The 56,613-nt window shown below is 61.5% G+C and carries 54 protein-coding genes and 3 pseudogenes (1 of these 57 cut by a window edge); 26 read left to right on the forward strand and 31 right to left on the reverse strand.

All coding sequences use genetic code 11. From position 1 onward, the window contains the following. The first annotated feature begins 298 nt into the window (after positions 1-298). Genes fmdA through HX818_RS11565 form a run of 6 tightly spaced genes read left to right on the forward strand, consistent with a single transcriptional unit; the run spans position 299 to position 5,889 of the window. Positions 299-1,528 carry a formamidase gene (gene fmdA, locus HX818_RS11540; RefSeq protein ID WP_003218608.1) on the forward strand — a complete coding sequence of 410 codons (1,230 nt, stop codon included), beginning with the start codon at positions 299-301 and terminating at the stop codon, positions 1,526-1,528. 2 nt (positions 1,529-1,530) lie between these two features. Further along, positions 1,531-1,878, forward strand: a complete 348-nt coding sequence (locus HX818_RS11545) for a zinc ribbon domain-containing protein (protein ID WP_177020136.1) — start codon at positions 1,531-1,533, stop codon at positions 1,876-1,878. A 15-nt stretch (positions 1,879-1,893) separates the two neighbouring features. Next, complete coding sequence (locus tag HX818_RS11550) at positions 1,894-2,937, forward strand: aliphatic amidase (RefSeq protein ID WP_003218599.1); 1,044 nt, start codon at positions 1,894-1,896, stop codon at positions 2,935-2,937. Between the two features lie 3 nt (positions 2,938-2,940). Further along, a complete protein-coding gene (locus HX818_RS11555; protein ID WP_177020137.1) occupies positions 2,941-3,897 on the forward strand; it encodes an AAA family ATPase in 957 nt (318 codons plus the stop codon). A 50-nt stretch (positions 3,898-3,947) separates the two neighbouring features. After that, positions 3,948-4,511 (forward strand): DUF2239 family protein, encoded by a 564-nt coding sequence (locus HX818_RS11560; protein ID WP_177020138.1) that lies wholly within the window; start codon positions 3,948-3,950, stop codon positions 4,509-4,511. A 22-nt stretch (positions 4,512-4,533) separates the two neighbouring features. After that, positions 4,534-5,889, forward strand: a complete 1,356-nt coding sequence (locus tag HX818_RS11565; protein ID WP_003218590.1) for an MATE family efflux transporter — start codon at positions 4,534-4,536, stop codon at positions 5,887-5,889. 124 nt (positions 5,890-6,013) lie between these two features. Here the strand turns inward: HX818_RS11565 and HX818_RS11570 are convergent, their stop codons facing one another. The 3 genes from HX818_RS11570 to HX818_RS11580 form a co-directional block, all read right to left on the reverse strand. Continuing rightward, positions 6,014-6,475 (reverse strand): DUF4440 domain-containing protein, encoded by a 462-nt coding sequence (locus HX818_RS11570; RefSeq protein WP_008432732.1) that lies wholly within the window; start codon positions 6,473-6,475, stop codon positions 6,014-6,016. Positions 6,476-6,547: 72 nt separating this feature from the next. After that, positions 6,548-7,519: a GlxA family transcriptional regulator gene (locus HX818_RS11575; RefSeq protein WP_008432734.1), complete on the reverse strand. Its 972-nt coding sequence runs from the start codon at positions 7,517-7,519 to the stop codon at positions 6,548-6,550. 165 nt (positions 7,520-7,684) lie between these two features. After that, positions 7,685-8,464 carry a helix-turn-helix transcriptional regulator gene (locus tag HX818_RS11580; RefSeq protein WP_177020139.1) on the reverse strand — a complete coding sequence of 260 codons (780 nt, stop codon included), beginning with the start codon at positions 8,462-8,464 and terminating at the stop codon, positions 7,685-7,687. Between the two features lie 115 nt (positions 8,465-8,579). On the opposite strand from HX818_RS11580, the gene HX818_RS11585 reads away from it, so the two are divergent. Further along, entirely contained in the window at positions 8,580-9,464 is an 885-nt protein-coding gene (locus HX818_RS11585) for an EamA family transporter (protein ID WP_177020140.1), read from the forward strand. Here HX818_RS11585 and HX818_RS11590 read toward each other — a convergent pair. Continuing rightward, on the reverse strand, positions 9,442-9,999 hold the full coding sequence (locus HX818_RS11590) for a GNAT family N-acetyltransferase (RefSeq protein ID WP_008432737.1): 558 nt from the start codon (positions 9,997-9,999) through the stop codon (positions 9,442-9,444). The two genes, HX818_RS11585 and HX818_RS11590, sit on opposite strands and share 23 nt — an antisense overlap. 147 nt (positions 10,000-10,146) lie before the next feature. Here HX818_RS11590 and HX818_RS11595 point away from each other — a divergent pair, with 147 nt between their 5' ends. From HX818_RS11595 to HX818_RS11615, 5 genes are all read left to right on the forward strand, one after another. Beyond that, a complete protein-coding gene (locus tag HX818_RS11595; RefSeq protein ID WP_087693078.1) occupies positions 10,147-10,647 on the forward strand; it encodes a sigma-70 family RNA polymerase sigma factor in 501 nt (166 codons plus the stop codon). 32 nt (positions 10,648-10,679) lie between these two features. Continuing rightward, positions 10,680-11,654 (forward strand): FecR family protein, encoded by a 975-nt coding sequence (locus HX818_RS11600; RefSeq protein WP_008432738.1) that lies wholly within the window; start codon positions 10,680-10,682, stop codon positions 11,652-11,654. A 96-nt stretch (positions 11,655-11,750) separates the two neighbouring features. Further along, on the forward strand, positions 11,751-14,156 hold the full coding sequence (locus HX818_RS11605; protein ID WP_177020141.1) for a TonB-dependent receptor: 2,406 nt from the start codon (positions 11,751-11,753) through the stop codon (positions 14,154-14,156). A gap of 222 nt (positions 14,157-14,378) precedes the next feature. Then, positions 14,379-15,350, forward strand: coding sequence for a type III secretion protein (locus HX818_RS11610; protein ID WP_177020142.1), 972 nt, complete (start codon positions 14,379-14,381; stop codon positions 15,348-15,350). 926 nt (positions 15,351-16,276) lie between these two features. Continuing rightward, positions 16,277-16,891 (forward strand): type III secretion effector protein, encoded by a 615-nt coding sequence (locus tag HX818_RS11615; RefSeq protein WP_177020143.1) that lies wholly within the window; start codon positions 16,277-16,279, stop codon positions 16,889-16,891. Between the two features lie 46 nt (positions 16,892-16,937). Here the strand turns inward: HX818_RS11615 and HX818_RS11620 are convergent, their stop codons facing one another. Together HX818_RS11620 and HX818_RS11625 are read right to left on the reverse strand one after the other, a co-directional pair. Further along, the gene (locus tag HX818_RS11620; protein ID WP_087693074.1) at positions 16,938-18,089 is read right to left on the reverse strand and encodes an MFS transporter; all 1,152 of its coding nucleotides are present in this window, start codon (positions 18,087-18,089) and stop codon (positions 16,938-16,940) included. A 278-nt stretch (positions 18,090-18,367) separates the two neighbouring features. Continuing rightward, complete coding sequence (locus HX818_RS11625) at positions 18,368-18,613, reverse strand: hypothetical protein (RefSeq protein WP_102369456.1); 246 nt, start codon at positions 18,611-18,613, stop codon at positions 18,368-18,370. Positions 18,614-18,705: 92 nt separating this feature from the next. On the opposite strand from HX818_RS11625, the gene HX818_RS11630 reads away from it, so the two are divergent. After that, entirely contained in the window at positions 18,706-19,527 is an 822-nt protein-coding gene (locus HX818_RS11630) for a helix-turn-helix domain-containing protein (protein WP_177020144.1), read from the forward strand. On the opposite strand, the gene HX818_RS11635 is transcribed toward HX818_RS11630, so the two are convergent. From HX818_RS11635 to HX818_RS11665, 7 genes are read right to left on the reverse strand one after another with little or no spacing between them, the layout of a single operon-like run. Next, positions 19,469-20,689 (reverse strand): sugar MFS transporter, encoded by a 1,221-nt coding sequence (locus tag HX818_RS11635; RefSeq protein WP_008432753.1) that lies wholly within the window; start codon positions 20,687-20,689, stop codon positions 19,469-19,471. The two genes, HX818_RS11630 and HX818_RS11635, sit on opposite strands and share 59 nt — an antisense overlap. A 51-nt stretch (positions 20,690-20,740) precedes the next feature. Further along, the gene (locus HX818_RS11640) at positions 20,741-21,088 is read right to left on the reverse strand and encodes an L-rhamnose mutarotase (RefSeq protein ID WP_003219515.1); all 348 of its coding nucleotides are present in this window, start codon (positions 21,086-21,088) and stop codon (positions 20,741-20,743) included. Further along, positions 21,085-21,858: an SDR family oxidoreductase gene (locus tag HX818_RS11645; RefSeq protein WP_003219518.1), complete on the reverse strand. Its 774-nt coding sequence runs from the start codon at positions 21,856-21,858 to the stop codon at positions 21,085-21,087. Before HX818_RS11645 ends, HX818_RS11640 begins: the two co-directional genes overlap by 4 nt. Then, complete coding sequence (locus tag HX818_RS11650; RefSeq protein ID WP_177020145.1) at positions 21,855-22,715, reverse strand: amidohydrolase; 861 nt, start codon at positions 22,713-22,715, stop codon at positions 21,855-21,857. Before HX818_RS11650 ends, HX818_RS11645 begins: the two co-directional genes overlap by 4 nt. Positions 22,716-22,752: 37 nt before the next feature. Beyond that, on the reverse strand, positions 22,753-24,030 hold the full coding sequence (locus HX818_RS11655; RefSeq protein WP_177020146.1) for an L-fuconate dehydratase: 1,278 nt from the start codon (positions 24,028-24,030) through the stop codon (positions 22,753-22,755). 20 nt (positions 24,031-24,050) lie between these two features. Beyond that, positions 24,051-24,896 (reverse strand): ureidoglycolate lyase, encoded by an 846-nt coding sequence (locus HX818_RS11660; RefSeq protein WP_102604551.1) that lies wholly within the window; start codon positions 24,894-24,896, stop codon positions 24,051-24,053. Positions 24,897-24,924: 28 nt separating this feature from the next. Beyond that, complete coding sequence (locus HX818_RS11665; RefSeq protein WP_177020147.1) at positions 24,925-25,665, reverse strand: SDR family oxidoreductase; 741 nt, start codon at positions 25,663-25,665, stop codon at positions 24,925-24,927. 234 nt (positions 25,666-25,899) lie between these two features. Between HX818_RS11665 and HX818_RS11670 the strand changes: the two genes are divergently transcribed. From HX818_RS11670 to HX818_RS11695, 6 genes are all read left to right on the forward strand, one after another. Continuing rightward, a complete protein-coding gene (locus tag HX818_RS11670; protein WP_087693068.1) occupies positions 25,900-26,661 on the forward strand; it encodes a FadR/GntR family transcriptional regulator in 762 nt (253 codons plus the stop codon). Beyond that, the gene (locus HX818_RS11675; protein WP_003219528.1) at positions 26,658-27,647 is read left to right on the forward strand and encodes a diaminopimelate epimerase; all 990 of its coding nucleotides are present in this window, start codon (positions 26,658-26,660) and stop codon (positions 27,645-27,647) included. The genes HX818_RS11670 and HX818_RS11675 overlap by 4 nt, the downstream gene beginning before the upstream one ends. Before the next feature lie 311 nt (positions 27,648-27,958). Further along, positions 27,959-30,001: a type VI secretion system tip protein VgrG gene (locus tag HX818_RS11680; protein ID WP_177020148.1), complete on the forward strand. Its 2,043-nt coding sequence runs from the start codon at positions 27,959-27,961 to the stop codon at positions 29,999-30,001. Beyond that, positions 30,001-30,843, forward strand: coding sequence for a DUF4123 domain-containing protein (locus HX818_RS11685; RefSeq protein ID WP_177020149.1), 843 nt, complete (start codon positions 30,001-30,003; stop codon positions 30,841-30,843). The genes HX818_RS11680 and HX818_RS11685 overlap by 1 nt, the downstream gene beginning before the upstream one ends. A gap of 67 nt (positions 30,844-30,910) precedes the next feature. Continuing rightward, positions 30,911-31,453, forward strand: coding sequence for a hypothetical protein (locus HX818_RS11690; protein WP_158660302.1), 543 nt, complete (start codon positions 30,911-30,913; stop codon positions 31,451-31,453). A gap of 48 nt (positions 31,454-31,501) precedes the next feature. Further along, positions 31,502-33,652: a lipase family protein gene (locus HX818_RS11695; protein WP_177020150.1), complete on the forward strand. Its 2,151-nt coding sequence runs from the start codon at positions 31,502-31,504 to the stop codon at positions 33,650-33,652. A 2-nt stretch (positions 33,653-33,654) separates the two neighbouring features. Here HX818_RS11695 and codA read toward each other — a convergent pair whose 3' ends face one another. The 7 genes and pseudogenes from codA to HX818_RS11730 form a co-directional block, all read right to left on the reverse strand. After that, positions 33,655-34,890, reverse strand: a complete 1,236-nt coding sequence (codA, locus tag HX818_RS11700; protein ID WP_177020151.1) for a cytosine deaminase — start codon at positions 34,888-34,890, stop codon at positions 33,655-33,657. A 27-nt stretch (positions 34,891-34,917) separates the two neighbouring features. Next, a pseudogene (locus HX818_RS11705) lies at positions 34,918-36,135 on the reverse strand (PucR family transcriptional regulator). Next, positions 36,132-37,400 (reverse strand): cytosine permease, encoded by a 1,269-nt coding sequence (gene codB / locus HX818_RS11710; RefSeq protein WP_177020152.1) that lies wholly within the window; start codon positions 37,398-37,400, stop codon positions 36,132-36,134. Before codB ends, HX818_RS11705 begins: the two are co-directional and overlap by 4 nt. Positions 37,401-37,601: 201 nt before the next feature. Continuing rightward, a complete protein-coding gene (locus tag HX818_RS11715) occupies positions 37,602-38,225 on the reverse strand; it encodes an NUDIX hydrolase (protein ID WP_008432778.1) in 624 nt (207 codons plus the stop codon). Between the two features lie 10 nt (positions 38,226-38,235). Further along, positions 38,236-38,688 (reverse strand): GNAT family N-acetyltransferase, encoded by a 453-nt coding sequence (locus HX818_RS11720; protein ID WP_177020153.1) that lies wholly within the window; start codon positions 38,686-38,688, stop codon positions 38,236-38,238. 89 nt (positions 38,689-38,777) lie between these two features. Beyond that, positions 38,778-39,134: a 6-carboxytetrahydropterin synthase QueD gene (queD, locus tag HX818_RS11725; RefSeq protein ID WP_003190259.1), complete on the reverse strand. Its 357-nt coding sequence runs from the start codon at positions 39,132-39,134 to the stop codon at positions 38,778-38,780. Positions 39,135-39,314: 180 nt separating this feature from the next. Further along, positions 39,315-40,394: a patatin-like phospholipase family protein gene (locus HX818_RS11730; protein ID WP_177020154.1), complete on the reverse strand. Its 1,080-nt coding sequence runs from the start codon at positions 40,392-40,394 to the stop codon at positions 39,315-39,317. A 159-nt stretch (positions 40,395-40,553) separates the two neighbouring features. Between HX818_RS11730 and HX818_RS11735 the strand changes: the two genes are divergently transcribed. Genes HX818_RS11735 through HX818_RS11750 form a run of 4 tightly spaced genes read left to right on the forward strand, consistent with a single transcriptional unit; the run spans position 40,554 to position 43,166 of the window. Continuing rightward, on the forward strand, positions 40,554-40,862 hold the full coding sequence (locus tag HX818_RS11735; protein WP_177020155.1) for a PepSY domain-containing protein: 309 nt from the start codon (positions 40,554-40,556) through the stop codon (positions 40,860-40,862). Beyond that, positions 40,862-41,185 (forward strand): PepSY domain-containing protein, encoded by a 324-nt coding sequence (locus tag HX818_RS11740; RefSeq protein WP_008432790.1) that lies wholly within the window; start codon positions 40,862-40,864, stop codon positions 41,183-41,185. The genes HX818_RS11735 and HX818_RS11740 overlap by 1 nt, the downstream gene beginning before the upstream one ends. Then, a complete protein-coding gene (locus HX818_RS11745) occupies positions 41,185-41,853 on the forward strand; it encodes a response regulator transcription factor (RefSeq protein WP_177020156.1) in 669 nt (222 codons plus the stop codon). The genes HX818_RS11740 and HX818_RS11745 overlap by 1 nt, the downstream gene beginning before the upstream one ends. Next, a complete protein-coding gene (locus tag HX818_RS11750; RefSeq protein WP_008432791.1) occupies positions 41,850-43,166 on the forward strand; it encodes a sensor histidine kinase in 1,317 nt (438 codons plus the stop codon). Before HX818_RS11745 ends, HX818_RS11750 begins: the two co-directional genes overlap by 4 nt. Before the next feature lie 89 nt (positions 43,167-43,255). Here the strand turns inward: HX818_RS11750 and HX818_RS31455 are convergent, their stop codons facing one another. Next, the gene (locus HX818_RS31455; protein WP_371315713.1) at positions 43,256-44,011 is read right to left on the reverse strand and encodes a methyl-accepting chemotaxis protein; all 756 of its coding nucleotides are present in this window, start codon (positions 44,009-44,011) and stop codon (positions 43,256-43,258) included. Between the two features lie 102 nt (positions 44,012-44,113). Continuing rightward, positions 44,114-45,403 (reverse strand): annotated as a pseudogene (locus HX818_RS31460) (HAMP domain-containing protein); the annotation flags it as partial. A gap of 393 nt (positions 45,404-45,796) precedes the next feature. Between HX818_RS31460 and HX818_RS11760 the strand changes: the two are divergent. From HX818_RS11760 to HX818_RS31470, 3 genes and pseudogenes are all read left to right on the forward strand, one after another. Then, positions 45,797-47,116 (forward strand): Na+/H+ antiporter family protein, encoded by a 1,320-nt coding sequence (locus HX818_RS11760; protein WP_161635727.1) that lies wholly within the window; start codon positions 45,797-45,799, stop codon positions 47,114-47,116. A 70-nt stretch (positions 47,117-47,186) separates the two neighbouring features. Next, positions 47,187-48,008 (forward strand): annotated as a pseudogene (locus HX818_RS31465) (cache domain-containing protein); the annotation flags it as partial. A 102-nt stretch (positions 48,009-48,110) separates the two neighbouring features. Beyond that, positions 48,111-48,866, forward strand: coding sequence for a methyl-accepting chemotaxis protein (locus HX818_RS31470; RefSeq protein ID WP_371132964.1), 756 nt, complete (start codon positions 48,111-48,113; stop codon positions 48,864-48,866). A gap of 59 nt (positions 48,867-48,925) precedes the next feature. On the opposite strand, the gene HX818_RS11770 is transcribed toward HX818_RS31470, so the two are convergent. The 9 genes from HX818_RS11770 to nuoH form a co-directional block, all read right to left on the reverse strand. Further along, entirely contained in the window at positions 48,926-49,240 is a 315-nt protein-coding gene (locus HX818_RS11770; RefSeq protein WP_003219555.1) for a DNA-binding transcriptional regulator, read from the reverse strand. After that, positions 49,230-49,580, reverse strand: coding sequence for a toxin (locus HX818_RS11775; protein ID WP_032899042.1), 351 nt, complete (start codon positions 49,578-49,580; stop codon positions 49,230-49,232). The genes HX818_RS11770 and HX818_RS11775 overlap by 11 nt, the downstream gene beginning before the upstream one ends. A 238-nt stretch (positions 49,581-49,818) precedes the next feature. Beyond that, complete coding sequence (nuoN, locus tag HX818_RS11780) at positions 49,819-51,282, reverse strand: NADH-quinone oxidoreductase subunit NuoN (RefSeq protein WP_003219557.1); 1,464 nt, start codon at positions 51,280-51,282, stop codon at positions 49,819-49,821. A gap of 7 nt (positions 51,283-51,289) precedes the next feature. Next, complete coding sequence (gene nuoM, locus HX818_RS11785; protein ID WP_003219558.1) at positions 51,290-52,822, reverse strand: NADH-quinone oxidoreductase subunit M; 1,533 nt, start codon at positions 52,820-52,822, stop codon at positions 51,290-51,292. 49 nt (positions 52,823-52,871) lie between these two features. Next, on the reverse strand, positions 52,872-54,725 hold the full coding sequence (gene nuoL, locus HX818_RS11790) for an NADH-quinone oxidoreductase subunit L (protein ID WP_003219559.1): 1,854 nt from the start codon (positions 54,723-54,725) through the stop codon (positions 52,872-52,874). Further along, positions 54,722-55,030, reverse strand: coding sequence for an NADH-quinone oxidoreductase subunit NuoK (gene nuoK, locus HX818_RS11795; protein WP_003219560.1), 309 nt, complete (start codon positions 55,028-55,030; stop codon positions 54,722-54,724). The genes nuoL and nuoK overlap by 4 nt, the downstream gene beginning before the upstream one ends. Before the next feature lie 2 nt (positions 55,031-55,032). Then, a complete protein-coding gene (nuoJ, locus tag HX818_RS11800; RefSeq protein ID WP_003219561.1) occupies positions 55,033-55,536 on the reverse strand; it encodes an NADH-quinone oxidoreductase subunit J in 504 nt (167 codons plus the stop codon). Positions 55,537-55,545: 9 nt separating this feature from the next. After that, positions 55,546-56,094: an NADH-quinone oxidoreductase subunit NuoI gene (gene nuoI / locus HX818_RS11805; RefSeq protein ID WP_003174725.1), complete on the reverse strand. Its 549-nt coding sequence runs from the start codon at positions 56,092-56,094 to the stop codon at positions 55,546-55,548. Between the two features lie 11 nt (positions 56,095-56,105). Continuing rightward, positions 56,106-56,613 carry the 3' portion of an NADH-quinone oxidoreductase subunit NuoH gene (gene nuoH, locus HX818_RS11810; protein ID WP_003219563.1) on the reverse strand. 500 nt of this gene lie beyond the right edge of the window, so only the last 508 of its 1,008 coding nucleotides appear in the window; the start codon falls outside the window, past its right edge; its stop codon occupies positions 56,106-56,108.

Consider the following 56,613-nt stretch of genomic DNA (forward strand, 5'->3'; position numbering starts at 1 on the left):
AGCGTGGGTAACCCGGCAGGACGGCGGCCCACGGTCCAAAGCCGGAGTGAGGGAACACCGAGCCTGGGCGAGGTGCCGAGTGGTGGGGCAAGAGCGTTTTGCTTACTTTTGACTGGGCCGGCATTCCGGCTTTTCAAAAGTGAGCCGCTGTAAGAGCGGAACCAATATCAGCCATCACCCAAAAAACGGATATGCCCCCCAACCCCAAAGACGCATACGTCATCCAACGTATTCCCCGCCCAACCCCATCCCCGTGAGACTGCTCCCGACAGCCAACCCACCCTCCGGGAGCACCTCGATGACCGACACCCTGATCAAAGTCGACCTCAACCAACCCGTCACCGAAAACGAACAGATCCACAACCGTTGGCACCCGGACATCCCGATGGCTTGCTGGGTCAAACCCGGCGATGACTTCATCCTCGAAACCTACGACTGGACCGCCGGCGCCATCAAGAACAACGACGACGCCAGCGACGTGCGCGACGTCGACCTCTCCACCGTACATTACCTCTCCGGCCCGGTGGGCGTACACGGCGCCGAACCCGGCGACTTGCTGGTGGTCGACCTGCTCGACATCGGCGCCAAGGCCGACTCCCAGTGGGGCTTCAACGGGTTCTTCTCGCGCCAGAACGGCGGCGGCTTTCTCACCGATCACTTCCCCAGCGCGCAAAAAGCCATCTGGGATTTCAAGGGTATGTTCACCAGCTCCCGGCACATCCCGGGCGTCAATTTTGCGGGCCTGATCCACCCCGGCCTGATCGGCTGCCTGCCCGACCCGGTGATGCTCGCCGACTGGAATCGTCGCGAGCAGGAGCTGATCGACACCAACCCGACCCGCGTCCCACCCCTGGCCAACGCCCCGCTGGCCGCCACCGCGCACATGGGCAAACTCAAGGGCTCGGCCCGTGATGATGCCGCCGCCACCGGTGCCCGCACCGTGCCGCCCCGTGAGCATGGCGGCAACTGCGATATCAAGGATTTGTCCCGCGGCTCGAAGATCTATTTCCCGGTGTACGTCAACGGCGCCGGCCTGTCGGTGGGCGACTTGCACTTCAGCCAGGGCGACGGCGAAATCACCTTTTGCGGCGCCATCGAAATGGCCGGCTGGGTGCACATGAAGGTCGAGCTGATCAAGGGCGGCATGGCCAAATACGGGATCAAGAACCCGGTGTTCAAGCCAAGCCCGATCACCCCGAACTACAAGAACTACCTGATCTTCGAAGGCATCTCCGTCGACGAACAGGGCCAGCAGCACTACCTGGACGTCAATGTCGCTTACCGCCAGGCCTGCCTGAATGCGATCAACTACCTGACCAAGTTCGGCTACTCGCCGGCCCAGGGGTATGCGTTGCTCGGCTCGGCGCCGGTGCAGGGGCATATCAGCGGCGTGGTGGACATCCCCAACGCCTGCGCGACGTTGTGGCTGCCGACTGAAATCTTCGAGTTCGACATCAACCCCAATGCCAGCGGCCCGACCCAATTCCTCGACGGCAGCATCGACCTGCCCATCGCACCGGATCTGTAGCCATGCCGACCTATGAATATGCCTGTGAGTCCTGCGGCACCTTCACGATGCTGCGGCCCATGGCCCAGCGTCACGACCCCAGCCAATGCCCGTATTGCGACGGCCCGGGCGGGCAGTTGCTGCTGTCGGCGCCGGCGCTGACCACGCTGTCGGCCAATCAGCGCAAGGCCATAGCCGGTAACGAGCGCAGCGCCCATGCGCCGCAAACCGTCGGCGAATATCAGGCAGCGCGCAAGCACCCGGCGGGCTGCAGTTGCTGTGGCACCAGCAAGCCGGTGGTGCCGAGCAAGGCCAACCCGCTGGGGCTCAAGACCAGGACCGGGCCACGGCCCTGGATGATCAGTCATTGACCGAGGAGATTTGCAATGCGCCATGGCGACATTTCCAGCAGCCCGGACACGGTCGGCGTTGCTGTCGTGAACTACAAGATGCCGCGCCTGCACAGCAAGGCCGAGGTCATCGATAACGCGAAGAAGATTGCCGAGATTATTGTCGGCATGAAGCAGGGTTTACCCGGCATGGACCTGGTGGTGTTCCCCGAATACAGCACCATGGGGATCATGTACGACCACGACGAGATGATGGCGACCGCCGCGAGTATTCCCGGCGAGGAGACGGCGATTTTCTCCGCGGCCTGCCGCCAGGCCAATACCTGGGGCGTGTTTTCCCTGACCGGTGAACGCCACGAGGAGCACCCGCACAAGGCGCCGTACAACACGCTGGTGCTGATCAATAACCTCGGCGAGATCGTCCAGCGTTACCGCAAATGCATTCCGTGGTGCCCGATCGAGGGCTGGTACCCGGGCGATCGCACCTACGTGTGCGACGGGCCCAAGGGCATGAAGGTCAGCCTGATCATCTGCGACGACGGCAACTACCCGGAGATCTGGCGTGACTGTGCGATGAAAGGCGCCGAGCTGATCGTGCGCTGCCAGGGCTATATGTACCCGGCCAAGGAGCAGCAGGTGCAGATGTCCAAGAGCATGGCCTGGGCCAATAACTGCTACGTGGCGGTGGCGAATGCGGCGGGGTTCGACGGGGTGTATTCGTACTTCGGGCACTCGGCGATCATCGGCTTCGATGGCCGTACCCTGGGCGAGTGCGGCGAGGAAGAGATGGGCATTCAGTACGCCCAGCTGTCGGTGTCGCAGATCCGCGATGCGCGGGCCAACGACCAGTCGCAGAACCATCTGTTCAAGTTGCTGCACCGTGGCTACACCGGCATGCATGCCTCGGGCGATGGGGACAAGGGCGTGGCGGATTGCCCATTCGAGTTCTATCGCACCTGGGTGCTGGACGCGCAAAAGGCCCAAGAGAATGTCGAGGCCTTCACTCGCAGCACCGTCGGTGTCGCCGAATGCCCGGTGGGGCAGTTGCCCCATGGCGGTAAAGAAAAAACGGCGGGTTGAGGCATGCGGTTTACTTTTGAACCGGCCCAGGTCATGGCCTTGCTGCGCAGCCGTATCGTTGGCCAGGACGCAGCCCTGGCCCAAATGGAAGGGTTGCTCAAGGTGGTCAAGGCCGATATTGGTGAGCGTGAGCGGCCGTTGAGCGTCAACCTGTTCATGGGGCCTACCGGGGTCGGCAAGACGGAAATCGTCCGGCTGCTGGCGCAGGCGTTGCACGGGCGTGCCGACGGGTTCTGCCGTATCGACATGCACACCCTGGCCCAGGAGCATTATGCCGCCGCACTCACCGGTGCACCGCCGGGTTATGTCGGCAGCAAGGAGGGCATCAGCCTGTTCAACAGCGAACTGATCCAGGGTAGCTACAGCCGCCCTGGTATCGTGCTGTTCGACGAGTTGGAAAAAGCCAGCCAGGAAGTGGTGCGCAGCCTGCTGGGCATCCTTGAAAACGGCCAGCTGACGCTGGCGGGCGGCGCTCGGACGCTGGACTTTCGCAACAGCCTGATCTTCATGACCAGCAATATCGGCGCCCAGCAGGCGCGTCGGCACCGGCAACGCTTTGCTCCGTTGCGCTGGTGGGGGCGCGGTGAAGCGGGGGTGTTGGAGGACGCCTTGCACCGCCACTTCGAGCCGGAATTTCTCAATCGCATCGACCGTATCCTGATGTTCGAGCCCATCGACCATCAGTGGCTTGAGGCACTGCTCAAGGTGGAACTCGGCAAACTCAATCAACGCCTGGCGGCGCAGCACCGATCATTGGTGCTGGATGAATCGGCACGTGCCTGGCTGTGCCGCGATCATGACGTACGGTTCGGCGCCCGCGCCTTGGGCCGCCGATTGCGGGTGGAGCTGGAGCCGGCGATTGCCGAATGCGTATTGCGCGACCCGGGTGTGGGCCCCATGGGCGCGACTGTCGACAGTGATCGTTTGGTGGTTTCGCAACAAGCGGCTTGCATCCAATAAATTTCAGACTAATATAACCCGGGTAAAACAAAATAATCCGGGTAAAAGTCATGAGCGCATCACAGTGCACCGCCTTCCTTGGCCACCAACGCGTGGCTGCCGGCTCTTATGCCGACGTCGCCAAAAACCTGAAAAGCCTCGACCTGGCGACGGGCAGCTTGCTGGTGTTTGATGACGCCAGCGGTGTTCAAGTCGACTATCCCTGGCCCGCCGGTTACGCACCGCAGCAACCGACCGTCGCGGTGACGGAGGCCGACGTGCCGGCGTCACCTGCTGTAGGCCGTCCGAAGCTGGGGGTGGTCGCCCGTGAAGTGACCTTGCTGCCGAGGCACTGGGAGTGGCTGGGACAACAACGCGGCGGCGCCTCGGCGGCCTTGCGCCGGTTGGTGGACGAAGCGCGCAACGCCCATGCCGAGCACGATGAGCGACGCCAGGCGAAGGAATCCAGCTATCGTTTCATGAGCGCCATCGGCGGCGACCTGCCAGGTTTTGAAGAAGCCTCGCGGGCGTTGTTTGCCCAGGACGGCGCGGAATTTTCCAACAGGATTGCGCACTGGCCGGTGGATGTGAAGTTGTACCTGGCCTGGTTGTCACGCAACGCTTTCCCTGCCTAATTGCATTGAGATCCGAACCTTCATGGAAGTCACCCAGCAACGACCGTTGTGGCAGATCTACCTGATCTTTCTGGCACCCATGGTGCTGTCCAATTTCCTCCAGAGCTTTTCCGGCACGCTGAACGGGATCTATGTCGGGCAGATGCTCGGCACCCAGGCGTTGGCGGCGGTGTCGGGGATGTTCCCCATCGTGTTTTTCTTTATCGCCCTGGTGATCGGCCTGGGGGCGGGTGCTTCGGTGCTGATCGGCCAGGCGTGGGGCGCGCAGGAAACCTCGATGGTCAAGTCGATCACTGGCGCCACCCTGACCCTCGGCGCCCTGATCGGGGTGATCGCGGCGGTGCTGGGCAGCGTGTTTGCGCGCCCGGCAATGCAGGCCCTGGGCACACCGGTGGATGTGCTGGATGACGCGGTGGGTTATGCGCAGATGATGATGCTGATCATGCCGCTGTTGCTGGTGTTCATCCTGTTCACCCAACTGCTGCGGGGCGTGAGTGACACGGTGTCGCCCTTATTGGCGCTGATGGTGTCGACCACCGTGGGCCTGGTGCTGACCCCTGCGCTGATCAAGGGTTGGCTGGGCCTGCCGCCGATGGGTATCCAGAGCGCGGTGGTGGCGGGGTTGGTGGGGAATGCCCTGGCGATGACGTTCCTGGTGCTGCGCCTGCGCCATAAAAACCACGTGATGGCGCCGGATCGCCAGTTGATGGCGGCGCTGCGGCTGGATCGGGTGATCCTGGGCAAGGTCCTGCGTATCGGGTTGCCCACCGGGTTGCAGATGGTGGTGCTGTCGTTGTCGGAGCTGGTGATTCTGGCGCTGGTCAACAGCCATGGTTCCCAGGCGACGGCGGCGTATGGGGCGGTGACGCAGATCGTCAACTATGTGCAGTTTCCGGCATTGTCGATTGCGATCACGGCGTCGATTCTGGGGGCGCAGGCGATCGGGGCGGGGCGCCTGGAGCGGATTGGGCCGATCCTGCGTACGGGGATTTTGATCAACCTGTGCCTGACGGGTGGGTTGATAGTGCTGGGGTATGTGTTGTCGCACTGGCTGTTGGGGTTGTTCATTACCGACGTGGATGCGCGGGTCAAGGCTGAGCACCTGCTGCATATCATGCTCTGGAGCATCCTGGTGTTCGGTTTTCAGGCCGTGGTGGGCGGGATCATGCGGGCCAGCGGGGTGGTGCTGGTGCCGGTGGGGATCTCGATCGTTTGCGTGTTGGGGGTGGAGTTGCCGGTGGCGTATCTGCTGAATGCGCGGTTTGGGCTGGAAGGGGTGTGGATGGCGTTTCCGGTGACGTATCTGGCGATGTTGGGGTTGCAGACGGCGTATTACCGGTTGGTTTGGCGGCATAAGCAGATCAAGCGGTTGGTGTGAGTGTGTGGGGTGGCGCGGGTACCTATTCGTCATATAGGTACCGGCCATCCAGGACTATCAGATTGATGACGCAACGCTAAGACGCGTAAGCGTTTGCGCCAAGGTCTCGTTTTCGGACATCGGCTTATTTGAAGTTGGTATCGGCGATCGGCATGATGCTCGCTACACGCCAGCCATCCTTGCCCATGACCAGCGTCTGGCTGATCAGGAAGGTGCTGTCGGTAGGTGTTTCACCGGCGTGGCTACGGGTGAAGGTGATCGGCACCATCAGTTGCGCAACGTTATCGGCCACCAGCACCACGCTGAAGTGGCTCATGTCGGGCTTAAGTTGCCAGGCGCCCTGGTAGTACACCTTGAGCTTGCTGACCACCGCATCCGGCCCCCAGTTTTCGCCACCTCGGGCGTACCAGAGCATTTTTGGCGAGTCCCAGAGCATTGCCTTGATCTGGGTGAGGTCGTGGGCGTTTTGAGCGGCGACAAACCGGGTGAAGAAGGCGCGAGCGTCATCCTCTTTGGCTGCGGCGAAGCTTGTGGTGGCGCTAAGCAGGCTGAGCAAGGCGCCGAAGGCCAGGGCATAAGGTTTCATGGAGTTCCTCGGGAATCGGGTTGAGTGACCTGAGGTTTAGCCTAGGCTCGGGCAGGGCGAAGCAAAGGCCATTTAACCCTCGTTTCTGGACATTCCCGATGCCGCCGTTTCCGACCGGCTTCTTGCCGTGCGCCGCATCACCTGCGGCGGTTTGCCGAATTCGCGGATAAATGCCCTTCGCATGCGTTCGCTGTCGCCAAAGCCGGTCTGGCGGGCAATGCCTTCGATAGGATGACGGCCGTCCTGGATCAGCACCAAGGCTGTTTCGATCCGCAGCTTTTCAATGGCTTTGGCTGGGGATACGCCGGTCTGTGCTCGAAACGCCCTGCTGAATTGGCGCAGGCTTAAATGGGCTGCTTCGGCCAGTTCGTCGAGGCTCAGGCTGCGATGCAGGTTATTGCGCGCATAGGCTATGGCAGTCTGGATACGGTCGGTCTTCTGTTCCATGTCCAGCAGTGCCGAGGACTGTGGCTGCCCCCCGGCACGGCGGTTTTGCAGGATGAAGGTTTTCGATACCGCCCGCGCTACCGTCGCGCCAAGATCGGCTTCGACCATCGCCAGGGCTTGGTCGATGCCAGCGGTCATGCCGGCGCTTGTCCATAGCGAACCGTCGACGATAAACAAACGCTCCTCTTCCAGCCGCACCTTGGGGTAGCGTTTGCGGAATTCTGCCGCGAAAAACCAGTGGGTGGTCGCTCGCATACCGTCAAGCAAGCCTGCTTGGGCCAGGAAGAAGGTTCCGGAGCAGGTGGCGGCCAGGCGTCGGCTATTTCTGGCAGCCTGACGCAGGTAATCCAGCAAGCCGGGCGTGAATTCGCGGTCATTGCCGCCACCGATGATCACCGTGTCGAATGCAGTCTTGCCGAAGGCTTCAGTCTGCACCACCACGCCGAGTGAACTGCGTACCGGCCCGCCGTGCTCCGAGATCAGACGTACGTCGTAATGGGTTTTACCCAATGCATTATTGGCACTCTCGAAAACTGACAGTGCAGAGAAACTCATGACGCCGAAACCGGAAAAGGTGATGAAACCAATGCGTTGCATGAGGCGCTCCAAAACCGTCTGATCTGTCAATCAAGGTGACAGACAGATTACCTGAAGCGGATTTTTTCCCGTAGTACCGCGTCGGTAAAGTCATTGACGCCGTTACCGCAGCAACGGGTAAATACCCCGGACCAATCCATCCACAAATCCCCCCACCGGTCTCAATCAGCGTCGCAACTCGTTGCTGAAATAACGACTCGGCACCTCACCCAACACACGCTTGAACACCGTCGCAAACGCACTCGGGCTGCTATACCCCAAATCCAGCGCCACCCTGGTCACCGGTTCCCCATTGCCCAGCCGCACAATCCCCGCCAGCAGGCAGGCTTGCTGGCGCCACTGCAGGTAACTGATACCCGTGGCTTGACGAAACTGCCGGGTAAACGTCCGGCGGCTCATCCCCGCGCCGAAGGCCATGGCATCAATGCTGACCTCCAACGAAGGCCCAGCCAGAAACTCTTCGCAGGCCTTCGCCAATCGAGGCTCGGCCGGCAACGGCGCACACAGCGGCAGCACCGGCATCCGGGCGATCTCGTGCAGCAGCAAGCCCATCAAATAGCTGTCGCGGCCACCCATCGCGTAACGCGCAGGTACCTCGACGGCCTTCTCCAGCAACTGCCCAAGCAGCGGCGACACATCCAGCACCTGGCACTGTTGCGGCAACTCCAGCCGCCGCGCCGCCTGCGGGCGAATGTAGGTGTTGAGCATCGTCACCGGCCCGCGCATCAGCATGGCGTGGGACACATGCGGCGGCACCCAGATCGCGCGGCGAGGCGGCACCACCCAGTTACCGGTGGCGCTGTAGACGGTAATGACACCCTGGCTGGTATAGGCCAACTGGCCTCGCGGGTGCGCGTGGGCGGGGAACAGCTCGCCGTCGGCATAGTCGATGGCGGTCACGACCACGTCGCGCGGGGTGTTTTCGTAGGGATGAATATCGGGCATGGCCTGATTCTAGCCTTTATTGACCCACAATCGCAGGCGGGCCATCGCGGTTTACGAAAAAATCTATCGGATGCACGGCCTCCTGTCGTGCCACCGAGTCAATGGACCCGTCACGATGAAGCAAAAACACCTGTTACTGGCCGTCCTGGTGACGGCTGTGTGGGGACTCAATTTCCCCATTACCAAACTCGGCCTGGCCGAGATCAACCCGCTGTTGCTGACGGCCCTGCGGTTCACCCTGGCGGCGTTGCCCTGGGTGTTTCTGGTGCGCCGGCCCCAGGTCGCGGTGAAGTGGCTGGCGGCCTATGGCTTGATATTCGGGGTGGCGATGTGGGCCTTGATCAACCTCGGGATCGCCATGGGCGTACCCCCTGGCAGTGCCTCGCTGCTGATCCAGTTCAGCGCATTCTTCACCCTGGGCTGGGGCGTGCTGCTGTTTCGGGAAAGCCTTTCCCTGGCGCAATTGATCAGTGTGCTGCTGGCGGCCATGGGGTTGGCAGGCATGCTGCTGGGCGTGGTGGGGACGGCCACGCTGCTGGGGTTTGCCCTGGTGCTGTTCAGTGCCCTGGCCTGGAGCATCGGCAATATCATCATCAAGGTTTCCCGGGTGCGGGAGATCTTTGGGTTCGTGGTCTGGGCCAGCCTGTTTGCGCCGTTGCCGCTGGTGCTGTTGACGTGGCTGCTGGATGGCTCGCAAGCCTTTATCGCTTTGCCTGCTCAACTGAACGGCGTGGCGTTGTTCTCGCTGGCGTTCCAGGTGTATGGCGCGACGCACTTTTGTTACTGGGGCTGGAACTTGCTGTTGCGCGAGTACCCGGTTTCCCGGGTGGCGCCCCTGTCACTGCTGATCCCGGTGTTCGGCATCGTCAGTTCAATGCTGATCCTGGGTGAGCGCCCCGGGGTTTCGCAGTGGCAGGCCATGGGCTTGATCCTCTTGGCCCTGATCGTCGGCCTGAAGAAGGGGCGTCCGTTGTGGGTCAGGCAGGACGGTCACGCTTGAGCAGGCCATACAGCGCGCTGTCCGAGATCTCGTCGCCGACCACCCAGCGCTCGCGCAGCAAGCCTTCGCGGACGAAACCCAGGCGCTCAAGCAGCTTTGCGGAGCCCAGGTTGCGTGGGTCAATGTCGGCTTCAAGGCGGCGCAGCCCGGCGGTGTTGAACCCATGGTCGATCACGGCGCGGGCGGCTTCGCTCATGTAGCCCTTGCCCCAATGCTGGCGGCCCAGGGTAAAGCCGATTTCAGCGCGGCGGCATTGCTCGTCGACATTGAACAGGTCGCAACTGCCGATCACCTCGCCGGTGGCCAGCAACTCCACCATGCACACCAGGTCTTCACCGGCAATCGATGCCTCCATCAGTTGGCCGAAGCGTTCAACGGCTTGCTCGGCGCGGGTCATGGTGGGAAAGGAAAAGTAGCGCATGGCCTCGGGGTCGGACCAAATGGCAAACAGCGCGCGCCAGTCATCCTGATGGGGAGGGCGCAGGCCCAGGCGTTCGGTGGTGAGAAGTACGGGGGCGAAAAAGGGCAGGGTCATAAGGTGCTCGTCCGTGAAAGTCACGGGCGAATGCTGCCGGGATTGGGCGGGTTGTACAAGGGTCAAGGAAAGAGGACGACGGCAAGCAATTGCCCTGCTTAATAGGAAGCATTACTATTCACACCCCGCCTCCCCAGTGCTTCCTTGATGACTCCTCAGCCGCCCCGCAGAACAGGCTTTTTCGAGCACTACGAAGAGTTGATCGGGACCTGGACGCGCCGCCTGAGAAACCGTCAGCAGGCCGAAGACCTGGCCCACGACACTTTTGTGCGGGTGCTTGAGTCCAACGCCACCAAGGTTGAGCAACCTCGCGCCTATCTGCATCAAACGGCGCGCAATATCGCCGTTGACGCCTATCGCCGCGAGGACCGGCGGGAGGCGATGGCCCTGGAAGCCTTTGATCAGAGTTCGCCCCACAGTGGCGACCCGGAGCATTTCATGCACGCGATCCAGCTGGCGGATTCCATCGAGCGAGCCCTGGCCGAGCTGCCGCTCAATTGCCGCAAGATTTTCATCTGGCAGAAAATCGAGGGCCTGACCCAGCAGGAAATCGCCGAACGCCTGGGCCTGTCTAAAAACATGGTGGAAAAGTATATGATCCGCACCCTGCGGCATCTACGTGACCGCCTGGATGCGATGGCACCATGACCAATGCCCGCTTTGAAACAGGATCTTCCATGATGGATACCCGTGAGTGTGCCTGCGGCAGTGCGACGGCCCGCGACGAGGCGGCGCAATGGTTTGTGCGTGTGCAGGACAGCCCATTGAGCGCAGAAGAACGCGAGCGTTTTGATGCCTGGCGTGCAGAGCATGCCGAGCACCAGTACGAATTTGATGTGCTGCAAGGTTTGTGGAGTGCCACCGACCTGGTGCCCAAGGCGCGCTTGCAGGCGTTGTGCGATGCCCCGCAGCCGCGTGCGAAGCGCCGGCCCGTGCTGCGTTATGCAGTGGCTGCAAGTGTGCTGGCGGTGGCCCTGGGCCTGGGGTTGTTCAGTGGCCTGGATCATCCGGCGACGTACAACGCCGAGTTCCGCACCGCACTGGGGGAGCGCCGGCAGGTGGCGTTGCCCGACGGCTCGTTGATGGACTTGAACAGCCGCAGCGTGGTGGCCGTGCACTATGTAAAAGGCCAGCGCGGCATCGAGCTCAAGCAGGGCGAGGCCATGTTCAGCGTCGAGCACGACACCAGCCGGCCCTTCGTGGTGGACGCCGGGGCAGGGCAGGTGACGGTCACCGGTACGCGTTTCGACGTGCGCCGCGATGACGACCAGACCCGCGTGGTGGTCGAGGCCGGTACGGTCAAAGTGCAAGGGCGCTCATCCGATGACATCGTGATGCTCACGGCTGGTCGGGGCACCCATGTGGATACCCGGGGCCAGGTGGCGGCTGCCTACGCCGTCAACCCTGAAGAGCTCACGGCCTGGCGCACCGGCAAGCTGGTGTTCAACAACGCCACTCTCGGCGAAGTGGCTCGGGAGGTCTCACGTTACCGCGAGCAACCTTTGCGGGTCAGCGCGCCCGCGGTGAGCAACCTGCGCTTGACCAGCGTGTTCAAATCCACCGACACCGACGCTTTGCTCAAGGCCTTGCCGCACATTCTTCCGGTGGCCTTGCGCACCTTGCCGGACGGTAGCCAGGAAATAATTTCGCGATAGATTCAGGTTTTTTTCGAGTTCTTCGTCTTCTTGTGCAACTGCAACTGGTTTGCATTAACAGCCGCACTCTCTTGCGATCACAGGACTACGTTCGACGTGAAAAAACTCGCCATGAAAAACAATAAATCATCGCGCTGGGCACCCCTCGCCCTGGCGCTGGCCGTCAGCGCCGCACTGCCGGCGGCCTATGCTGACGATGGCATTCATATCCAGGCCCAGTCCCTGGGTTCGGCCTTGAGCCAATTGGGTCAGCAGACGTCGCTGCAAGTGTTCTTCAGCCCCGACATGGTGGCCGGCAAACAAGCCCCGGCCGTCGACGGCAACCTGTCGCCCGAACAAGCGCTGCGCCAGTTGCTGCAGGGCAGCGGCCTGGATTACCAGATCGATGCGGGCTCCGTGACCCTGCGCCCGCTGGGCAAGGGCACCGGCGAAGCCGGTTCGCCGCTGGAGTTGGGTGCCACCGACATCAAGGTGGTTGGCGACTGGCTCGGCGACGCGAATGCCCAAGTGGTGCAGAACCACCCGGGCGCGCGCACCGTGGTGCGCCGTGAAGCCATGGTGGAGCAGGGCGCGATGAACGTCGGTGACGTGCTGCGGCGCATTCCCGGGGTGCAGGTACAGGAGGCCAACGGCACCGGTGGCAGTGATATTTCCCTCAACGTCGGGGTACGCGGCCTGACCTCGCGTCTGTCGCCACGCTCCACGGTATTGATCGACGGCGTACCGGCGGCGTTTGCACCCTACGGCCAGCCGCAGTTGTCGATGGCGCCGATTTCCTCCGGCAACCTCGACAGCATCGACGTGGTGCGTGGCGCAGGCTCCGTACGTTATGGACCACAGAACGTCGGCGGCGTGATCAACTTCGTCACCCGGGCCATCCCGGAAAAATTCTCCGGCGAAGTCGGCACCACCCTGGAAACCGCGGCCCACGGCGGCTGGAAACACATTGAAAACGCCTTCATCGGCGGCACCGCCGACAACGGTATCGGTGCTGCGTTGCTGTATTCCGGGACCAAGGGCGATGGTTACCGCGACCGCAACAACTCCAACGACATCGACGACGTGATCTTCAAGACCCACTGGGCGCCGACCGATCAAGACGATTTCTCGCTGAATTTCCACTACTACGACGCCAGCGCCGACATGCCCGGCGGCCTGACCCAGAAGCAGTACGACGCCAACCCGTATCAATCGGTACGTGACTGGGACAACTTCAATGGCCGGCGCAAGGATATGTCCTTCAAGTACATCCGGCAGATCGACGACCGCACCCAGGCTGAAGTGCTGACCTACTACTCCGACAGTTTCCGCGGCAGCAACATCGCCAACCGCGACCTGAAGACCCTGGGTTCCTACCCGCGCACCTACTACACCTTCGGCATCGAGCCGCGTGTGTCCCATGTATTTGACCTGGGGCCGAGCACCCAGGAAGTCAGCGTCGGTTATCGCTACCTCAAGGAAGGCATGCACGAGCAGGCCACCAGCCTGGCGCTGGTCAACAACGTGCCGACGCCCGTGGGCCAGAGTGACGGCCACGTGTACCAGGACCGTACCGGTGGCACCGAGGCCAACTCGTTCTATATCGACAACAAGATTGATATCGGCAAATGGACCGTCACCCCGGGCATTCGCTTTGAGCAGATCCGCACCGAATGGCACGACCGTCCGGTGGTAGGCCTCAATGGCGCCACGGTTCAGGAGAAACGTCGCGAGATCCACAACAACGAACCGCTGCCGGCCTTGAGCGTGATGTACCACGTCTCCGATGCCTGGAAGCTGTTTGCCAACTACGAAACCTCCTTCGGCAGCCTGCAATACTTCCAGCTGGGCCAGGGCGGTAACGGCGACCAGACCGCGAACGGCCTGAACCCGGAAAAAGCCAAGACCTACGAAATTGGTACCCGCTACAACGACAACGTCTGGGGCGGCGAAGTGACGTTGTTCTACATCGACTTCTCGGACGAGTTGCAATACGTCAGCAACGATGTGGGCTGGACCAACCTCGGCGCTACCAAGCACGAGGGCATCGAAGCGTCGGCCCATTACGACCTGTCGAACCTCGACCCGCGCCTGGACGGCCTGACCGCCAACGCCGGCTTCACCTACACCAGGGCTACCTCCGAAGGCGACGTTGCCTTCAAGGGCCGCGACTTGCCGCTGTACTCCCGTGAAGTGGCCACCCTGGGGCTGCGTTACGACATCAACCACTGGACCCACAACCTGGACGTCTATGCCCAGTCCGGCCAGCGTGCGCCGGGCACCGGTACCACCTACATCACCCAGCCGACTGCTGATGGCCAGTACGGGGATATTCCCGGCTACGTCTCGGTCAACGTGCGCAGCGGTTATGACTTCGGTGCGCAACTGTCGAACCTGAAGCTGGGCGTCGGGGTAAAAAACGTGTTCAACCAGGAACACTACACCCGCTCCAGCGACAACAACTCCGGGATCTACCTGGGTGAACCGCGCACGTTCTTCGTGCAGGCCAGCGTCGGCTTCTGATGCGTGCCTGATCCCAGGTATCGACAGTGACGAGGGGGCGCAAGCCCCCTCGCCATAGCCCTTCTTCCTACTCTTTTTCTAACGATTTTCTGCGTCCGCAGGAACTGAATCCGACAGGTCTACCACACAAGGAGGTGCCCACTTTCCATGGGATACCTTGTATCGCCGAGGTGTCTTTGAGCCGGGAGTGAATCGTGTCAATACGCCGAACTGGAGATGCCTATGTCGGTAACCTTAACTAACTCAACTGTTGCCAACCCCTCTGATAACGCCGCGCAGCCGCATACTGATGCCGCCACATCGACGCAGTCACGCTCACGCTCCGGGCAGGGGTCGATCCACATCAGCTTCAACTTGCCACAGAATGGGATCGGCCCGGGATATTCGAATTGGACGACGACGCAGAGCACGACGGATCCCCATGGTGCCGCCAACAACTCATTCCGGGCGTCCTATGCAAACTCGTTCCTGGGCGGGCTGATCGGACAGCTTCAGGACTTTCTGCACAAGCTGTTCAATCCGTTCCGGCCTCACCCCGGTTATGGTCGTCCTGACCCTTCCATTCCACTCAGGCCTCTTCCCGGACACTGCCGTCCGACCCCCTGCAAGCCTGACCCGGGATACGGTCGCCCGGACCCACACTTTTCGAGGCAAACCCCCGATCAACTGGGGAACCTCCTCAAGAACAAATTTGATGCGTTCACGGTGCCGGGCCAGCCCTTCATCACAAAACAAAGCCTGGAGGAGATGGCGGGCAGACGGTTGACCAACGACCAGGACCGTAATGAGAACATTCTGTTGGCCCGGGAACTGCTGCGACACCCAGACGTAATACAAGCCTTTGACCGAGCCGGCAGGACCGGTGATCTGGATGGTCGAATCTCCCGGCGGGACCTCAACGCCGTGCTCGACTCCGGCAACGCCTTGAAGTACAAGACCGACAAACAGCTCGCCGAACAGATGTTGAAGGACTTCGACGCCCTGAAGGGTATCTGGAGCCGCTCCATCAGTATCAAAGATTTGAAAAAATTGGCCGCATCGTCGTCGAGCGACCCAAAGCAACAGCGGCTCATCGAGTTGGCCAAGGAAGTCACTCAGCGCTCAAGCCTGTTAACGCTGATGGATTCTCTTGACCGGTATGACGGCAAGATCGGCAGAGCCGCCCTGCGCCACCTCTCTCTGAACCTGTTTTAGCTCGATCACGCCGCGACCCTCTCGCGGCGTGATGACCTGCCTTGATCAATCCGCTGCTTTCAAACTCTCAGCCAGGGCTCAGACATGGCTACACCTTCGTGTGGATCGCACAATCCTGGCTATCAGCCAGCCTGTCTTGCGCCGACGGGCAGCGATACCCTGCAACCGCCCCCCGTTGCCGCACCGGGCAAACGGTGCGAAGAGGGCACCGAAGCCCGGCGAGTGAAGAACTTCACCGGGCAGCACACTTTCCAGGCGCCGGCGGCTGACGACTTCATCAAAGGCATGTTGCCGCACGGGCAGTTGCCTGCCTCCCACGCGCCTGGGTTACGCCCGTTGCGCGCGGTGATGGGCGCTATGGTCGCAGCGATCAAAGACCTTTGGCAGGAGACAAAACCGACCTCGCCAGGGTCTCGAAAAGCCGACTGATTCTTCGGTTTTTACATGTTGTCATTGGAACGCTGCTCTATCTCGGAACCATTGCCACCGGCACACCACACACCTTTGGCCTGTTTTCACCTGAGCGATACGGCGATTGCCGGGATGATGACCAGGTCAATGTGGAACCGGAAAATGGTGGAGATGAATCATGACAATCAACGGCGGGTCGGTCTGCCAGCACCTCGGTGCTACACCCTGTATTGCCCCGGCACTGGACGGCGGTACACGGGCAATTCACGCCGCTTCAAGTGAACCCGGTGAGGCTGCGCGAAAGCACAGCCATCAATCCGGCGGGGCGCCTGTCCGCTCATCAGGCTATCGGCCTCCTTTGCGGGGGGAGAGTCACTGCAGGAGTCTGCTGCAACACCTGGGGCTTCAGAACGAAGTGGCCAGCCGCCTCCGCGGGCCCAATCCCTACATTCGTTTGCCGGACAGCGATTTGGTGAGCGCGGCGAACGCCCAATTTGCCATGCTGAAAAAACTCCATGAGAACTGACGGACTGAAGCTGTCTTCACTGCAACGAATCGCCAGTAAAAAGCTCGGTGCCAGCCGAGAGGCCGACAGCGCTATCCTGCTTGCCAAGGCGATCATCCAGCGCCCGCGCCTGATCGATGCGATCCTCGGCCAGGACGGCTACATCACCCGCGAAAGCCTGGCACAGGCCGAGAACGTAGTGTTCGGCAACAGCGATCCCAGTGCCTTCAGCCCGGACCCTTTCCACACAAAAAACAATGCCGATCTCGTCCGCCTGTTCAAGGAAATGTTCACCGAGTTACGGGACCGGTCGCGGGACCGCATGGGGTTTTTCGAGCAGATCTGCTACGTCAATATCGAGGTGCTGGCGATGATGAGCAAAGACCCGGATGAGCTCGACAGCCATGGCCAAGTTGTACTGGACCCGGCCACGGGGCTACCGAAGAAGAAATACGACGAACAGCAGGTGTATATGGCGAAAAACCTTGTGGACCGGCCGGGCTTGTTGCGGTCGCTGGAAAACACCGCCGACAGCGGTCGGCGAATTTTCGGCAGCCATCACCAGGCGGGCTGGCTCAGCAACAAAACCCTTGATCGCTGGCTGGAGCTCCAGAAAGCCAAATGACCCCGGGTTGACGCCTCAATACACGAGGCGTGATGGGGCTGGGTGGTCAGACCCGCAGTATTTTCCCGCTGATCGCCACACCGATCAGCAGTACGGCAATCAGCACAAAGGCAGTGCTCAAGCTGCTGCCATGGGCGATGAAGCCGATCACCGCAGGGCCGGCGAGAATGCCGGTGTAGCCCAGGGTGGTGATGGCGGGCACCGCAATGTGTTCCGGCATGACGGTCTGCTTGCCGACGGCGGTGTACAGCACCGGTACGATGTTCGAACACCCGGCACCGACCAACGCATACCCCAGCAGGGCGGTTTCCCACGCAGGGAATAGCGTCGCCAACAGCATGCCGCCGGCGGCGAGCGCGCCACCGAATACAATCACCCGGGTTGCGCCCAGGCGGCGAACTATCCTGTCGCCGGTAAGGCGCCCGACGGTCATGGTCAGGGCAAAGGCTGCGTAGCCAAGGCCCGCATAGGCTTCGTCAAGGCCGCGCTCGGCGCTCAGGAACACCGCGCTCCAGTCCAGCACGGCGCCTTCGGCAAGAAACACGATGCAGCACAGGCAGCCGATAAACAGCACCACGCCGTGGGGCACGGCAAAGGCCGGCCCGGAGCTTTCACTGCCGTAAGGCAGCAGGTGTGGCCCGGCCTTGAGCAAGGCCACTACGATGACGACGATCACGGCGAGGGTGGCCTGCAACGGCGACCAGCCCAACCCCAGCAGCCCGCTGACACCTGCCGCCCCGACGATCCCGCCCAGGCTGAACAGCCCGTGGAAGCCCGACATCATGGTCTTGCCGCTGGCCCGTTCGACCATCACCGCTTGCAGGTTGACCGTGGAGTCCACCGTGCCCAGGCCGGCACCAAACACAAACAGCGCGGCCATCAGCAACGGAATCGAGGTGACGGTGGCCAGCATCGGCAGGCCCAGGCAGATCAGGAGGGTGCCGCCGGTGGCCACTCGCCGGATACCGTAGCGCGACGCCAGGGCCCCGGCGACCGGCATCGCGATCATCGAGCCTACCCCCAGGCACAACAGCAAAAGGCCGAGGGTGCCCTCATTGAGTTGGGCGCGGGCCTTGGCATAAGGCACCAGTGGTGCCCAGGCGGCGATGCCGAAGCCGGCGATGAAAAACGCGATGCGGGTCGACATTTGTTCCAGCCGCCCGGGTACCACGGGCGCTGGGGTGCTGATGGCGGTCATGAAAAATCCTTGGTTTTGCGTTCAACGAACGATGTGCAGCGCAACATCCTTGCACATCAGGCCGTATCGAGCGAGCCGGGTTCCCTTGGCATGCCTGAACACAGGGCCAAACATTTTTTCCAGGATCATGGAACGCGACGGGCCTTTCCAACCACTATCAGTTCGTAGGACAAGTAACCACTTGAGGTGCGAGGTGGCCTGGAAGGTGCGTAATCCCCGCGAGAACTGGTGAACCCCGGGCTTCCAGCGACGGATTACCACCTTCCAGGCCGATCCTCTCACTTCAGCAGCCGCGCCAGTTTCGCGTCCCGCACCTGCAATACTTCAAACAAGCCCAGGGCCTGCAGGGCGGGGAGGGCTTGCAGGATGTCCTGTTCGGCCAGCAAGCGCTGCTCGTCCGGGGTGGCCGGATCGCACCAGGTTCTGGCGTTGGCGAGGAATGCGCCCACCGTGCCCTTGCGCACGGTCACGCCATTGAATTGGCCTTGGTCGAGATGGTCGGGAAGCACGTCTTCTGCACGCATGGCGGAGCCCTCAATGAATGAATCCGCAGTCTGGGCGTGCGCAAATGGCTACACTGCCTTATCCAGGTCATTCAATACGGTAAAGCTGCCATATGCCTTCGACACTCGTTTCAGCCCAGCTCGCCAATGCGACCGGCGGTCCGTTGCTGGTGGCGACGTTGCGCAGCAGTCCGGTAGCACGCACCACGGCCCTTCATCAGCATGCCCGCGGGCAATTGCTCGGAGCCCAGCGCGGGTTGTTGTCGGTGCAGGCGGCGCACCAGCATTGGGTAGTACCGGCCACCCATGCGGTGTGGATTGCCCCCGATTGTTCCCACGCCTTGCGTTCCCACGGGCCGTTTGATGGCTGGAGTGTGTATGTCGAACCCCAGGCATGCGCAGGGCTGCCCCGACAGACGTGCGTTATCGCCACGTCGGCCTTGTTGCTGGAAGCCGTCAGGCGCGCGGCAACCTGGAGTCAGGCGCTGCTTGAGCCGCCACAGTCACGGATCGCCCAGGTGATCCTTGATGAAATCGCCGGGTTGCCCCAGGAGCCATTCGGCTTGCCGCTGCCCCGGGACCCGCGCCTGTTGCGCATCGCCCAGGCGCTGGCCGACAGTCCCGACGACAACCGCCTGCTGGAACACTGGGCGCAGTGGGCCGGTGTCTCGCCGCGCACCCTGGCCCGGCGGTTTATTGCCGAGACCGGGTTCACCTTCAGCCAGTGGCGCCAGCGCGCACGGTTGTTGCGCGCCCTGGAGTTGCTGGCGGCGCATGCACCCGTGACCCGGGTTGCGCTGGACCTGGGTTATGAAAACGTCAGTGCCTTTATTGCGATGTTCCGGCGTACGTTCGGGACGACGCCGGGGCGGTACTTCACGGATGGCGCAAGCGACTACGGGCATACACCGCCACAATCACGAAACACCCCATAGGCAACAGGTAAGCCAGCGCCACTGTGCTGTTGTCCGCCACCTTGCCCATCAAGTAGGGCATCAGGGCGCCGCCGACGATCGCCATGATCATGAACGAACTGCCGCGCTTGGTGTGCGGCCCGAGGTTCTTCACGCCCATGGCGAACAGCGTCGGGAACATGATCGACATGAAGAAGAACACTGCGATCAGCGCGATCACCGAGATACCTTCCAGGCCGATCACCACCAGGCCGCACAACGCGATATTGATCAGCGCATAAATCAGCAGCAGCTTCTGCGCGCTGACCCGGCCCATCAGCCAGGTACTGAAAAAGCGCCCGAACATGAAGGCCAGCATTGCGATCGACAGCAGATAGGCGGCTTGCTGATTGCCCATCTGTGCCCAATGCTCGGTGACGTAGTTGATGAAAAATGCGCCGACTCCGACCTGGGCCGCCACATAGAAAAACTGCGTGATCACCCCACCGACAAACTCCCGGTGCTGCCACAGACCTTTGCCGGCCGTCGGTTGCAGTGCCTGTTCCTGGGCGCGCAAATCCGGCAGCGGCGTGCGGGCGATCAGCAGCGCCACCAGCAGTACCAGAACCGCGATCACCACGTAGGTGGTCTGCAACGAACTCATGTCCGAGGCCGGTGTGCTGCCGGCGCTGAAGAACATCGCGCCGCCAATCAGCGGGCCGAAGAACTGGCCAAGGCCATTGAATGATTGCGCCAGGTTCAACCGCCGCTCGGCGCCCTGGGGTTCGCCCAGCACGGTGGCATAGGGGTTGGCAGCGGTCTCCAGGCAGCCCAGGCCGCAGGCGATGACAAACAGCGCGAACAGGAAAAACGGAAAGCTCGCCGCCGCAGCCGCCGGCATGAACAGCAGCGCGCCCGTCGCATACAGGCACAGGCCCAGCAGGATCCCGGCCTTGTAGCCGTGGCGGTCCATCAACAACCCGGCCGGCAGGGCAATCAGGAAGTACGCGCCGAAATAGGCGCTTTGCAACAGCCCGGACTGGGCCTTGCTGACGTGCAGGACTTCCTGGAAGTGCTTGTTCAGTACGTCGAGCAAACCGTAGGACAAGCCCCAGAGGAAAAACAGACTGGTCACCAGCATCAGCGCCCAGCGATAGGTCGGCACGGCACGGGTGCCTGGCAGGTGTGTATCTTTGCTTAACATGACGCTTCTCCTGTTGTTTTTATGGGATCAAGGCGTGCGATGCAGCGGTTATCAGGGTTGGTCGGTGAGGCAGAAAATCTGCTCCAGGGGCTGCCATTTGCCGCCGGGGTCAGTCCACGGCGTGGGGGCCTGGAAGCGCCACATCAGGGTTTCCCAGGCTTGCACGTCGGGGTTGGCGCGTGCAGCGTGGTCCAGCCCTTCGAAGCTGAACCCGGCCGCGGTGTCCATGACCATGAACAGCCGCGTGCCCAGGCGCCAGATCTGCATTTCCAGGATTTGCTGGCTGCGCAGATGCTCTGCCACGGCAGGCCAGATGCGTCGATGCAGCTGCTGGTACTCGGCGATCAATGCCGCATCGTCGATCAGGTCCAGGGCCAGGCAGTAACGTTGGCCGCTCATGTCAGCGCCCGGTCGAGGTGGGTGTAGCCTCCATCCACCACCAGCCACTGTCCGGTGGTGTGGGAGGCGCGGGGTGAGAGCAGGAACAGCACGCTGTCGGCAATTTCCTCGGGAGTGGTCATCCGTTTGCCCAAGGGGATTTTTTCGACGATGGCGGCGAGCTTGGCCTCGGGGTTGTCGAAGCCGTCGATCCAGCGTTGATACAGCGGCGTCAGCACCTCGGCGGGCACCACGGCATTGACCCGGATGCCGAACTCCAGCAAGGAGGCGGCCCATTCCCGGGTCAGTGACAGCTGCGCACCTTTTGCGGCGGTATAACCGCTGGTACCGCCCTGGCCGGTGAGGGCCGTCTTGGAGCTGATATTCACGATTGCCCCGCGGCTGGCCTTGAGGGCATCGAGGCACAGGTGGGTCATCAGGTAGTAATGAATCAGGTTCTTTTCCAGGGATTCGACGAAGGCTGCACGGCCCGCATCCAGGCCCACGCCGTCGTTGACCCCGGCGTTGTTCACCAGGCCGTCGATGCGTCCGAAACGTCGCAACACTTCGTTGACGGCTGCGCGGCAGGCGTCCTCATCGCGCAACTCGACACGGATGAAGTGGCTTTGACCGTGCTGCTCAAGCTCGGCCGCGAAGGCCGGCGACAACGGTTGATGGCCGAAAATTACCGGGATTGCGCCTTCGGCAATCAACCCCAGGGAAATGGCGGCGCCAATCCCCGAGCCGCCGCCGGTGACGATGATCACGCGGTCCTGCAAATGCAGATTCATGGGCAGTTTCCTTCAAGGTGATAGACCCGCTGGGCCGTGCCGCCCCAGATGGCCTGCTGTTCATCGGGCGACAGTGGGCCGAGGGTCTGTTGCAGCAATTGGCAGGTGCCCTGGTATTCCCCGGCCAGCAGGCACACCGGCCAGTCCGAGCCGAACATCAGGCGCTCGGCGCCGAACAATTCCAGCGCCAGTTCGATGTAGGGGCGCAGGGCTCGGGCGTTGCGTTGCTCGGGCCCGGCTTCGGTGAGCAGGCCCGACAGCTTGCAACTGACGTGGGGCAGGGCGGCCAGTGGCGCCAGGTGTTCGGCCCAACCGACGGGGCCGTTGGCGATGTCCGGTTTGCCCAGGTGGTCCAGCACCAGATGATGCCGGTCGTGGCGCTGGCACAGGGCTGTCGCGGCGTCGAGGTCGGCGCAGCGGATCAGCACCTCGTAGACGTAGCCTTGTTGCTGCAGGTGCTGCAGGCCACGGGAGAACCTGGCGTCGGCCATAAAGCTGGCAGGCGAAGGCTCATCCTGAATCTGATGCCGAAAGCCCTTGAGTCCCGGTGCGTCGCGCCACTGTTCCAGGTGCTGTTCCAGGCGTGGGTCGCACAGGTCGACCCAGCCGACGACGCCGAGTATCCATGGGTGCTGCCGCGCCATTTCCAGCAGCGCGTCGGTTTCCTGCTCACCGGCGCGGGCTTGCACGGCAATGCAGCCATCCAGGTCGGCAGCGTCGAGCAACGGCCGCAAGTCCTGTGGGAGAAAGTCCCGCCGCAAGTCGGCCTCAGCCGTACCGATCCACGGATAATCAGCGGCCCGGTAGCGCCAGAAATGCTGGTGCGCATCGAGCCTCAAAGGTGATGGGGACGACATTGTTATTGTGCTCCGTCCATTCAAATTGCGGTTCAGCTCACGGCCGGTGGCGGTATTGCTCCCGGGACGCGGCTTTCATCTGGATCGAAAATCCCGGCGCCTTCGGCGGCAGATAGGCCGCACCGCGCACCACGCAAGGTTCTTCGAAATGCTCGTGCAAGTGGTCGACATACTCGATCACCCGGCCTTCGTGGGTGCCGGCGATGCACAGGTAGTCGATCATCGACAGGTGCTGCACGTACTCGCAAAGCCCGACACCGCCGGCATGCGGGCACACGGGCAGGCCATATTTGGCCGCCATCAGCATCACCGCCAGCACCTCGTTGACCCCGCCCAGGCGGCAGGCGTCAATCTGCACCACGTCGATGGCTTCGCGCATGATCAATTGCTTGAAGATGATCCGGTTCTGGCACATCTCGCCGGTGGCGACCTTGACCGGCGCCACCCCCTGGCGAATCTTGCGATGGCCCTCGATATCGTCGGGGCTGGTGGGTTCCTCGATGAACCACGGCTTGGCAAACGCCAATTCGCGCACCCAATCGATGGCGGTGTCGACTTCCCACACCTGGTTGGCGTCAATCATCAATTGGCGGTCCGGGCCCAATACTTCGCGGGCGATGCGTACGCGCCGCAGGTCATCCTGCAAGTCGTGGCCGACCTTGAGCTTGACGTGGTTGAAGCCGGCATCCACCGCTTCCTGGCACAGCCTGCGCAGCTTTTCGTCGCCGTAACCGAGCCAGCCGGCGGAGGTGGTGTAGCAGGGGTAGCCATTGGCTTGCAGGTCGGCCAGGCGTTCAGCCTTGCCTTCGGCGCGTTGGCGCAGCAAGGCCAGGGCTTCGCTGGAGGTGATGCAGTCGGTGATGTAGCGGAAATCGATGCAGCGCACCAGCTGTTCCGGGCTCATGTCGGCGACCAGGCGCCACAGGGGTTTTCCTTCGGCCTTGGCCCACAAGTCCCACGCGGCATTGACGATCGCGCCGGTGGCCAGGTGGATTGCGCCCTTGTCCGGGCCGATCCAGCGCAACTGGCTGTCACTGGTGACATGCCGCCAGAAGCGGCCCATGTCTTCGGCGATCCATTCCAGGGTCAAGCCCACCAGCAGCGGCTGCATGGCCTGGATCGCCGCGCAGCAAATCTCGTTGCCACGGCCGATGGTGAAGGTCAGGCCATGGCCTTCAAGGGCCGCATTGTCGGTCTGCAAAATCACATAGGCGGCCGAGTAGTCCGGGTCCGGGTTCATGGCGTCGGAACCGTCCAGGGACTGGGACGTAGGAAAGCGGATATCTTCGACGCGAATCGCGGTAATGGTAGTCATGAACGGCTCCTAGTCTCTTGTCAGGCGTCGACCGTGGTCTGGTTCTGTTCGCCGAGGCCTTCGATACCCAGGCGGATTTTTTGCCCGGGCTTGAGGTAGACCGGCGTGGGCTTGATCCCCAGGCCGACACCGGGCGGGGTGCCGGTGGAAATCACATCCCCCGGTTGCAGGCTCATGAACTGGCTGAGGTAGCTGATCAGTTTGGGGATCTGGAAAATCATCGTGCGGGTGTTGCCGTTCTGGTAGCGGTGGCCGTCGACTTCCAGCCAGATCGACAGTTGGTGCGGGTCGGCGATCTCATCGCGGCTGACCAGCCAGGGGCCGAGCGGGCCGAAGGTGTCGCAGCCCTTGCCCTTGTCCCAGGTGCCGCCGCGTTCCAGCTGGAACTCGCGCTCGGAGACATCGTTGATCACGCAGTAGCCGGCCACGTGCTGCATGGCCTGGCTTTCCTCGATGTAGCGGCCACCCTGGCCGATCACCACGCCCAACTCCACTTCCCAGTCGGTCTTGGTGGAGTGGCGGGGGATTTCGATGTTGTCGTTGGGGCCGACGATGGCGCTGGTCCACTTGTTGAAGATGATCGGTTCGTCAGGGATGGGGGCGCCGGTTTCGGCAGCGTGATCGGCGTAGTTCAGGCCGATGCAGATGAATTTTCCTACCTGGCCGACACAGGCGCCCAAACGCGGATTGCCCGGTACCAGGGGCAGGCTCGCGGGGTCGAGTTCTTGCAGGCGAGCGAGGTTTTGCGGGAGCAGGGCGTCACCGGCGATATCACTGATGTGGGCGGACAGGTCACGCAGACGTCCATCAGCGTCCAGCAGGGCCGGGCGTTCCTGACCTTTTTCACCATAGCGCAGCAATTTCATGAGCAATCCTCTTATTGGAAGTGGGCGGTCAGTTGCTCCAGCCGCCGTCAATGATCTGGGTGGTGCCGGTGGTAAACGCGCTGGCATCGGAGCCAAGGTACAGCGCCAGCTGGGCAATTTCCTGGGGCGTGCCCAGGCGTCCCATCGGTTGGCGGGCGGTGAATGCGGCGTATACCTCATCCTGCTGGCGGCCTTCACGACTGGCTTGTTCGACGATGCGTTGCTGCAGCGAAGGCGACTCCACGGTGCCCGGGCAGATAGCGTTGCAGCGGATGCGCTGGGTAACAAAGTCGGCCGCGACGGATTTGGTCAGGCCGATGACGGCCGCCTTGCTGGCGCAATAGGCAAAGCGGTTGGGCACGCCCTTGAGGCTGGAGGCCACCGACGACATGTTGATGATCGAGCCGCCGCCCGCCGCCAGCATCCCCGGCAGAAACGCGCGGATCATGCGGTACATGGCGGTGACGTTCAGGTCCAGGGCAAACGTCCAGTCGCTTTCCGGGCATTCGAGGATATTGCCGGCATGCACCACGCCTGCGCAGTTGAACAGCACGTCCAGAGGGCCGATCTCGGCGGCAAGGCGTTGGATGGCGCTGGCGTCGGTGACATCCAGCACCACCGTTTGCGCACCCGGCAAGCCGGCGAGCGCCTGTTGATTGATGTCGGCTGCAATCACTTCGGCCCCTGCCGTCAGATAGGCTTCGACGCTGGCGCGGCCAATGCCCTGGGCGGCGGCGGTGATCAGCACGCGTTTACCGGTGAGGTCCATGACAGACTCCCTTGATTATTGTTATTGGCTCAATGGTCAGGCCATTGAGGGCGTGAAACACCTGCATCTGCGGCATAGCGAACCCTGGTGGGTTTGCTATGATCAGCACACTGGAAACGATCCAATGGTCAGGCCATTGATCCAATTTTTAGCATGGGTCATCCCGGTCAACAAGCGGCTTTTTTGCGGGTTGATCGCTTTGACCGTGCTGTACATGAATCGAGCTGAGCCTAGATGCCATTTCAAGTGATTGATAACCAACGTCTTTATCGACAGATTGCCGACCAGTTGCGGGCGTTGATCGACAGCGGAGAATTTCCGCCGGGCAGTCGACTTCCCGCTGAGCGTGAACTTGCCAAACTGCTGGGCGTGAGTCGCGCTTCCGTGCGAGAGGCGATGATTGCCCTGGAGGTGATCGGCCTGGTAGACGTGCGGGTGGGCAACGGCGTGCTGGTGTGTGAACCCGTGCAACCGACAGTCAGCCAGGAACCGGTGATGGCCCAGGCCACCCGGGATCAATGGAAAGAGTTCGATCCGGAACTCAACCTGCACGTCGACTTCAATGCCGAGATTCCACCGTTTTCCCTGCTCCAGGCCCGTCGCCTGATTGAGCCGGAAGCCGCCGCCCTGGCCGCCAAACATGCCACCGACGAAGAGCTGGCGGGGATCCGCGAGGCCTTCGAGCGTAATGTGCAGGACAACCGCGACGGCTCCCATACCCATCCGGGTGATCGCCTGTTTCACATTCGCATCGCCCAGGCCTCGGGCAATCCGGCGTATGCGTTGATGATTGCGCACTTGCTGGGGCATCGTTACGGCAGCATGTTCCAGCGGTTGCAGGCGCATTACACCTCGGACGACATGCCCCATCGCTCGGAAGACGAGCACCGCAAGATCCTCGATGCACTGGAACAGCGAGACGTGGAGGGTGCGCGACAGGCGATGCGCAAGCACCTGGAAGAGGTGGTACGAATCTTTATGCGGACTGCGCAATGACCCTGTTCTACGACGCCCGCGGGAATATCTATGGGGTGGTAAGCCCGGCGCAGTTACGCAGCAAGGGTATCGACGTGCCGGACCGTGCCGACTTGGCCGCTGGCACCCGAGGTGTTTGGGCATTGGCGGCGATTGCCGCCGAGTGCGGTTGGGATGAGTTGCCGCGCCCGGCAGAGGCCAAGGCGCATCGCTGTGACGGCTTGTTGGTGGGGCCGTTCCAGGCCGCGCCGCCTTTTGACCTGTTGATCGTCAACACCGACGGTTCCCTGGCCGAACGCAGTGGCAATGGCCTGACGATCTTCGCCCAGTCGTTGACCGACCAGGGATTGATGGCGCAAGGCTGTGAGTTGCGGGTGCATCACGACAAGACAGACGCACTATCGCCGGTGGTTACGCGGGTTGAGCCGGCGGAGTACGAACAGGTGCAGGGCTTTTGGCTGGCGCTGGGGCGTCCCGAGTTCGGGCCTTTGGCGGTAGGGGCTGTTGGTGTGGGCGCGGTCTCGCTTGAGGGAACTGAGGTGAGCCATGTTTCGCCACTGGCTGCGCTCAACCCCGAGTGGAATCACAGCCAGTTTGTGCGTGTGGGCAACCCGCATTGTGTGACGCTGGTACAGGACGCGTCAGCGTTGCCGGACAACGCCCAGTTGCATCGATCAGCCTGGTTCGATCCGCTGAGGGCGATTGCTTTCGCACCACCTGCCGGGGCCGGCCAACCTTGTATTTCCGGGGTCAACCTGCAATGGGTCGCCCGGGATTCAGGCAATCGCGTGATCGCGCGGGTGTTTGAGCGTGGTGAGGGGCCCACGGCGTCCTCCGGGACCAGCGCCAGTGCGGTGGCATGCGCCGCCTGGTCTGTAGGATGGGTGACGGCGGGTCAGGTGGCGGTGGTGATGCCGGGCGGTACCGCACCCGTACGGTTGCAAGCAGAGCCGGGTGAGTTGCTGAGCGTTAGCCTGTTCGGGACTGCGCGGCTGCAGGAAGTTTGAAAAAGGCAGTGGCGGGCTTAATCATCTTTGTCAGCTGTTTCTCTATAAATAAGCAGCTCTGGTGAATGGTGGTGTAAGAGTATTCTCGTTAGTCAGTACTGGCTGTTTAACTGCATTTCTGTATTTATAAAAGACCCTTCCAATATCAATGTACGAATCTTCTTTTTTATTTTGAGGCGGCCGAATTTCGCCTGAAATCGCTAGTATTCCTGGGGTTCAGGCACTTTTTATCGGCTTCGAATTGAGTGGCTTTATCTGCGTTTTACGGGTGAAGTTATTTCAGCTCGACAATGAATGGCGGGTAACAACGGATGTTCAATACGCTTGTTTCGTCACGTTTCAAACTGGTCGTTGCAGGAATGAACCAGGCATTTCAGGTGCTGGCTTTTAAAGGCAGCGAAACGATTGACCAGCCTTTTTTCATTGAAGTGCAGTGGGTCAGTGAAAACCCCAGCCTGGATCTGGAGAAGTTACTTCACCAACCGGCCTATCTGGATTTTGGCGAGCCCGGTGAAGGCCTGCACGGGCAAATCTACAGCATTGGCCGGGAAGGCCCGGGGCAGCGGCTGACCCGCTACCACCTCACCCTTGCGCCGCGCGTGGCGTACCTGGCCCATCGTTGCGACCAGCGGATTTTCCAGCAGCGCAGCGTGCCGCAAATTATCGCGGCAGTGCTTGAGCAGCACGGCATCCTTGCTGATGCCTATACCTTCGAACTGGGGCCGGTGGTTTACCCACCGCGTACGTTCTGTGTGCAATACGCGGAAACCGACCTGCACTTTATCCAGCGGCTGTGCGAGGAAGAGGGCATTCACTACCACTTTCGCCACAGTGCAGACGCCCATGTACTGGTGTTGGGTGATGACCAGACGGTGTTTCGTCGTTTGCCGGCGCAACGCTACTGCCCGGCCGGAGGCCCGGCTGCCGAAACGCTGGTGATCCAGCGTTTCGATGTGCGCCTGGCCACGCGCAGTGCTCAGGTTGTTCGGCGTGACTACGACTTCGAACATCCGTCGCTGCGCTTGCAGGAGCAGGCCGGATCTTCCCCGGCACTTGAAGACTATCAATACCCTGCGGGATTCACGGGGCATCTGCGAGGTTCGCAGTTGGCCCGGCGTGGCCTGGAACGTCATCAACGCGACCGCCATCGGGCCCTGGGCCGCAGTGACCAGCCGGCTTTGCGCAGCGGGCATTTCCTGGAACTGCGCGGCCATCCGGACCGCACCTGTAATGACTTGTGGCTGATCACCGGCGTGCGTCACGAAGGCTATCAACCGCAGGTGCTGGAGGAGGCGGTGGTGGATGTCGAGGCATTCCACGGCTATCGCAATCGATTTACCGCAACGCCCTGGCGCGCCGCTTACCGCCCGCCGCTCAAGCACGTCAAACCGCGTATCAGCGGCAGCCAGACCGCAACCGTCACCGGGCCCGAGGGTGAGGACGTGCATTGCGACGCTCACGGCCGGGTGAAAATTCGCTTTCATTGGGACCGCCTGGACCAGCACGACGACAAGAGCAGCTGCTGGGTGCGTGTGGCGTCCGGATGGGCGGGTGACAGCTATGGCGCGGTGATGATCCCGCGTGTGGGCATGGAGGTACTGGTGACGTTCCTGGAAGGTGATCCAGACCGGCCAGTGATCAATGGTTGCCTGCCCAATACCTTGCAGCCTGTTGCCTATCCGTTGCCCCAACACAAGACCCGCAGTGTGCTGCGCAGCCGCAGTTCGCCGGGCGGGACGGGGGCCAACGAGCTGCACCTTGAGGACCGCAGCGGCCAGGAACTCATCTACCTGCGCGCCCAACGCGATCTGGAGCAGCAGGTCGGCCACGACAGTCGGCTGGAGGTGGTGGGCGAACGTCGGGAAACCATCCACGGCTTGAGTGCCACCACCCTGGGAGGCGAGGAACACCGCAGCATCGCCGGCGACCGCAAGGTTCGGCTTGGGGCTGATGATCACTTGCACGTGCAGGGCAACAGCCAGACCCTTGTCGGCCAGACCCTGGTGATCGAAGCGGGGCAACAGGTCCATCTGAAGGCGGGGGCCAATCTGGTTATCGATGCCGGTGCGCAGTTGAGCTTCAAGGCCGGTGGTGAGCATTTGCTGATTCAGGCCGGCGGGATTTTCAGCAGTCGGCCGATCACGTTGGGCGGTGTGCCTGCCGTGATTCGCACAGCCAACCCAGTTGGACCGGGTGACGTGGCTGCTTCGTCCGCATTTGCAGCGGATGGGCCGAAGGTTTCGGTTATCCAAGGCGCAGTCATGGAGCTGGCCAGCAGACTGGATGCGGACTTCTGTCCAGTGTGCGAGCGCTGCCGTGAAGGCCTGTGCGAATCCACGGGGAGGGCGGCTTGATGGCGATCGCGCCTGGCCAGTGGATGGCTGAACAGCAGCAGGCAGGGCGCCGGCTGTGCCTGGTTCTACAGGGTGAAAGCGATGCGCGTGGGGTACTGCTGGCGACACGCACGGTCGCTGAGTATCGCTGCCTCTATGGTGAAACCGTCGCATCGGAAATGGCAGCGGATGGGCCGATGCTCCTGTTGCTCGACCATGTCAGCGAGCCCGCATTGGTGGGTTTGCTGCAAAACCCCCAGCGTAATTGGGGCTGGTTGGGCAGCCTGGCTGGTGATGATTTATCGGGTGTTACCCGGCACTGGCGCGACAGGTTGGTGGTGGGAACGGCGGGCAGTCAGGCGCTGTACCGCTTCCACGATAACCGCACCTTGGCGCGGGCCTTGGTTCACCTGCCTGCTCGGGACTGGCCTGTTTTTCTCGGGCCGCTGATCGGCGTGTGTTACTGGCAGGGTGAGCGTTGGAGTTGTGTCGATAACCCGGCTCCGGGGGCGTATCCGGTACCCGATCCTGCGCCGTGGCTGGAGGTGCCGAATCCCCAGGCGGGAGTGATTCTGCAAGCCAATATCCTGCGTTACCTGCTGGCCGAGTACAGCGAGGCGTTGAGCGCACTGGTTGAGTTTCAAGACCCGAGAGTCTGGTTGGCGCAGGTGCTGGAGCAAGCGCGGGCCTGGCAATGGGACAGGCCGGAACAGCTGGAGTTTTTGGTGGTGCGGCGCTTGGTGGAGGCCACTGGGGACGTGCTTGTTCGATGGCAACCGATGCAGGGGGAAGTGGCAGAGGATCATTTTCAGCGGGTGGTTGGGGAGTGGCGTTGGGTGGAGCGGGAGCAGCAGGATGCGTAGGGGATTTATGTCGGGCGTGTGGCGAGGGGTATTCGTTTGCAGTGTGCTGGGTGTTTCCGGTTGTGTGATGAAGCCTGCTGATAGTTTCACTTTGGAGGTCGATTTGCCGGCGAATTACAGACTCAGAGGCGATGCAACTTACGTCCCCGGAACAGGTGAGACTTGCACTTTACGATGGCGTCCAGGTGATCTGCCAGAGATCAAGATATTCGACGCTCTTGAGAAGTCGGTGGCGAATCGGGCGAGCTTCGAGTTGCCTCTGACGGAGACGGTGAACGGGTGTCCGTTAGTGCTGCGTTACATGACGTTTGATGTCTATGCGAAGTCGGCTGAGCACTTGTCGGACAGTGGGGGGGATTTTGCGTTTATCGGTGTGCATGATTGGGTTGAACCCCATATGTCTCGAATGCCGGGGGAAGGTACCTTGGAGGTGCCGGGGGCCTGTCAGTGGTTACTCAGGCCGGCAGGGCCAACGCAGGCGACTGATAACGTATTTCAATGCAACCTGGTGGATGCAAGAGGACTGCCGCCAACGACAGCAACGGGTGGTCGTGTGCAGCGTGATGAGTTGAACGGCAAAACGGTGAGGCTCGTGTTTGGGGAAATCTGATGGGGAGCGTACTTATCTTTAACTTTTACTGAATAAGGATATTCAGCGATGGCGCTTACAGAATGGAAACAACCCTTTTTCAGCGGGAAAATGCCGGCTTGTGCAGTGCGTGGATGTTGGCTGAGTTTTTGTCTTGTGGACGAATCAGGTGACGGAAACGCTTATGGGGGTCTTGCGTACAAGGTTTTTGACAGCACAGGTCAACAATATGCAGGTCGTTTGGATGGAAACGGTTTCGCAAAGTTGGACAACCCATATCGAGGGCCTGTGGTTCTGATCTTCGATGCGCCATATGAAATGAGCGGGGATTACTACGCAACGTTGCAAACGCGTGGTTGTTATCCACTGCCTATCACCGAGCTTCAGGTACGAGCCGAACAGACGCGGTTTTCACGTGTAGACGGGGAGCGCGTCGAGCGAAACCCGGCAGGGCGGGAAACAGGCAAATTCTATCAAGTCGAGGTCAGTGACTTGGTCTTGCACACTGCTCATTTGCCTCCCTTGGCGCCCAGAACTCATCGACCACCGCGGCATGCGCTCCGCATGCTGGCTGAACTTGGGTTTGGCCCCCCTCAGCCCAAGCTGACAGGGCTGGTTTTATTTCCTGACCTGCACACTGTGCTGGAGGTAAGGCCGCTGCGTGCGTTACGCCCGTTGTTGTCGATTGAAGACCAGTTCTGTGCCTTGAACCTTTATCAGTTGGCGCTTATGGCTACCTTGAGTTATTGCGATTTTGGGCAGGAACCATCGACTCCGCCGATGGGCCAGGTCAGCTTTCCCATAGAGCCCAGTGTGGGCAATTTTTTTTCCGAACAACTGTCGGGCTATCAGGAGGCCTGGAAGTTCGATTCCGACCAGGTGGAACACTTTTATCCCGTGTATGAAGACGTGCCGTACTCGCAACGATTCGAGGTGTTGCCTTTTGATCCTGAGTTGTATGAGCAAAATCGATCGGGGCAAGGAGAGTCCCCGGCCCACCCAGCGAAGCTGCATTTTTTTGATGACGAGGAGAATGGCACTGATACTCAGGCGTTTATCAGCCATCACGACCATGTGATCCTGATCGCAGTGCGGGGCACTGCAAGCCGTTCCGATGGGCTGAGGGATGCCAATGCTCACCAGGTCGCTTTTGTCGAGGGTGCTGGTAAGGTTCATGAGGGCTTTTATGGCGCGTATCGGGCGATGCGTGATTTTGCGCTGCATTACCTCGACCGGTTCTACATAGGCCAGCGCATCATAATTTGTGGCCATAGTCTCGGCGGCGCCATAGCACTGCTGCTGGCAGAGTCTCTTAGGCGAATTCCAGGTTACGACCGCAACATCCTTCTTTACACCTATGGCGCTCCCCGCGCTGCCGACTCTGAGTTCACTGACGGTGCTTCATCTTTGGTGCATCACCGCATCGTCAATCATAACGACCCGGTACCCAGCGTCCCGGCACCCTGGATGAACACAACTGCCAAACTCTGGATTCCCGGGCTTGTTACCCTGTTCAGCAATCCTGCACCTGCTGGCCTGCTGTTCGCACTTGGGTTGGTGCGGGTGGGCGGGAACGCCTATCAGCATCATGGCTCCCAGCAGCATTTCATGCCGATTGCCTTGCCCGACGGCACACAGTCTTCAATATTGTGGAACCCCGGGTGTGAGTCGATCGAAGAAGCTGCATGCAATCGCGCGATTCAACTCAGCGGTGATATGCCGGACCGGGCCAACCTGATCAAGCAGCTAGTCCAATACAAGCAGCACTTTATGACCGCAAGCTACATCCCGGCAGCCTGGGCGACGTTACGCCGCTGGCAGCAAACCGTGGACGCCGACGGAACACTGGTGACTGCGAGTGAATTTGAGCTGATCGAAAAAGCGCTGATCAGCATGCGGCAACAACTGCGGGAGAAAAAACGAGAACTGGACCGCTATCGACCGACCAATCAGCGTGGTTATGAAGATATCCAGGCCTTGAGCATCGAAGCTGATCGTCTGCAAAGTAGTCGCGACCGCCTGGCAACCCTCCGCTGGCGCCGCCTCCAGGCCCGCGACGTCTACGGCAGCCACGCTTCATCCCCAACCCTGCAATCCAGCCTGAAACGCTGGTTCGCTCACCCGCAAAATCGCGTACTCACCCAAGTGGCGAGCATCCCGCCACAGTCGGATGATGGCTGGGGAAAGCCACAAACCCTCGATATAGATTCAATCGTATGAGCCTACAAAAACTCCACCTGCGCCGGCCGGCGTTTCATCAACACTTTGCCCGCGCGAATCGAATACAACGGCAAGCCCTGGCTGCGAATCACTTCATAGTCGCTGTCTGCAGACAGGATCAACAGGTTCGCCGGGCGTCCCGGTTCCAGGCCATAACGATCCCCCAGGGCCATCGCCCGGGCGCTGTTGTCGGTGACCAGGTCGAGGGCACTTTGCAGGTTGCGGTAGCCAAGCATGTGGCAGATATGCAACCCGGCTTCCAGCACCCGCAAAATGTTGCCGTTACCCAAGGGATACCAAGGGTCGACGATGGAGTCCTGGCCGAAGCAGACGTTCATGCCAGCCTCCAGCAGTTCGTTGACCCGGGTCACGCCGCGGCGTTTGGGGAAGGTGTCGAAGCGGCCCTGCAAGTGGATGCTTTCGGTAGGGCAGGAGACAAAGCTTATGCCCGAATGCCCCAGCAGGCGGAAGAGTTTGGCGCAGTAAGCATTGTCGTAGGAGCCCATGGCCGTGGTGTGGCTGGCGGTCACGCGGGCGCCCATGTCACGGCTGCGGGCCTCTTCGGCCAGCACTTCAAGAAAGCGCGAGTGTGGGTCGTCGGTTTCGTCGCAATGCACATCGACCAGGCAACCGGTGCGTTCGGCCAGGTCCATCAGGAACTTCACCGAACTCACCCCTTGGTCACGGGTGTATTCAAAGTGCGGGATGCCGCCGATCACGTCGGCGCCCAGGCGAATGGCCTCTTCCATCAGCTCGCGGCCATTGCGGTAGGACTCGATGCCTTCCTGGGGGAATGCGACGATTTGCAGGTCGATCAGGTGGCCGCTTTCCTCACGTACTTCAAGCATGGCCTTGAGCGCGGTGAGGTCCGGGTCGGTGACGTCGACATGGGTACGCACATGCTGGATGCCATGGGCGGCCAGGGTCTGGATGGTTTTTTTGGAGCGGGTCTTGGTGTCTTCCAGGGTGATGGTGGCCTTGCGCTCGCCCCAGCACTCGATGCCTTCAAACAGGGTGCCGCTCATGTTCCAGCGCGGCTCGCCGGCGGTCAGGGTGGCATCGAGGTGAATGTGCGGCTCGACGAAAGGCGGGACCACCAGGTTGCCGGCGGCGTCCAGGTCGTCGGGGCCTGCCAGGGGGGCAGCGCCTTGTTGGGTGATGCTGGCGATCTGGCCGTGTTCCAGGTGCAGATCATGCAGGCCTTCGCGGTTGCGCAGGCGGGCGTTGATGATGTGCATGGGCAAGTTCCTCTTGGCAAAAAACAGTCAGGCAGACAGCCGCCAGATCATCAGCGCGATGCCGATGTCCAGGCGGTCATAAGCATTGTCCAGCGTCAGCCCGCACAGGGCTTCGATACGCTGGACGCGATGCGTCAGGGTGTTGCGGTGAACCGCCAGCCGTTGGGCTGCGGCCACAAGGTTACCATTCTCGTGGAACCAGGCCTCCAGGGTCGGCATCAGGCTTGGGCCATGGTGCAGGTCGTGGCGCAGCAGCGGCCCCAGGCGTTCGTTGAGGAACTGATCGAGCAGGGCGCGATCACGTACGCCACTGAGCAGCTTGAGCACGCCCAACTCATCGTAGACACACAGCCCGGCGCGTTCACTGAACCGTCGCGCAGCGGCCAATGCCTGGCGCGCCTCATCCAGGGCCTGGGCCAGGCGCGCGGGTGGGTGCGCGGCAGCACTCAGGCCGATAAACAGTTTCAACGGTGCCAGGCGCAGATTCAGTGCCTTCAACCAACCCGCCAACAACTGACGGTTGGCCAATGCCGCACCCGCGTCTATCGCAGGCAGCAGCAACGTCCATTGTCCGGCACGCCCCAGCACGGGCAGGCGCGACGGATGCTGCGCAGCAAACTGGCGCAGACGGCGGGTAATCGCATCGTGTTGTCGGGCAAGCTGCGCCTCGACCACTGGCGCCTCACCTTGGGCAAACAGCGCGTCGCTGCCGTCCAGTTGCAACTGGACGAGTTGCCAATGGCCGGCCAGCGGCATGTCCAACTGCGCAGCGCGGTGCAGCAGCAAATCCAGGGATTGATAATCACCGGCCAGCAGGCGCTCCAGCACATCGTGTCGCGAGCGCCCCAACTGCTGCGACTGGATCAACGCCGAACCGATGGCCTGGGTCACCAGTACCATCTTCAACGAGTAAGGCTGTTCGATCAGCGGCATGCCCGCCGCTTGCGCCGCTTCCAGCAAACGCTGGGGAATCGCCTGGATATAGTCCGGCCCCGTGAGGATCACCAGGCCGGCGACCTGGCGCTGACAGGCTTCGTCCAGCAGCACCAACAGATTGGCCTCGTCCCGTGGGTGATTGATACCGGTGACGAACACCAGTTCGCCCCCCAGCACCCATTCGGCGATTCCGCTGTTTTCTGCGACATAGGGTCAGCGCACCGTGTTCTCCAGGCCGGCTTCCCCGGCCCGCAGGCACATCGATTCAAGGCCGGGCAAGGCCAGCACATCGGCGACTGTCAGGCTCATGCCTGGACGTCAGCCAAAGGTGCCCGCACCCGCAATACGCTGGTCAGCACGATGTAGGTCAGGGACGCCGTCACGATCCCCACCAATGGCGCCACCCAGGGTGAATGAAAGGCCAGCACCGTACCCACGGCATAGGCGATCAGCCCTGGCCAGTTGAAGGCCGGCAGGCGTGTATCGGCCAGGCGCGGATAGTGGCCGCGGTAGCGATAGAAGAAATCCGCCATGATCACCCCGCCAATCGGTGGGATCACCGTGCCCAGCAGGATCAGGTAGGGCACCAGCATGTCGTACATGCCCAGCAACGCCAGCAGGGTGCCGATCACCGCACCGGCCAGGGTCACCGTTTTGCGGCGCTTGGTGCGCAGCAGGTTGCAGCCGGCGACGGCGAAGTTGTAGATGGTGTTGTCCTGGGTGCTCCAGATATTCAGCAACAGCATCGCCATGGCCGCCATGGCGAAGCCTTGCAGCAGCAACACTTCGACCACGTCGGGCTGCTGGTAGACGATGGCGCCATAGGCACCGATCAACACCATCAAGCCGTTGCCGATAAAGAAGCCGATCAGGCTGGCCAGCACCGCGACCCTGGCCGAGCGTGAGAACCGCGTCCAGTTGGTAGCCTGGGTCGCGCCGCTGACAAAGGTGCCGAACACCAGCGTGATAGCCGTGGACATGTCCAGCTCACCGGTCGGCACCACTGCCAGCAGTCCATCGAGCCCGCCGACCTTGACGGTGGCGACCCACATCGACAGAAACAACAAAATACCCATGGCCGGCACGGCGATGTAGGACAGAATCTCCAACCCGCGATAGCCCACGTAGGCCGTCGCGCAGAACACCATGCCAAACAGCACCATCAGCCCGAGTACGCTGCCCTGGCTCAACTCGAAATACTTGCCCAGTACTACGGCTGCGGTGGCGGTGCCCCAGGCGTACCAGCCGATCTGGGTAAAACCGAGAATCAAGTCGCTCAGCTTGCTGCCCACTTCACCGAAGCAGAAACGCCCCATCAATACTGAATTCAAACCGCTCTTGAACGCGATGTAACCCAGGCCTGCGGCGTAGATACCCAACAGCAGGTTACCCAGGGCCACGACGCCGAGCATCTGGGTAAAGCTGAAGGCCACCCCCAGCTTGCCGCCGGCGAACATGGTCGCGGTAAAAAAGGTAAAGCCCAGCAGCACCATGGCGGTGGAGGCCAGGCCTTTGCGGGCATGCATGGGCACCTCGCTGAGAGGGTAGTCATTGCCCGGTTCGTTCTGCGTCATGTGCCGTTCTCCCTGAATGAGTGACGCAGGCCTATTGCACCCGTCGTGCCAAGTGCGAGGCAGTGACGGGCGCACGGTCAGGACTGTGCAGGTTGCACAGTATTTATAGCCAAACAGGGGAAACACGCAGGCGGGATTGGTCTTTCTGCCCACTCAGGCGCGAAAGCGGTGCAGGGTGATACAAATTGGATCACCCGTTATTCAATCGAACAGGGTGTGAGTGGTCTGCCCGCGATGAAAGGCAAAAGCGGCCTCAAGGTCGCTTTCAATGGTGCGGCCACGGGACAGCGGCGGCAGATCGTCCAGGCTGAAGAAGCCAACTTCGGTGGTTTCGAAACCGGCCGCCGGCGCCAGTTGATCAACCCGTTCGCACAGAAAGTAGAGTTTGTAGAAGTCCCGGATATCCGGCCGGTACAAGCCTTTGGCCTTGTGGGTGACGCTGTACAGCGCCTTGGCCGTGACCGTCAGCCCGGCCTCTTCGCGGATTTCCTTGACGATGTTTTCAGCCGCCGACAAACCAATATCCGCATAACCGCCGGGCAATGCCCAGCAGCCATCCGTGAGCTCGCGGACCAACAGGATCCGGTCACCGTCAATCACTGCGCCCCGCACATCAATCATGGGCGTCGAATAACGTTTGGCAAAATCCGGCACCAGCCCGGTGATGCGCTCCAGCGGTACTTCGCCCAATTGCGCCAGCATGCTGTGGGCAATCTGGGCGATTTCCTCGAGGCGCTCGCGCTCGAAGTCATCGGTGCAGAAGTGCAGCCCCGTGGAGGCCAATGCTTGCAGGCGCTTGGCCTGGGCCAGCCAGGTGTTTTCCATGGGAGCTCCTTCAGTGCGAGGCGGTGAGGTCTTTTTGCATGTAGACCCGACGCAGGCCGTTTTCCTCGGCCCGGTGGGTTTCCACATAGCCTTTGCGGGTGTACAGCGCGATGTTTTCGGTCATCGCTTCATTGGTGTAGAGACGGATGGAGCCATGCCTGGCCTGGCGTTCCGCGAAGCCCAGCAACAGGCGCCCGTAACCCAAGCCCTGGGCGCCGGGGTCGACGGCCAGGTTATCCAGCAGCAGGTACTCATCGTGATGAATCAGTACGACAAAGCCGCGGACCTGGCCCGCACTCTCCAGCACATGCACCCGTTCGGCAGCGACCTGCTGGCGATAGTCATCCAGCATCGGGCCTGGCTTGCGCCCGATTCGCTGGATGTAAGGGGAGTAGGCGGCGTGGACGATCGCTTCAATAGCGGCGATATCGTCGACGGTAGCGGGGCGGATATGGGTTGGCATCGCAGCGCTTCCTGTACAAGAGGCCACGACTGTAAGGGAGTCTCCGGCATAAAAAAACCACCGCAAGGGTGGTTTTTTACATCGCCGGCTTATTCGCCGCGATAGATGCAGCCGCTGGTGCAGGTCTCATGGATGCGAATCGCGCTGAGTTCCGGCAACAGCGGTTTCAGTTCATTCCAGATCCACTTGGCCAGCACTTCGCTGGTGGGGTTTTCGAGGCCCGGGATGTCGTTGAGGTAGTTGTGGTCGAGGCGTTCGTAGAGCGGCTTGAAAATCGCCTTGATCTCCGAGAAGTCACGGATCCAGCCGGTGTGCGGGTCGAGGTCGCCGCTGAGGTGGATCGCCACCTTGAACGAATGGCCATGCAGGCGCCCGCATTTGTGGCCTTCCGGAACGTGGGGCAGGCGGTGGGCGGACTCGAAGGTAAACTCTTTGAAGATTTCCACAGGGTTTTTCAGCTCGGTGAGGTGTCTGGCAGGCGGCGAGTTTAACAGTTTGTCGCGGCCGCGCGCATACCGCGTAGCAGCTGTCGAGCCATGGCGAGGCTGCGTTTGCGATTTGTCTGACAAACCGAGGTGCTGCCGACGCAGCCTCGCTTGGGCTCGACAGCTGCTACGGAGAGGGCGCTAGAGAGCCAGCAGGCGTTCGCCCAATTGGCCATTGTCGGCCAGTTGCAGAAACTCATCCCCCAGCCGCTGGCTTTCGCTCATTGCGGTTTGCCAGTACTTGTTGCGGCCCGGGTCATCCCCCATGAAGCGCTTGAAGTCACTGCGGTCCGGCAGTTTGCCGTGGGGCAGGCGGGCCAGGTATTCCTTCGACGGCGCCAGCAGCAGGACATCCTGCAAACCGTGTTGATTGGCGCGGCGCCACGGCAAGCCTTTGTCGAACCAGCCGGGAATGACCCGGTCGGTGAAGTGCGGGTACAGCACGATGTCATCGCCGTGGTAGGGCAGGTCGAGGTGATAGTCCAGCAGGCCGCCATCGCGGTAAGTGCCTTGGCCTGCACCCGGCAGGTCGCGTACGCCTTGCATCACCATGGGGATCGAGCCCGACGCCAGCAAGGCCTGGCGCAGGTTGCCCAGTTCCAGATCAAGGAAGCGCGACGGGAAATCCTTGAGCGCATGCAGCGGTGGCGCCTGGCGTGGATCGTGGACGATCAGCCGTTCGAAGTGCCGGGACAACCGCGCGCGGCCCCTCAGGTTGTCGGCGATCACCGAGGACAACCCCAAACCAAGCCGACCGCGATGATCGTCGGCGAGCAGGCCATGGCTTTTGACCACCATGATGTTCAGCCGGTAGTGCGGGTTGTCGAGCACGCGGGCATCGCGGCCGGCCAGCAAGTCATCGAGCATGCGCACGCAGCTCTGGCTGACTTCGGCCATGGTCACGCCTTTGGCAAAGCTTTGTGCGTTGTACAGCCGGCCCAGGTCGAGCAGGCCTTGCACCGGGTCGGGCAGGCACGCACTGGCAAACCGCCAGGAGCCTATCGAGGCGCCGATCAGCGCACGCTCGCGGGGCGCCCGGGGCAGCCAGTCACCAAACAGCGCCAGGTCCAGACCCTGGATGCCCAGCGCCTTGGGCCCGCCGGCAGCGCCGGGAAGGATGCCGACGTCCGCAGGCGCAAGCCCCTGCTCACGAATGCGTGCAAAAGCGCGTTTACCGGCCTTGAGGGTCAAGGCGGGGAACTTCATATGGATAGCAGTCATACCGGTCTCATTTACCGCGAGCAGGGCAGTATAGAAAATCTTGCCCGGTTGCAGGCAAAGGTCTCGCAGAGAATTGCCATGGTGGCAATTCAGTTTCAGTTAAGTTGGATCCAGTACCGTGAGCCCCGTAGGCAAAATATCCCGAAACGGAGACTCACCATGAAAACCCTCACAGCCTTGATCGCCAGCAGTATCATCGCCCTCACCGCAGGCGTCGCCCATGCTCGCGACCTGGGGCCGGACGAAGCACTGAAGTTGCGCGACGCTGGTACCATTGTGTCTTTCGAGAAGCTCAATGCTATCGCACTGGCCAAACATCCCGGCGCCACCGTGCATGAAACCGAGCTTGAAGAGGAATACGGCAAGTACCTTTATCAGGTTGAACTGCGCGACGCCCAGGGCGTCGAGTGGGACCTGGAATTGGACGCTGTCACCGGCGCCGTCCTCAAGGATCATCAGGATACGTAATGAAGGTAAATCTACGCACCAGCGTTCAAGTGGCGCTGGTGCTCCTGGCATTTTGCTCAGGCCTGGCCGCTCGTGACCTGGGCCAGGACGAGGCGCTTCGCCTGCGCCAGGAGGGTGTGATCGCGCCGCTTGAGCATCTGCTGGGCCCGGCTTTCGAGCGCTACCCGGGCGCCAAGCTGCTGGACGCCGAGCTTGAAGAGCACAAGGATCGCCCTGTGCGCTATATCTATGAAATCGAACTATTGACGGTGGAAGGCGTGGTGCGCGAGATCGAACTCGATGCCAACACCGGTCAACTGCTCAAAGACAAGGAAGACGACTGATGCGCCTGCTGCTGGTGGAAGACCACGTACCCCTGGCCGATGAGTTGATGGCCGGGCTCAATCGCCAGGGCTATGCCGTCGACTGGCTGGCGGACGGGCGCGATGCGGTGTATCAGGGGCGCAGCGAACCCTACGACCTGATCATCCTTGACCTCGGCCTGCCGGGTTTGCCCGGGCTTGAGGTGTTGACGCAATGGCGTGCCGCCGGCCAGGCCACGCCGGTGCTGATCCTCACTGCCCGCGACTCCTGGGCCGAGCGCATCGAAGGGCTCAAGGCCGGGGCCGACGACTACCTCAGCAAACCGTTCCATCCCGAAGAGCTGCACCTGCGTATCCAGGCCTTGCTGCGTCGTTCCCATGGCCACGCCAATCAGCCCACCTTGCAGGCTGCCGGCTTGCACCTGGATGAGGGTCGCCAGTGTGTGATGCGTGATGGCGAGGAGATCCAGCTGACCGCGGCCGAGTTTCGGCTGCTGCGTTACTTCATGCTGCACCCCGAGCAAATCCTTTCAAAAAGTCACCTGGCCGAACATTTGTACGATGGCGAGACCGAGCGTGACTCCAATGTGTTGGAGGTCCACGTCAACCACCTGCGCCGCAAGTTGGGCCGCAGCGTGATCGAGACCCGGCGCGGCCAGGGTTACCGGTTTGGTGCCAGCCCGGCATGAAGTCGATCCAGCGGCGCCTGAGCCTGGGGCTGATCAGTGTGATGGTGATCGTCGGCCTGGTGCTGGCGCAGACCAGCCTGTGGCTGTTCGAAATGGGCCTGCAACGTTACCTGGAGTCCGGCTTGCGCAACGACAGCGAGAACCTGCTGGTGGCGCTGGTGCGCGGGCCGGCGGGGGTGCAACTGGATGAGCAGCGGTTGTCTCCTGCGTACCAGCGTCCGTTTTCCGGGCACTATTTCCGTATCGATTTTGCCGACACCCATTGGCGTTCCCGCTCGCTGTGGGACCAGGAACTGCCGCAGTTGCCCCACGCCGGGCTCAAGGGCAACCTGCAGTTGGGGCCGGAAGGCCAGCAGTTGCTGGTACTGCGTTCGGACTACAAACGGTTTGGCCAGTCGATTTCCATCAGCGTGGCCCAGGACTACACACCCGTCAGAGAAAGCTTTCGGCTGATGCGCCAGATCGGCTTGGTGCTGGGGCTGGCGGCGCTGTTGCTGATCCTGATTCTGCAACGGGTCACCGTGCGCCGCGCCTTGCGCCCGCTGGAGACCGCGCGCAACCAGATCGCCCAACTGCAGCAGGGCCAGCGCTCGCAACTGGATACCCAGGTGCCGGTGGAGCTGGAGCCGCTGGTGGCGCAGATCAACCATCTGTTGGCCCACACCGAAGACAGCCTCAAGCGCTCGCGCAATGCCCTGGGCAATCTCGGCCATGCCTTGAAAACCCCGTTGGCGGTGTTGCTGAGCGTGGCATCCAGCGAACAGCTCAAGGACCATCCGCAACTGAGCAAGCTGCTGCGGGAACAGTTGGAGCAGGTGCAGCAACGGCTTAATCGTGAACTCAATCGTGCCCGCCTGGCCGGAGAGACACTGCCGGGTGCCTTGTTCGATTGCGACGGCGAATTACCGGGGTTGCTTGCGACCCTGAACATGATCCATGGCGAACACCTGGATTTGAGTTACCGCGTGCCGCCCGGTTTGCAATTGCCGTGGGACCGCGAAGACCTGCTGGAACTGTTGGGCAACCTGCTGGACAACGCGTGTAAATGGGCGGACGCGGAGATTGTGTTGAGCATCGGCGAAACCCCGGAAGGCTTTCGGTTGGCTGTCGAAGATGACGGGCCGGGGATTCCCGAGAGCCAGCGTGATCAGGTGTTCAGCCGAGGCACGCGGTTGGATGAGCAGACTGACGGGCATGGTCTGGGGCTGGGGATCGTGCGGGATATTGTCGAGGTGTGGGGCGGGGTGCTTCTGTTGCAGGAGAGCGAGCTGGGCGGGTTAAAGGTCATCATCGACCTGCCACGCCGCCATTGAAAACTAACCGTAGCAGCTGTCGAGCCTCGCCAAGGCTCGACAGCTGCTACGGGATACTCGGGCTGATTGCCGGAGTATCCCGCAACTCATCAAACCCTGAACTGATCCATCAGGCCCTGCTGCTGATTCGCCAGGCTGTTCAACGCCTGGCTGACCCGCGCCGATTCATTCGCCTGTTCGGACAACGACTCCGTCACATCCCGAATCGTCGCCACGTTGCTGTTGATCTCCTCGGCCACCGCACTTTGCTCTTCGGCGGCGCTGGCGATCTGCAGGTTCATGTCGCTGATTACCGTTACCGCATCGCCGATCTGGCGCAAGGCGGTCACGGCCTGGCCCACTTGTTCGACGCTGCCCTGGGCCTGGCGATGGCTGTTGCTCATGGAACCGACCACTTCCTGGGTACCGCTTTGCAGTTGCTCGATCACCAGGCGGGTTTCTTCCACCGACTCCTGGGTACGTCGCGCCAGGTTGCGCACTTCATCGGCGACCACCGCAAAACCGCGACCGGCTTCACCCGCACGGGCGGCCTCGATAGCGGCGTTCAGTGCCAGCAGATTGGTCTGCTCGGCGATTGCACGAATCACTTCCAGTACCGAGCCGATCTTCTCGCTGTTGGCCGCCAGTCCTTCAACCTGGGCCATCGCGGTGCTCATATCCGCCGCCAGGTGGCCGATGCTGGTGGTGGTGCGGTCGATCACGGTCAAACCTTCACGCGTCGCCTGATCGGCATCGCGGGCAGCCTGGGCGGCTTGCGCTGCACTGCGGGCGACGTCCTGGGCGGTGGCGCTCATCTCGTGGGAGGCGGTGGCCACCTGGTCGACCTGACGGTATTGCTGCTCCATGCCGGCACTGGTTTCAGTGGCGATGGCGGCCGACTGGTCGGCGGTGCCACGGGCGTCCTGCACTGAGCGTTTGACCTGGGCAATGATCGGCTGCAGCTTGTCGAGGAAGCGGTTGAACCAGCCGGCCAATTCGCCGAGTTCGTCGTGTTTGTCGTAGGCCAGGCGGCGGGTCAGGTCACCTTCGCCACTGGCAATGTCTTCCAGCATGCGCGCCACACCGAGGATCGGCCGGGTCACGCTGCGGGCCATCAGCCACACCAGCAACAGGCCGACGATTGCTGCCAGCAGGCCCAGGCTCAGTTCCAGCAGGGTGCCCTTGGCGTTATCGGCGTCCAGTTTGGACTTCAGGGCTTCAGCCGGAGCCACCAGGACTTTTTCCGGAACATCCAGCAACACGCCCCACGGCTTGCCATCGGGGATCGGCTGGAACGGCGCGAGCACCTTGAGTTGGTGGTCGGTGCGCACGCTGCGGGTCTGGGTGCTGGTGGAAAGCGAACTGATCAATTGCGCGCCGTTGGCGGTGTCGACGGCATCCAGGCGCTGGCTGAGTTTGCCGGCGTCCGGACTGTAGCCGGCCAGCAGGCCCACCGGGCTGATGATGCTGACGCTGGTCTGGCCGTCGTACAGTTTCTGGCTGGCGCCCTGGCTGACGGCTTGCAGGCTGTTGAGGTTGATGTCCACCGACAGCGAGGCGATGACTTTGCCGTTGACCATCAGCGGGAAGACGATGCTGGTCATCAGCACCTTTTGCCCATCGATCACATAGAAGTACGGCTCGATCACGCAGGGCTTGAGTGTGGTGCGCGGGCAGGTGAACCAGGCGTTGGCTTTTTCGCCGCTGGGTCCGACGCTGGTGTCGGACATGTCGCTTTCGGGCAGCGACATTGAAGTCAGCTTGCCCGCAGTCGGCTGGGACCAGTACAGCGCAAAGCGGCCCTTGTCGTTGCTGCCCAGTTCTTGCTGGTTGGCGAACAGTTCGTCCTTGCCATCCAGTGCGTTGGCCTCGAATACCAGGGACAGGCCCAGCAGGTCAGGGTTGGCCTGCAGCGCGGCCTTGACCTGGCGGGTCAGGTCTTCGCGCAGGTCGAAGGCATCCAGGAAGCGTTTCTCGGCCTGTTCGCGCAGGAACAACACCTGCCGGGAAAAACCGTGGCCGTATTGATAGGCGTCCATGAACTGCTGGCGAATGCCCAAGGCCTGGACCTCACCCTGGGCTTCGATGCGCGCCTGGGCGGCTTCGTCGAGCATTTCCATACTGGAAGCCTTGACCAGGTCGGAGCTCTGCGCCATGCGGTACAGCGAGAGACCTACCAGCAAGGTCACGATGCCCAGCAGGCAAAGACCGGCCAGCAGGGTAATTTTCCATTGAATGGACAGCTGTCTGAGCGACATGGAGCCTTCCTTAACCTTTCGATACGACAGAGACGATCTGCCTGTATCGGCCGCTCGGAAATTTTCTTTATTCAAACGATCAATTTAAACCTGTTTGTGTGGCGAGGGGGCTTGTCCCCCGTTGGGCTGCTTAGCGGCCCTAAAAAAAGCGGGAGCGCTGCGCACTCCAACGGGGGACAAGCCCCCTCGCCACAGGACAAGCCCCTCGCCACAGACAAATCCCCTAACCACTGACAAACCTTCTCCCCACTTTTTTGACAAGGCAGGCCGGGTGCTGCAAAGTGCGCGCCCTCTAATAAAACTCCCTTAAAACCTGGTTTGCGGCAGCCGTTCCCGACAGCAGCCCGGGCAGGTGCGTGCTTTTTTCATGTTTTCTGTCTTGAGGTAACGATGATTAATGCAGTAATCGCCGCGGTCGGCACCATGCTGGTGCTCAGCTTGTCCCGCGTGCATGTGGTGATCGCGATCATTGTCGGCGCCCTGGTGGGTGGCCTGACCGGCGGCCTGGGTATCGACGCGACGCTCAAGGCGTTCAACAGCGGCCTGGGTGGCGGTGCGACGGTGGCGTTGTCCTACGCGCTGCTCGGCGCGTTCGCCGTGGCGATTGCCAAATCCGGCCTGGCTCATGCGCTGGCCGATAAAGCCCTGCTGCTGGTGGATCGGCAGGAAGCCACGGGCGGCAGTCACGTCAAATGGCTGCTGATCGGTCTGCTCTGGGTGGTGGCCATCGCCTCGCAGAACATCCTGCCGATCCACATCGCGTTTATCCCGCTGCTGGTACCGCCGCTTTTATATGTGCTGACCAAACTGCAGCTGGACCGCCGTCTCATCGCCTGCGTCATGACCTTCGGCCTGATCACGCCCTACATGTTTCTGCCGGTGGGCTTCGGCAACATCTTCCTGAATCAGATCCTGCTGGCCAACGTGGCCAAGAGCGGTGTCGACATCAGCCAGGTCAATGTCACCCATGCCATGGGCCTACCGGCGCTGGGCATGGTGGTCGGTTTGCTGGTGGCGGTGTTTGTCAGCTACCGCAAGAAGCGTGTGTACGACCTGGAGAAGATCGAGCGAGTCGAGCAGGTGGCGGTGCACTACAACCCGCTGACCCTGCTGGTGGCCGGCCTGGCGATTGCGGCGGCGTTCATTATCCAGCTGTGGCTGGACTCGATGATCATTGGCGCCCTGGCCGGGTTCCTGATCTTTTCGGTGTCGGGCATCGTGCGCTGGCGCGACACCGATGACCTGTTCACCGAAGGCATGAAGATGATGGCGATGATCGGCTTCATCATGATCGCCTCGTCAGGCTTTGCCGAAGTGCTCAAGGCCACCGGTGAAGTGCAGACACTCGTGCAAGCCTCCGCGGCGTTTATCGGCCATAGCCGCGGTGTGGGCGCGCTGCTGATGCTGCTGGTGGGCTTGCTGGTGACCATGGGCATCGGCTCGTCGTTTTCCACGGTGCCGATCCTGGCGGCGATCTTTGTGCCGCTGTGCGTGCAGCTGGGCTTCAGCCCGCTGGCGATCGTGTGCATCGTCGGCACGGCCGGGGCATTGGGTGATGCCGGCTCGCCTGCGTCGGACTCCACCCTGGGCCCGACTTCCGGTTTGAACATCGATGGCCAGCACCACCATATCTGGGACACCGTGGTGCCGACCTTCCTGCACTACAACATTCCGCTGCTGGCGTTTGGCTGGTTTGCCGCGATGACGCTCTGACGGGATTGTCCTACAGATTTATTGTAACTAGCCGTTAACCTCTTGAGTTGTCCCTCAAGAGAGAAGAGCCATGCGTCTGAGTCTAAAGGCCAAAGTACTGTCCCTTGCTGTCCTGCCCGTGTTGTTGTTTGCCGTGATCATCAGCCTGACCACGGTGTGGATCCTTCGGGAGCAGGCCCGCAACGAGGTCGAAGAAACCCGTCAGAACCTGCTCAACGACGCCAAGACCACCTTGCGCGGCTACGTCGAGGTGGCGATGACCACCATCAAGCCGCTGTACGACGCTGCCGCCCAAGGCGATACGGCCGCACGGACGCAAGTGGTCAAGCTGCTGTCCAACATCAGCTATGGCAAGGACGGTTATTTCTTCGGCTACGACTCCGAGACCATTCGCCTGTTCAAGGGCAACAGCCCGGACGGCGTCGGCAAAAGCTTCAAGGACAACCGCGACCCGAACGGCGTCTACGTCAACCGCGACCTGGTGAAAGTCGGCAAGGACGGCACCCACTACCTGCAATACAGCTCGACGCAGCCCGGCCAGACCGAGCTGGTGCCCAAGCTTGGCTACACCGAATACTTGCCCAAGTGGGACATGGTGATCGGTACCTCGGTGAACCTGGACGGCATCGACGCCCAGGTTGCCGAGGTTCAGGCCAAGGTGGAGAAACGCATGGAAGGTGTGCTGCTGAGCATCATCGGCATTGCCGTGGTGGTGCTGTTGGTGATTGCCGCCGTGGGCATGCTGGTGGCCAATACCATCCTGCGGCCGTTGCACCTGATGAAGATCAACCTCGACGACATCGCCGCCGGTGAGGGTGACCTGACCCGCCGCCTGGCCATCACCAGCCAGGACGAGCTTGGCGAACTGGCAGGCTCTTTCAACCGCTTTGTCGACAAGATCCACAGCCTGGTACGCCAGATCACCGAGATGACCTCCCAGCTTACCGGCCTGGTGAGCCAGGTCGCCGAGCAAGCCAACCGCTCGGAAAAGGCCATGGAGCGCCAGCGTCACGAGACCGACCAGGTGGCTACCGCGATCAACGAAATGTCCTCCGCGGCCCATGAAGTGGCGCGCAGTGCCCAAGGCGCAGCCGTCGCTGCGCAGCAAACCGACGCCGAAGGCCAGGCCGCGAAAAAAGTCGTGGATGGCAGCATCGCGCAGATTCACGCGCTGGTGAACGACATCCGCAGCAGCGGCGTGTCCCTGGACAGCTTGCAGCAGGATGTGTCGTCGATTGTCAGCGTGCTTGGCGTGATCCGCTCGATTGCCGAGCAGACCAACTTGCTCGCCCTCAACGCCGCCATTGAAGCCGCGCGGGCAGGGGAGGCAGGCCGTGGGTTTGCCGTGGTCGCCGACGAAGTACGGGCGCTGGCCAGCCGCACCCAGCAAAGCACCCAGGAAATCCAGGGCATGATCGACCGCCTGCAAAAAGGCACCGAGGCCGCCGTGGAATCCATGCGCCGCTCCAGCGATGCCGGCGACGGCACGTCCGCCCAGGCCAACGAAGCCGGAGCGTCCCTGGACACCATGGCGCAACTGATCGGCACCATCAACTCGATGAACGCGCAGATCGCCAGCGCGGCGGAAGAACAAACCGCCGTGGCCGAAGAGATCAACCGCAGCGTGCATCAGATCGCGGTGGCGGTTGACAGCGTGGCCGATGAAACCCAACAGGGTGCCGAGACCTCTCGCAGCCTGGCGGACCTGGGGCAGCGGTTGGGTCAGTTGGTGGGGCAGTTCAGGATTTGATTGCAGGCTTGAGCCATCGGCAACGTCCCGTTGCCGACGGGCTTGGCTGGATTGATCGATCAGGTCAACAGCGCCAAACGTTCCACCGTCTCCGGAAACTTCGACACCAGCCGAATCAAGGTTGCCGCCTGAGCATTGGGTGTGGCCCGGCCTTGCTCCCAATTTTCCAGGGTCCGGGTGTTGGTGCGCAGGTACATCGCAAACACCGAGCGCGACAGATTGAGTTGTTGACGCACAGCGACTACTTCGTCGGCAGTGAGCGGTGCCAGCTTGCTCAACTGCACCTTGTGGCTGCGCAGCGTTACCTTGCCTTCTCGTTCATCTGCCAGCGCGTCGAAGCCTTCGACCAGTTCGGAAAAGATGTCACGTTTCATAAGATTTTCTCGCTTTGATTTCCCTGTCCAGCAGGTGTTTGAGCGCCGTTTTGTGTTGAGCGCTCAGGTCGTCCTGTTCGTGTTTGCCATAAAGGGTGAACAGCCAGAACTGCGTACCGCCCGACCACCAGTAATAGATGACTCGCAGGCCACCCCGTTTGCCCTTGTTGCGTCGCTCGTCGACAAAGCGCACCTTGCGTAACCCGCCGGTTCCCTCTATCACGTTGCCCGCTTGCGGGTTTCTCATCAACTCTTGTTGAAAGCCGTGAAATAACTCATCACTCAGATAATCCCTGCGGTGCCGCTCAAAGGCCGGCAATTCGATAAATAGAGCATCCATGTTCTGTACGTAGCCTGCGTATAGTTTGGTGGCCCATCTGCGGTGGGTCAAGTGACCCTGCTGTGGGATGTTTCCTAAAACGCAACCACGATACGAGCGACCCAGGCAGGGTGATGCCGGAAGGGGAGGCATCTCGACGAGGGAAATTCCCTTTGTGTGTCAGACAACAAATTAATACGCCAGAAACGCAAAACGGCGCCCGAAGGCGCCGTTTTGCTTGCTGCGTTTAACTAAGCGATCAACCCGCCATCACCGCATGCTGCACCAGGGTGAGCAACGGTTGTGGGTACACACCCAGGAAGAACGCCAGCAGGGCGATTGCCAGCAGCATCACGCCGCCTGCTTTCTGTTCCCAGTGCAACTCGGCGTCCACACGGCGCAGGTTTGGCTCGATCAGGTACAAGGTCACCATCACGCGCAGGTAGTAGAAAACGCCGATGGCGCTGCCCAGTACCAGGGACGCAACCAACCACCATTCGTGCGCTTCAACACCGGTGGCCACGATGTAGAACTTGCCGATGAAGCCCGCAGTCAGCGGGATACCCGCCAGGGACAGCATCATCACGGTCAGTACGGCGGTCAGGTACGGACGGCGCCAGAACAGGCCGCGGTATTCGTACAGGGCGTCGGCGTCGCGGCCTTTGTAAGGTGAGGACATCAGCGTGATCACACCGAATGCACCCAGGCTTGTGATCACGTAGGTGACCAGGTACACGCCGATGGCTTCCATCGCCAGGCCCTTGCTCGCCACCAGGGCGATCAGCAGGTAACCGAAGTGCGCGATGGACGAATAACCCAGCAGACGCTTGAGGTTGTTCTGGGTCAGCGCCAGCAGGTTGCCGAACAGGATCGAAGCGATGGCGATGATGGTCAGCACGTTGCTGAGTACACCGGTGTTGGCCGCAGGGGAGATCTGGAACAGACGCACCATCACGGCAAACACGGCGACTTTCGACGCGGTAGCCAGGAAAGCAGCCACCGGCGCCGGGGCGCCTTCGTACACGTCCGGGGTCCACAGGTGGAACGGCACCAGCGACAGCTTGAACGCCAGGCCGATCAGCATCATGGCCAGGCCCAGTTGGGCAATTGGCGCAGGGCTGCCGGAGGCTGCCAGGGCGTGACCGATACCGCTGAAGCTCAGGCTGCCGGCTTCTGCGTAGAGCAGGGCCATACCGAACAACAGGAATGCCGAACCGGCAGCCGACAGCACCATGTACTTGATGCCGGCTTCCAGGGAGCGCTTGTTGAAGAAGGCATACGCTACCAGGCCGTAGACCGGGATCGACAGCAGTTCCAGGCCGATGAACAAGCCGGCCAGGTGCTGCGCGCTGACCAGCACGATACCACCGGCCGCAGCCAGCAGGATCAGCAGGTACAGCTCTTCGCGGTTGCCCGGGTAGCCGGTGCCGCCTTCGCCGAGGTAGGCGTGGGCGAGCGTGACGCAGGCCAGGGTGGCAACCAGGATCAGCGCGATATACAGCAGCGCGAAGTCATCGACCATCATCAGCGGGGTCACGGCCAGTGGCGCGACCTTGAGTGCCGGGATAATCGACAGCAGGGCCAGGTTCAAGCCCGCACAGGACAGCAGGAACGTTTGCGAGTGATTGCGGCGCCAGGCGATCGCCAGCATCACCACCACGATGGTGAGGCTGGTGATCAGCAGCGGCGCAAGCGCGATAAAGTGTTGGATCGTGAATTCCATAGCGCTCTTACCGGGCCGAAGCGAGTTGAGAGAAGGCGGTGCCGAACCACTGCTGCACGCCATGCATCGTTGCGGCAGAAGTATCCAGGAACGGTTGCGGGTACACGCCGATAAACACCAGCAGTACCGCAAGGCCGAGCACCATGATCAGTTCGCGACCGTCCATGCCGTGCAACACGGTGTCGGACTTGGCCGGACCGAAGTATGCGCGGTGGATCATGATCAGCGAGTAGACCGAACCGAACACCAGGCCAGACGTAGCGATCGCACTGACCCACGGCGTATGCACGAAGGCACCCATCAGGATCAGGAACTCGCCGATGAAGTTGCCGGTACCCGGCAAGCCCAGGGATGCGGCGGCGAAGAACAGGCTGATGGCCGGCAGGTAGGCGATACGTGACCACACGCCACCCATCTCGCGCATGTCACGAGTGTGCAGGCGCTCGTACAGTTGGCCGCTGAGGATAAACAGTGCCGCTGCCGACACACCGTGAGCCAGCATCTGGATCACGGCGCCTTGCAGCGCCAGTTGGCTGCCGGAGTAGATGCCGATCAGTACGAAGCCCATGTGGGAAACGGACGAGAAGGCAATCAGACGCTTGATGTCGGTTTGGGCGAAGGCCAGGAACGCACCGTAGAAGATCCCGATCAGACCGAGGGTCATGGCGATCGGCGCGAACTCGGCCGAGGCATTCGGGAACAGCGGCAGGGCGAAACGCAGCAGGCCGTAGGCCGCCGTCTTCAACAGGATACCGGCCAGGTCGACGGAACCCGCAGTCGGCGCCTGGGCGTGAGCGTCAGGCAACCAGGAGTGGAACGGCACCACCGGCAGCTTCACCGCGAACGCGATGAAGAAGCCCAGCATCAGGATGTACTCGGTGGTCAGGGACATCTTGGTTTTCAACAGGTCGGCGTAGTTGAACGTGATCACGCCCGTGCTGTTGAAGTTGACCAGTACCAGGCCCAGGATCGCCACCAACATGATCAGGCCGGAAGCCTGGGTGAAGATGAAGAACTTGGTCGCCGCGTAGATCCGGGTTTTCTTGCCGTCCGAAGAACTGTGACCCCAGAGCGCGATGAGGAAGTACATCGGCACCAGCATCATTTCCCAGAAGAAGAAGAACATGAACAGGTCGAGGGCGAGGAACACGCCGACAACGCCGCCCAGGATCCACATCAGGTTCAGGTGGAAGAAGCCCACGTGACGCTGGATCTCTTTCCAGGAGCAGAGTACCGAGAGGATACCCAGCAGGCCGGTCAGCAGGATCATCAACAGCGACAGGCCGTCGAGGGCCAGGTGCACGTTGATGCCGAAGCGCTGGATCCACACGTGCTTGAATTCAAGCGCGAAGGTGGGATCGACACCCGGTGCCGGAGCAAATGAATAGTCACCGTGGGCCCACAGCCAGAGGCCGAGCGCGAGTTCCAGGGACATGGTCAGCAACGCAATCCAGCGGGGGAGGGTGGCGCCGAAGCGTTCACCCATCCAGCAGAGCAGGCCGCCGATAAAAGGGATCAGGATTAGCCAGGGCAGAATCATGACGGGCTCGTTTCCTTTCGCAAGTTCGCAAAGTTCGCAATGTGCATAGTCAGACCGCGACCACGATGATGGCGCCGATTACCAGGACGGCACCGGCCGCCATGGAAGCTGCATACCAGCGCAATTGGCCGGTCTCGCTGCGGCTCAGGGCGGTGTGACCGGCCTTGGCGGCACGCGGGATCAAACCGATGGTCTGGTCGAGCGGGTCTTTGCGCAGTACGTGGCTGATCGCAAGGTACGGCTTGACGAACAGTTTGTCGTAGATCCAGTCGAAGCCCCAGGCAGCGAACCACCAGGCCGAAAGGAAGCGGCCAATGCCACTGTTGGCGATGGCGGTGACGAAGCGGCGCTTGCCGAGGAACAGCAGGGCCGCCAGCAGGATACCCGCGATGGCGATGGCGCCCGAGGCGATTTCCAGGCTGTGCTTGGCTGCACCACCGGCATGGCCGGCGCTTTCCGGCAAAACACCGGCCAGTGGCGGGGTGATCATGGCGCCGACGAAGGTCGACAGGATGATCAGCACCGACAGTGGCAGCCAGTGGGAAATGCCATGGCCTGCGTGGGCTTCAGTCTTGGCTTCACCGTGGAACGTGATGAAGATCAGGCGGAAGGTGTACAGCGAGGTCATGAACGCACCTACCAGGCCGGCGTACAGCAGGCCGTGGTTACCGCTGGCAAAGGCTTCCCAGAGGATTTCGTCTTTCGAGTAGAAACCTGCGGTCACCAGTGGCAGGGCCGACAAGGCCGCGCCGCCGACGATGAAGCTGGCGTAGGCCAACGGCAGTTTCTTCCACAGGCCGCCCATCTTGAAGATGTTCTGCTCGTGGTGGCAGGCAACGATCACCGCACCGGAAGCAAGGAACAGCAGGGCCTTGAAGAAGGCGTGGGTCATCAGGTGGAAGATCGCGCCGTCCCAGGCGCCAACGCCCAGGGCCAGGAACATGTAGCCGATCTGGCTCATGGTCGAGTAGGCGAGGATACGCTTGATGTCGGTCTGAACCAGGGCAGCAAAACCTGCCAGTACCAGGGTCACGCCACCCACCAGGCCAACCAGATGCAGAATCTCCGGTGCCAGGGTGAACAGGCCGTGGGTACGGGCAATCAGGTAGACACCGGCGGTTACCATGGTGGCGGCGTGGATCAGTGCCGAAACCGGGGTAGGACCGGCCATCGCATCCGCCAGCCAGGTTTGCAGCGGCAGTTGCGCGGATTTACCGACAGCGCCACCCAGCAGCATCAGGGTCGCCAGGGTGATCCAGAAGTCGCCGACCTGGAATTTCTGCGGTGCCAGCACCAGCAGTTCCTGGATGTTCAGCGTGCCCACCTGTTGGAACAGGATGAACAGGCCGATGGCCATGAACACGTCACCGATCCGGGTCACGATAAAGGCTTTGAGTGCGGCGTTACCGTTGTTGCGGTTGCTGTAGTAGAAACCGATCAACAGGTACGAGCACAGGCCCACGCCTTCCCAGCCGAAGTACAGGAACAACAGGTTATCGCCCAGCACCAGGAACAGCATGCTCGCGATAAACAGGTTGGTGTAGGCGAAGAAGCGCGAGTAACCGGCTTCACCGCGCATGTACCAGGACGCGAACAGGTGGATCAGGAAGCCTACACCGACGACCACGCCGAGCATGGTGATCGACAGGCCGTCGACGTAGAGGGCGAAGTTGGGCTTGAAGCCCTCCACCGACATCCACTGCCACAACACCAGGGTGTAGTGACCGCCTTCAGGCGGTGCGACGTTGAATTGCCAGATGACGTAGGCGGCGACAATTGCCGACAGGCCGATGGAACCCACGCCGACCAGGGCCGAGAGGTTTTCCGACCAGCGTCCACGGGAGAACGACAGCAGCAGGAAACCGATCAGGGGAAATACGAAAGTCAGAAAGATCATGTTCATCCGCGCATCTCACTGGCAGCGTCGATATCAAGCGTGTGGAAGCGACGATACAGTTGCAGCAGGATCGCCAGGCCAATACTGGCCTCGGCGGCTGCCAGGCTGATCACCAGGATGAACATCACTTGTCCATCCGGCTGGCCCCAACGGCTACCGGCCACGATGAACGCGAGTGCCGCGGCGTTCATCATGATTTCCAGGCTCATCAACACGAACAGAATGTTGCGGCGAACCATCAGGCCGACCAGGCCAAGGCAGAACAGGATGCCGGCGACCGCCAGACCATGCTCCAAAGGGATAGCAGGCATCGTCATTGCTCCTTGGCTTCGTTGCGGCCCAAGTGGAAGGCGGTGATGGCTGCAGCGAGCAGCAGCATCGAAGCCAGTTCGACCACCAGCAGGTACGGGCCGAACAGGCTGATGCCCACGGCTTTCGCGTCTACGGTGGTGTGGCCGATGGCCTGGCCGCTCTGGTGAGCGAACAGCACATACAGCAGTTCACCCAGCAGCAGGGCTGCGAGGATCACCGGGCCGAGCCAGATGCCGGGCTTGAGCCAGACGCGTTCCTGGGCGACAGACGCCGGCCCCAGGTTGAGCATCATCACCACAAACACGAACAGCACCATGATGGCGCCGGCGTAGGCGATCACTTCCAGCACACCGGCGAACGGTGCGCCGAGGCTGAAGAAGGTCATGGCCACGGCGATCAGCGAAATGATCAGGTAGAGCAGGGCGTGCACGGGGTTAGTGTTGGTGATCACGCGAAGCGTGGACACCACTGCAATACCCGATGCGAAATAGAAAGCGAATTCCATCTTTCTTCCTTAAGGCAGCAAGCTCTTCACGTTGATCGGCTCGGCTTCGTTTTGTGCGGCGCCTTTCGGCTTACCGGCAACGGCCATACCTGCAACACGATAGAAGTTGTAATCAGGGTTTTTACCGGGACCAGAGATCAGCAGATCTTCTTTCTCGTACACCAGGTCCTGACGTTTGAACTCGGCCATCTCGAAATCCGGTGTCAGCTGGATCGCGGTGGTCGGGCAAGCTTCCTCGCAGAGGCCGCAGAAAATGCAGCGCGAGAAGTTGATGCGGAAGAAGTCCGGGTACCAGCGACCGTCTTCGGTTTCAGCTTTCTGCAGCGAGATGCAACCCACCGGGCACGCCACGGCGCACAGGTTGCAGGCCACGCAGCGCTCTTCGCCGTCGGGGTCGCGGGTCAGGACAATGCGGCCGCGATAACGCGGCGGCAGGTACACCGCTTCTTCCGGGTATTGCAGGGTGTCGCGTTTGCGAAAGCCGTGACCGAACACCATCACCAGGCTTCGCAACTGGGTACCGGTACCCTTAACGATGTCGCCAATATATTTGAACATGGGTCAAATCCTCACTGAACCGCGCCCGCTGGCGTGTTCAACAACACAACGGCAGCAGTCACCAGCAAATTGATCAGGGTCAGCGGCAGGCAGAATCGCCAGCTGAAATCCATCACCTGGTCATACCGTGGACGCGGGATGGAAGCGCGCAGCAGGATGAACAGCATGATGAAGAACGCGGTCTTCAGGAAGAACCAGAAGAACGCCAGCTGCGGCAGGATGCCGAACGGACCGTGCCAGCCGCCGAAGAACAGCGTGACCAGCAGGGCCGAGATCAAGATGATGCCGATGTATTCACCAACGAAGAACATGCCCCATTTCATGCCGGCGTATTCAATGTGGTAACCGTCGGCCAGTTCCTGTTCCGCTTCCGGCTGGTCGAACGGGTGACGGTGAGTCACGGCGACGCCAGCGATGAAGAACGTACAGAAGCCGAAGAACTGCGGAATGATGAACCACAGGTTCTGCGCCTGGTACTCGACGATGTCGCGCATGTTGAACGAGCCCACCTGCACCACG

This window comes from Pseudomonas sp. F9001 (genome assembly GCF_013385435.1).
Lineage (GTDB): Bacteria > Pseudomonadota > Gammaproteobacteria > Pseudomonadales > Pseudomonadaceae > Aquipseudomonas.

Coding starts and splice junctions, on each gene's coding strand:
- fmdA (WP_003218608.1), top strand. CDS start 299: ATGACCGACACCCTGATCAAAGTCGACCTCAACCAACCCGTCACCGAA.
- HX818_RS11545 (WP_177020136.1), top strand. CDS start 1,531: ATGCCGACCTATGAATATGCCTGTGAGTCCTGCGGCACCTTCACGATG.
- HX818_RS11550 (WP_003218599.1), top strand. CDS start 1,894: ATGCGCCATGGCGACATTTCCAGCAGCCCGGACACGGTCGGCGTTGCT.
- HX818_RS11555 (WP_177020137.1), top strand. CDS start 2,941: ATGCGGTTTACTTTTGAACCGGCCCAGGTCATGGCCTTGCTGCGCAGC.
- HX818_RS11560 (WP_177020138.1), top strand. CDS start 3,948: ATGAGCGCATCACAGTGCACCGCCTTCCTTGGCCACCAACGCGTGGCT.
- HX818_RS11565 (WP_003218590.1), top strand. CDS start 4,534: ATGGAAGTCACCCAGCAACGACCGTTGTGGCAGATCTACCTGATCTTT.
- HX818_RS11570 (WP_008432732.1), bottom strand. CDS start 6,475: ATGAAACCTTATGCCCTGGCCTTCGGCGCCTTGCTCAGCCTGCTTAGC.
- HX818_RS11575 (WP_008432734.1), bottom strand. CDS start 7,519: ATGCAACGCATTGGTTTCATCACCTTTTCCGGTTTCGGCGTCATGAGT.
- HX818_RS11580 (WP_177020139.1), bottom strand. CDS start 8,464: ATGCCCGATATTCATCCCTACGAAAACACCCCGCGCGACGTGGTCGTG.
- HX818_RS11585 (WP_177020140.1), top strand. CDS start 8,580: ATGAAGCAAAAACACCTGTTACTGGCCGTCCTGGTGACGGCTGTGTGG.
- HX818_RS11590 (WP_008432737.1), bottom strand. CDS start 9,999: ATGACCCTGCCCTTTTTCGCCCCCGTACTTCTCACCACCGAACGCCTG.
- HX818_RS11595 (WP_087693078.1), top strand. CDS start 10,147: ATGACTCCTCAGCCGCCCCGCAGAACAGGCTTTTTCGAGCACTACGAA.
- HX818_RS11600 (WP_008432738.1), top strand. CDS start 10,680: ATGGATACCCGTGAGTGTGCCTGCGGCAGTGCGACGGCCCGCGACGAG.
- HX818_RS11610 (WP_177020142.1), top strand. CDS start 14,379: ATGTCGGTAACCTTAACTAACTCAACTGTTGCCAACCCCTCTGATAAC.
- HX818_RS11615 (WP_177020143.1), top strand. CDS start 16,277: ATGAGAACTGACGGACTGAAGCTGTCTTCACTGCAACGAATCGCCAGT.
- HX818_RS11620 (WP_087693074.1), bottom strand. CDS start 18,089: ATGACCGCCATCAGCACCCCAGCGCCCGTGGTACCCGGGCGGCTGGAA.
- HX818_RS11625 (WP_102369456.1), bottom strand. CDS start 18,613: ATGCGTGCAGAAGACGTGCTTCCCGACCATCTCGACCAAGGCCAATTC.
- HX818_RS11630 (WP_177020144.1), top strand. CDS start 18,706: ATGCCTTCGACACTCGTTTCAGCCCAGCTCGCCAATGCGACCGGCGGT.
- HX818_RS11635 (WP_008432753.1), bottom strand. CDS start 20,689: ATGTTAAGCAAAGATACACACCTGCCAGGCACCCGTGCCGTGCCGACC.
- HX818_RS11640 (WP_003219515.1), bottom strand. CDS start 21,088: ATGAGCGGCCAACGTTACTGCCTGGCCCTGGACCTGATCGACGATGCG.
- HX818_RS11645 (WP_003219518.1), bottom strand. CDS start 21,858: ATGAATCTGCATTTGCAGGACCGCGTGATCATCGTCACCGGCGGCGGC.
- HX818_RS11650 (WP_177020145.1), bottom strand. CDS start 22,715: ATGTCGTCCCCATCACCTTTGAGGCTCGATGCGCACCAGCATTTCTGG.
- HX818_RS11655 (WP_177020146.1), bottom strand. CDS start 24,030: ATGACTACCATTACCGCGATTCGCGTCGAAGATATCCGCTTTCCTACG.
- HX818_RS11660 (WP_102604551.1), bottom strand. CDS start 24,896: ATGAAATTGCTGCGCTATGGTGAAAAAGGTCAGGAACGCCCGGCCCTG.
- HX818_RS11665 (WP_177020147.1), bottom strand. CDS start 25,665: ATGGACCTCACCGGTAAACGCGTGCTGATCACCGCCGCCGCCCAGGGC.
- HX818_RS11670 (WP_087693068.1), top strand. CDS start 25,900: ATGCCATTTCAAGTGATTGATAACCAACGTCTTTATCGACAGATTGCC.
- HX818_RS11675 (WP_003219528.1), top strand. CDS start 26,658: ATGACCCTGTTCTACGACGCCCGCGGGAATATCTATGGGGTGGTAAGC.
- HX818_RS11680 (WP_177020148.1), top strand. CDS start 27,959: ATGTTCAATACGCTTGTTTCGTCACGTTTCAAACTGGTCGTTGCAGGA.
- HX818_RS11685 (WP_177020149.1), top strand. CDS start 30,001: ATGGCGATCGCGCCTGGCCAGTGGATGGCTGAACAGCAGCAGGCAGGG.
- HX818_RS11690 (WP_158660302.1), top strand. CDS start 30,911: ATGAAGCCTGCTGATAGTTTCACTTTGGAGGTCGATTTGCCGGCGAAT.
- HX818_RS11695 (WP_177020150.1), top strand. CDS start 31,502: ATGGCGCTTACAGAATGGAAACAACCCTTTTTCAGCGGGAAAATGCCG.
- codA (WP_177020151.1), bottom strand. CDS start 34,890: ATGCACATCATCAACGCCCGCCTGCGCAACCGCGAAGGCCTGCATGAT.
- codB (WP_177020152.1), bottom strand. CDS start 37,400: ATGACGCAGAACGAACCGGGCAATGACTACCCTCTCAGCGAGGTGCCC.
- HX818_RS11715 (WP_008432778.1), bottom strand. CDS start 38,225: ATGGAAAACACCTGGCTGGCCCAGGCCAAGCGCCTGCAAGCATTGGCC.
- HX818_RS11720 (WP_177020153.1), bottom strand. CDS start 38,688: ATGCCAACCCATATCCGCCCCGCTACCGTCGACGATATCGCCGCTATT.
- HX818_RS11730 (WP_177020154.1), bottom strand. CDS start 40,394: ATGACTGCTATCCATATGAAGTTCCCCGCCTTGACCCTCAAGGCCGGT.
- HX818_RS11735 (WP_177020155.1), top strand. CDS start 40,554: ATGAAAACCCTCACAGCCTTGATCGCCAGCAGTATCATCGCCCTCACC.
- HX818_RS11740 (WP_008432790.1), top strand. CDS start 40,862: ATGAAGGTAAATCTACGCACCAGCGTTCAAGTGGCGCTGGTGCTCCTG.
- HX818_RS11745 (WP_177020156.1), top strand. CDS start 41,185: ATGCGCCTGCTGCTGGTGGAAGACCACGTACCCCTGGCCGATGAGTTG.
- HX818_RS11750 (WP_008432791.1), top strand. CDS start 41,850: ATGAAGTCGATCCAGCGGCGCCTGAGCCTGGGGCTGATCAGTGTGATG.
- HX818_RS31455 (WP_371315713.1), bottom strand. CDS start 44,011: ATGGAGCAGCAATACCGTCAGGTCGACCAGGTGGCCACCGCCTCCCAC.
- HX818_RS31470 (WP_371132964.1), top strand. CDS start 48,111: ATGGAGCGCCAGCGTCACGAGACCGACCAGGTGGCTACCGCGATCAAC.
- HX818_RS11770 (WP_003219555.1), bottom strand. CDS start 49,240: ATGAAACGTGACATCTTTTCCGAACTGGTCGAAGGCTTCGACGCGCTG.
- HX818_RS11775 (WP_032899042.1), bottom strand. CDS start 49,580: ATGGATGCTCTATTTATCGAATTGCCGGCCTTTGAGCGGCACCGCAGG.
- nuoN (WP_003219557.1), bottom strand. CDS start 51,282: ATGGAATTCACGATCCAACACTTTATCGCGCTTGCGCCGCTGCTGATC.
- nuoM (WP_003219558.1), bottom strand. CDS start 52,822: ATGATTCTGCCCTGGCTAATCCTGATCCCTTTTATCGGCGGCCTGCTC.
- nuoL (WP_003219559.1), bottom strand. CDS start 54,725: ATGAACATGATCTTTCTGACTTTCGTATTTCCCCTGATCGGTTTCCTG.
- nuoK (WP_003219560.1), bottom strand. CDS start 55,030: ATGCCTGCTATCCCTTTGGAGCATGGTCTGGCGGTCGCCGGCATCCTG.
- nuoJ (WP_003219561.1), bottom strand. CDS start 55,536: ATGGAATTCGCTTTCTATTTCGCATCGGGTATTGCAGTGGTGTCCACG.
- nuoI (WP_003174725.1), bottom strand. CDS start 56,094: ATGTTCAAATATATTGGCGACATCGTTAAGGGTACCGGTACCCAGTTG.